A 57,671-nucleotide genomic window follows, 5' to 3' on the forward strand; every position below is an offset into this window, starting at 1 on the left:
AGGTATGTTTTGAGCTCAAATGGTAGTCCCTTAGGCATATGTTTACGAGGTTTACCTGCAAAGCGCATAAGCGATTTCGGTTGCTTATTATTTTGAGCTGCATTAATTCTAGATTTAATACTGGTGTAGTCAGATTGCTCAGGTAAATCAGCCGCTTTTGCTCTAACAGGATTTAAATCTACATAAGCAAGGCATGCAGCAAGTGCTGCTTCATCAAGTAAAGCTTGTGATTTAAAGCGACCTTCCCAAAATCGACCTTTGCACTCATCTTCTTGATTCGCTTTTCGTGCAATACTTTCATTAAGCACGCGCATAAACCAACTAATGCTGCTGAGCCGTTCTCGATATAAATTTACTCTGGTATTAACCGCAGCGTGTTCAGGTTGTGTTAGCAATTCGCCATTTAAGAATCGTTGGCAAAGGAATGTACTTTTGAATAACTTGTGCCATCTAATAAGAATCGCTTTATTATTTAGGCGCTTTGCTTTTGCTATATCAATGTGAAGAACTAGATGTGTGTGATTACTCATAACTGCGTAGGCACAAATATCAATACAAAATATTCGCCCAAGTTGAAGTAGTTTCTTTTCAACCCAATCGCGCCGGTGTTCATACGAACGACCCGTTAGTGGGTCTTGCCCGCACAAATAAGCGCGACGAACGCAGCGTGAAATACAGTGATAGTAAGGTGTATTTGAAACACTAATTAAGTTTCTACGTGGGGTTGCCATGCTCTTCTCCTCCATGAGTTGAACAATTTAAGTTTAGTCATAATTTTGAGAAGTGAGAAATTTAAAGATGGGTGTCTAGCTTTATGTTGAGGTTTTACTAAAAAAATAAAAGTGGATGTCCAATTAAGTATTCAATTTAATAGAGGGTATAAAAAAGCCAGTCTTAGACTGGCTTTTGGAAGGAGGTGTTTAAGGGTTATTAGCTTGTCATAAGCCTTAAACAAGTATTCTCTTATAGACGCTCAATTACAGCTTGAGTGAAGTCTGTAGTACCGTGGCTGCCGCCTAGGTCGCGAGTTGTACGGTCGCCTGATTTGATAACATCAGCAACTGCGCTGCGGATGCGCTCTGCAGTGTCGCCCATACCTAGGTGCTCTAGCATTTGGATAGATGCTAAGATCACTGACGTTGGGTTTGCAAGGTTTTTGCCTGCGATGTCTGGTGCGCTACCGTGTACAGCTTCGAAGATTGCTGCATCTTCACTGATGTTTGCGCCAGGAGCCATACCTAAACCACCAACAAGACCAGCACATAGGTCAGATAGGATGTCACCGAATAAGTTTGTAGTAACAATTACATCAAACTCATCAGGAGTCATAACTAGTTTCATACAAGTTGCATCAACAATCATTTCTGTTGATTCGATTTGTGGGTAACGCTCAGCTACTTCACGTGCAACTTTTAGGAATAAACCAGATGTTGATTTAAGGATGTTAGCTTTGTGTACAGCAGTTACTTTTTTACGGCCTTCACGTACCGCTAGTTCGTATGCAAAAGTAACGATTTTTTCTGCACCTTCACGGGTGATTTTTGACATTGCTTCTGCTTCGTTACCATCTTCAGAAACCACTTGGCCAAGACCTGAGTACATGCCTTGTGTATTTTCACGAATAGTGATGATATCGATGTCGTCGTAACGAGCTTGTGTACCTGCGAATGATTTAACAGGGCGAACGTTAGCGTAAAGGCCAAACTTTTTACGTAAAGTTACGTTGATTGAGGTAAAACCTTCACCAACTGGCGTCGTTAAAGGACCTTTTAAAGTGATCTTGTTACGCGCGATTGTGTCGATTGTTTCTTGCGGAAGTAACTCACCAGTTTTTTCTAGGGCAGCAAGGCCAGCATCAACGAATTCATAATCAAAATCGCAACCTGCAGCTTTAAGGATCTCAAGTGCTGAATCAATAATGCTAGGACCAATGCCGTCGCCTTTGATCACTGTGATGGTTTGTTTAGCCATTTACTTTTCCTATTTATGAGTAGATAAACACGTAAACTTATCGCGAAATAGCATGCGATTTACTTGTTAGAGGGTTTACGTGGATGTGTTTGAAAATTTAAGCGGCTTTTATAGCAATTTATTCAGCTTTTTGCCAGTTTATCCTGTGAATACTGACTATAAACAGACTAAAGTTCATATTTATTTAACGTTTTCGCACTTTTTAACAACACAATCTAAAAATTGTCTGCAAATTCACAGTTTTTCAGATATGCATAAAAATCTGCTTTTGATTGCCAACCAGCAGCCGATAAGCTGTCGAAAATAATCTGTTCTTGCCAACTACTAAATAGCGCTTTGGGTTGAAAAACATAATAAGTAAATAGCTTAATCGCGACCCAATGTTTTTCATTGATATCGAGTGTTTGCTTTTTATGTTGCTCACTACCAAGTAAATGCTGTGTCCAACTGTTATCGCCAATCAGTTGATTTAAATACGCCGTTAGTGGCTCTTGATTTAAGTGACTAACCCCAAACAAACAGGCAAGCGGTGGACTTATTACTTGCTCTTCGGCCTGCTCAAATACAGTTTTACGAGAAATACAGGTTGCTTGATGTTCGCAAAGATAAAGAACATAGGCATATAAGGGCAAAGTAACTTGCTCAAATTGAATTGAATCGTTGTGCTTAAATAGCGCCTGAATAATGCGCACCATATTCTCAAGGCGCTTAGATATATGCTGAAAAAGCGGGTGTGATGTGGTTGCAACCAAGCGTTGAAATAATACTTTTTGGATAATAGCAGGGGCGTTATCGTATCCGACCATAGACAAACAATGGCGCAAGTCTTTAGCTCTTTGCTGCTCTTTATTGTAGGGTTTAGAAGCAACGGTAAGCTGGGTTATCAATTCAGGGTAGGGGCTTAAAAGCTTATTTAAGCCACGGTAGCTATATTCCTGCGATACTTTTAACGTGCTAATTAACTCTAAATAGTGCTGCCTACGCTGCTGATTTATTGGCTGTGGCTCAGCAAAGTTAATGTTTTCACTAAACCAAACTGTGTATAGCAAACGAGAGTCTTTACAATGCCTTTGTTTGTCAAAAATAGTTAAGCTTGCTTTAAAGCGATGCCAACGAATTTTTTCAGGGCGGCTGGCATCAACCAATATATGGCGGCCATGTTCATCTGTGGCTAAATAAATAAGTACTTGTTCGGCGTACTTTACTTCACTGGCCGGAATGTATGGGCCAATATGCGCAATCAGTGCTTTTATAGCATTTTGGGCAAATTCATTAGGGGTGCGTAAATAAATATCAGCTAAGGCTTTGTGCACACTAATGTGACCACCTGACTCGCGGTAAGTCGTATTCATGGCAATAATATTAGCCAAAGCAACTAAGGTTGTTGCGCCATCGTAAATCATAATTTTTGGCGCGCTTAATAGGGCTTGTTTATATTTATTTAAACGCGCTAATAAATGCTGAATAGAAAGCGTATGTGGGCCTGAGTCTTTTAGTAATTTTGCAGCTAACTGATGGCGGCACTGCCAAAGCTTTTTATCTTGAGCCGTCAGGGGCTGTCCTGCTGCTAACTTATTACTTTGTGATTGCACGCAAAGGTAATTGGCTAAACAGCAACTAATAATTTGTTCGCTAATGGCTTGGTTGTAGTTAAGGCTGCGGCACAAAATGCAAGCGACAACACATTGGTTTACAACTAAGTTTGTGGTGTAACCATGGTTCGGTACATACAAGCTTAGTTGTGCTTGCATACCTTTTGGGCAGGCTTGATACAGCAGGTAATAACGCTCAGCTAGATTACTTAACAAAGGGAAAATTTGTGACCATTTTTGCTTTTGATGATAAAGCTTAAGTAGATGGTGTGTACTATCAAATAAGCGTGCCAATTCCCGTGGCGTCACGTTTTCCATCATAAGCGGTTAGGTTTCTTGTTGATAGCTTTCATAGGCACTTGGCCCCCATAATACCAGCTGACCATTTTTAAATAGTAGGCCTGTGCACTCATCGATGGTGGTTATGCCATCAGATTTAACATGCTGAGTGCGGTAAAAAATAATCTGCCAAACATTGTCTTCGACTCGTTTAGCATAGGTTAGATCGGGGCTACCTAAATAATCAAGCACCGCATTCAGGTTTTCAGGCTTATCAATCGATAGTTTTGCGATATAGCGTTTATTAAAAGCTTCGCGGTCTTGCCAGATCATGGCTTGCGGATCATCTTTATAAAAAGTGATCACTAGGGTTGCTATCAGTGCATAAACACCTAACCCAAGTACCAGATATTGGAAAACCTTTTTAAACATGTGTAACTCTATAAAACTAACGCGAATTTTCAGTATACGCTCAGTTGGCAAACTGTGCTACGAGATTGCGACTAATTGAGCCTTAACTGCTTTAAACTAAAGCCTAAGTTAATATCGGTACGCAGCATAACAAGGTTTTTTGATATTACGAACATGTCCATTTCTGAACTCAGCTTACGTTTTAGAGTCGGGTTTAGCTCATTATCGTTCATGGCCGCTTCTATCGACTCATAATCGTTGATTAATTGCTGCGCCGACTTATTACCTATCCCTTTAACGCCCGGAATATCATTAGTTTTATCACCTGCTAATGCCCAAAAATCAGCAAGTCGATGCTTTGGTACATCAAAGCGCTCCTTGATATCTTCAAGCTCAATATACTGTTTTTTAAAGTAATCAAAAATTGCAATTTGCTCAGATAAAAACGGCAAAAACCCTTTATCGGTAGAAACGATGGTAGAAGGCACATTATTAGTTGCGGCCTTGTAAGCAAGAGTAGCAATTATATCGTCGGCTTCATCGTTATCGGGTGAAAACACCACAATGCCAGTGTCTTCAATTGCTTGTTTAAAGCGTGATAAGTTTTGCTTGAGGGTGTCAGGCATTGGTGAACGAGTGCTTTTGTAGGCCTCAAAGTAGTGATAACGCCAACTTCTTTCACCATCAAACACGGCAATCGCGTGAGTTGCATTCGTTTGCTGGCGTAACTTTTTACAAGCATGTGCCACGCGGGCACAGCTTGCTTTTATCATATGTTCTTCACTGTGATGACTCTGATTACTATCAACAGCATAGATGCGTCTAATAAGATTTAGCGCATCTATTAAAAGTAATTGGGTTGTCACATAGGCTCCTGTTAGGCTTTTATCTCATAGCAAGGAATATACTTACTGCCAGGCAATTTCATTCGGCCTTGCTCAACAAATGCTGCCAGTAGTTTGTCCATATCAGCCATAAGCGCAGGTTCACCACTTAGCACAAATCGGCCATGTTGTTTGATGGCTTGCAAACCTTCGTCTTTAACATTACCAGCCATAATGCCAGAAAACGCACGGCGTAAATTAGCTGCGAGTTGCTGAGTTGGTTGATCTAAATGTAAATCTAAGCCCGACATATTAGCATGTGTTGGTGCAAACGGCTGTTGGAAATCATGATCGATTTTTAGCGTCCAGTTAAAGTAGTAAGCATCACCTTGGCTTTTACGGTATTCGCGCACTTCAGCCATCTTCGCTTTAAGCGTTTTACCAACTCGCTCTGGATCATCGATGATCACTTCAAACTTATCTAGCGCCGCTTTACCGAGTGTTTTCTCAACGAATTTACACAGCTCAATAAAGTAGTTTTCACTTTCTTTAGGGCCAGTAAGGATCACTGGTAAACATTGTTTTTCGTTATCTGGGTGTAGCAAAATACCTAAAAGGTATAACAGCTCTTCTGCGGTACCCGCACCACCCGGGAAGATAATAATGCCATGGGCTGTACGAATGAATGCCTCTAAACGCTTTTCGATATCAGGTAAAATTACCAGTTCGTTTACAATCGGGTTAGGTGGCTCAGCGGCAATAATACTTGGTTCGGTTAAACCTAAGTAACGGTTATTAGTAATACGTTGCTTGGCATGGCCAATGGTTGCGCCTTTCATCGGGCCTTTCATTGCACCAGGGCCACAGCCGGTACAAATGTTTAAGCCACGAAGGCCAAGCTCATAGCCAACTTGTTTGGTATATTTGTATTCCACTTCGTTAATAGAGTGGCCGCCCCAACAAACTATCATGCTTGGGTCACTATTTACTCTTAGTGCCCCTGCGTTTCGCAGCATATCGAATACCATATGAGTAATGGCTTTTTGTTCTGTTAAATCTTTTTCGTACTTTTGACAAATAAACAGAATATCGCGAATAACCGAGAAGATATGTTCATGAATACCGGTAATAATTTCGCCGTCAACAAAGGCGGATTCGGGTGGGTTTTCAAGTTCGATCTTAATCCCGCGTTCGCGGCTTAATAAGCGAATATCAAAGTCTTCGTATTTATTGTAAATTTCAGAGCTTGAATCGGTGTGGCTGCCCACATTGAGAACCGCGAGCACACAGTTCCTAAATAATTTATAGCGCTCGCTGGTGGATGATTGTTCGAGTAGATCAACTTCTAGTTGCGATAGTAAATCCAGTACACCTGTAGGATTCAGTTGTTTTAACATAAGCACTCTCCCGGCTCGTCTATGAGCCTTTATCATTGTGTGTCAAAGACCTCACATACTAGATGAGGCCTTTATTTGCTAATGCAAACTTTATTTCGTCCCTCGTTCTTGGCTTTGTATAGTGCTTCATCTGCACGGTCAAAGGCAATCAGCGGGGTATCACCTTTTTTCAACTGGGTTGCACCAAGAGAAATGGTGATTTCTACTTGCTTATTTTTAAATTTAAACGGAATGCCTTGAATTGTTTTGCGCATTTTTTCAAGCGGCACAGTGGCATTTTCAATCGACATTCCACTCATTAGTAACACAAACTCTTCGCCGCCGTAACGGGCAATAAAGTCTGATTTACGAATTGATTTTTGTAATGCTTTAGCAATTACTTGCAGTGTTTTATCACCAGCACTGTGGCCATATTGGTCATTGATTGATTTAAAGTGGTCTACATCAATCACTACAAAGGTAATGTCTGATTCTTGCACATTAAATAAGTTAAATTCATGATTAAAGCGTTCATCAAACGCCGCACGGTTTGGCAACTTAGTTAGGCCATCGAGTAAGCTTTTAAAGCGTTGTTCATTTAGGCGCTGCTTATAGGTCGAAAGCTTGGTTTCTAAATGACTAATGCGGCTATTAATATCGTTAAAGCTGGCGAGTAAGTTTTCGCGTTCGGTTTGTTCTAGCTTTTCTTTCGCAATTAAATCATCACTTAATGATTTTAATTCTTCTTCTACTAGCTCTTTAAGCGAAGAAATAGACGTCGCTTGCTGCGTTTGTGTATGCAGGTTTTTAATCTTTGCTTCAATTTGCTTGTTAAGCGTGTCGTATTCAGCGCTCAGAGATTCTGAATGCTTGCTGGTAGAAACAATGGAATGATGTAAATCTTCGATTGTTTGATTTAATGAGATCAAAAAGCTTTGCGCTGATTGGCGCTCTTTGCTCATATTACGCGTAACGATGCTGATAATATTCAGTGCAGAATCAAGCAGATCGTCAACACTATCATTATGGGTTATTTTACTTTTGATAGTCTTAATTTGCTCGGCACTTTCATCTTCGAGCACTAAGTCATTGGCAAGAGAAAGCAGCTGTGTGGCAAGCTCTGGTCTTATTTGCGCCTCAGCTGTATTTGTTGTTGCAAGCTTGGCTTGTAAGGCTTGATGATAAATTAAAATCAGCTTTGAAAGTAGTGGCACAAAGTCATGATTAGACTGAATATTATTTAATTCGTGTTCGAGTAAGTAACGTAGCGAACGACGTGCATCATCAGGCAAGCCTCGTACTTTTTGCAGCTGCTTACCTGCATCTGTAACGCTTTCATTTAGCTCACGTTGCAGTGCCATTTGCTTGGTTTCTTGTTGTTTTAACAGGCCAAGCACATCATCGATAAAAGGGGTGAGTAATTCGAATTTAACCCCTTTTTTAAGGGCATTTCTAAATTTCGCTAAACGATTGTCTAGTTCAATGTCTAGTCCTTTACAGCTTAGCGATAGTTTCGCTGCAAACTGAGAAAGAACTTCAACTTGATGTTTGCGCGCATCTTCGACCACTGTTCGAGCGTCGATCGCTTGCTTTAACTTTTTATTAAGAACATCATGCTGTTGCTGCACCTAGTAATACCGCCATCAAAAATTCAAATTGCTATACGCTAAGTTTACAACAAATTAATACGAAATGTAGGTTCCAAGTCAAAAACTTAGCTATTTTGTCTATCAAACTTGTTGCAATGGCTGTTTATCGGTTTTTAATTCACATTTTTTCTCGCAATTGTTAGGCTATTTCACAATTTTGATAGTAATAAAAAGAGTTGTTATGAAAAAGTTTTTGGCAATGTCTATTTTGGCGGCCTGTTCTAGCAGTGTGTTTGCAGATGTAAACTACTCACTGTCTATCACTCAGCCAGAGCACCATTTAGGTAATGTTAGTGTTGAGTTTCCGCAAACTGCACAAGCACATTTAGATATTAAACTTCCAGCTTGGCGTACTGGCCGTTACGAAATTTTAAATCTTGCCAATGGCGTGCGCTTTTTCGAAGCAAAAGATGATGATGGTAAGGCTTTAAAGTGGGAAAAAATTGACCACAGCACTTGGCGTGTTCATCTAAACGAACCTACTCAAGTCAATGTAGATTACCAAGTTTACGCTAACGAGCTAGGTAAACGTGCTCGTCATATTGATGACAGTCATGCCTTCATTGATGCTTCTGGCTTTTTCATGTTCAGCGAATCATTCCGCCAAGACCCAGTTAAAGTTGAGCTAAATGTACCAAAAGAATGGCGCTCAGTATCGGGTATGGAAAATGCGGGTTCTAAACACAGCTTTAAAGCCGCTGATTACGATATCTTAGTTGATTCACCAATCGAAACAGGTATCAATGAGCTACACAAGTTCACTGTTGATGGTCGTGAATACGAACTCATTATTTGGGGTGAAGGTAACTACGACGTAGACCAAATGCTAACTGACCTTAAGAAGTTGGTTACAACTGGCAACGTAATTTGGGATAGCTACCCGTATGAGCGTTATGTATTTATGGTACATGCTACGTCAGGAGCAGGCGGTGCAACAGAGCATTTAAACTCAACCATTATCCAGCGCCCACGTGACCGTTTTGGTTCTCGTAAAGATTACCTTGCGTTTATCAGCACCGCAGCTCATGAATTTATTCATACTTGGAACGTAAAAGCATACCGCCCTAAAGGTATTGCGCCGTATGACTACACCAATATTAACTACGCGAAAACATTATGGATTGCAGAGGGCTCAACCAGCTACTTTGAAGATCACTTAATGGTGCGTGCTGGCATTGAAACAACTGATGAGTTCTTCGGTACGTTAACGAAAACCGTTAATCGTCACTTACAAACACCGGGTCGCGAAGTACAAAGTGCAACCGAAACAAGCTTTGATAAGTGGATCAACCAAGGCGGCGACCACGCTCGCAACTACAGCACCAATATCTATTTAGAAGGTTCATTGATTTCAATGGCACTTGATATTGATTTGCTAGAAAAAAGCGATGGCAAAATCAGTTACCGCGACGTTCACCGCGCGCTTTACAACAAGCATCGTTTACCAGATGGTTTTACGCCAGATGATGTTAAAGCAATTTTAAAAGAGCTTACAGGTCGTGATTACAGCGCTTGGTGGCAAGCCAATGTGGATGAGCCTGCTGCTATCGACTTTGATGAGCTACTTGCAAAAGTAGGCTTAGGTTTAATTCGCCCTGAAGGCGCAAAATCAGTACCTAGTATTGATTCGTTTGCAAAAAACAGCGGTGAGTTATTAACCCTAACTCATGTTCGCCGTGGTGGCGCTGCATGGCAAGCGGGCTTAACGACTGATGACAAAATTGTTGCGTTTAACAAAAAGCATGTTGGTAAAGATTTAACAGCCAGCCTCGAAACGTTTAAAGCAGGCGACACAGTGACTGTTGATTTCATTAGACGCGATGCATTACAAAGCACAACGCTAACACTTAGCGAAGACTTTGATAAAGAGAAAAAGGTCAAAGCATTAAAAGATGCAACACCAGCTCAAATGGCATTGTTTAAAGCATGGATGGGTGTTGACCACCCAAATCAAGCTAAATAACAGCTAAGCAAAATAAATCGTTAATGATTTTTTATTGGTAAGAGAGGAGCTGCGGCTCCTTTTTTTTTGTTTGGTACTTGCTGCGCTTTTACAAACTGCTTTGTGTACTTTGTGTTTAGTAGTGCACTGTGAAGTTGCTGTTTTTTACGTCGCCAAAATGACTTTTTAACTTTGGTTGATCTATCCCGAATATCACTTTGTGCATTATCGGGTTGTGATACCGGGTAGGGCAGCAAAGAGTATCCATAAACACCGGTTTCCCACACATGCTGTAAATCGCAGTCAACGGGGCGGCCAAATGTCGCTGTGGCTTTTAACAGCGCTTTTGCACCTTCAAAACTAACAGCAGTTGCACAGCAGCCAGACATAAGCTTTTTATGAATGACTAAGTGTTGCTCATCAGCAAGGGGTTTTGTAAAGGCAATTTCCCGATTTCGGTCTTTATAAGCCGCCAATTTTATTAGCTGCCAAGGCTGTTTCAAGGTACTAATGTTTTCAATTGCACTGTGAATAGAGCGGTCGAGCACAAAGTCATCTTCTAAAATAATGGCGTGATCTAATTGCCTATCGACAATGGTTTGCCATGCTTTTCTGTGACTCAGGTAAACAGCCAATTTCACCTTTACTCAAGGGCTTATGGTATTTTTTTAGGTTTAAATCAGCACTATAGTGCTTGGTTATCTCTGTATCAGACAGCTCTCTACCATCAATTGCATCAAGGCGTTCAAATGCCAAATTTTGTGCATTTAGCTCATGGCTAACACGGTTTAATCGTTCAGTAGAGCTTGCTAAGTTAATTACAAAAATAGCGGTCATTATCGTTACCTGATGGTCAGTTTGAATCAGGCTAACAAGCTTTAATGACGCTTGGGTGTCAGAACTATTTCGCTTTTATGTCAGGGCGAGGAGTATTTAAAATAGATTGCTTTTCTTGTTCGGATAAAATGATCCAATCAAAAATCTCATCATTACTGCGACCACAGCCAGTGCAATAACCATTTAGGCGATGACATTGACCGATACAATCTGTTTTAAATTGGCTGGTTGGTTTTTTTGATTTTGTCATAGTGATGTGAAGGCTAATGTAGCCTTCATAAGTGTATTACTTACCTTCAATTGGCTTACCAATTTCAAGAGTGGTAGACCAAGGCTGTTTGCGTGATAGGGTTTTACCCGAATGAATTGAGATAACAGGGTTGTTTTCGTCAAGCACAAACGTGGTGCGTAATGATTCAGCTGACTCTTTTTGTGTTTGATGCCAATTATTACCTGCTAAACAAGCTTGGGTAAAATTAACCGCACGGGTGTGATCAGCGACAGCTTGTTGCTGCTGCTCGTAGTTGCCTACACAGCGGTAGGTAACATTGTCTTTATCAAGCGCCGTGATTTGACAGTTATCGGCAATAAGGTTGTATTTCGCTGTCCATGTTTCCATGTATTTAGTATTTACACGGCTACGTTTTAAGCCTTCAAAGCGGTTGTCGTAAGCACCTAATAGGGCGTTAATTTTCTCGCAAGGGGTTAAGTTATCAATGGCTGTTTGTTGTTCAGTTGTTAGTCCTGTACAACCAGTTAAAACAAGGCCAGTTAGTAAGGCGGCGAGTGGCTTTTTCATATCAGGCTATCCTTTTAAATAGCAGTTCCTTAAACGTTTCCTAAAGGATACCTAAGCCCTTGTAAAAATGCTAATAAAAATTGGCTATTACAATTTAAAATGCCTTCGCAAAGGAAGGCATTTTAGTTGCTAAAAACTATAAAAGCGTGAGCTTACATCTTGGTTTTGCCTTCAATGTTGGTTACTTTTACTGAGCCAGAGCCATCACTGAGTAACTCAAAGTTTGCTGCAGTATCAACGCGAATGCTTCCTGAGCCATCTGAAACGACAACATCACCCGAAATATCATTTAACTCGATACCACCAGAACCATCGTGTACTTCAATATTGCCCTGTGCGTTGGCAACATCAATATTACCTGAGCCGTCATGAATTTTAATATCACGGCTGATATTACGTGCCTCTATGCTACCCGAACCATCATTGATTTCTAATGTGCCTGTAATGTCATTTGCGGTAATTGAACCAGAACCATCGTTGATCACAGTATTCGCAACTTTGCTAATGATAATTTCACCAGAGCCATCGTGTACATCAACATTAAATGAGCGAGGGATCGCAACGGTTAAATCAATGCGAGTTTGCTTATTGGTGTGGTAATCGCACTGGCCTGCACTAAGTGCTGCGTTATTGCCTTTGGCTTCAAGGTTTAAGCAATATTCATCATGAGGCTTTTCTTGATAAATCTCGGCTTTAACGGTTACTTCATCACTGTCACTACCAGTAATGTGTAAAAAACCAGAGCCCGCTTCTACTTTTAAAGCGCTTAATGAGGCTGCATCTAGCGTTAGGTTTTTTGTTTCTTGTAGTGGCATATCACCCCAAGCAAATGTTTGTGCTGATAATAAGCCTGCGGCAATTAGTGAGAGTGTTTTTACTGTACTTAACATGGTTCTTCCCTTTCATATGTGTGGTGTTATTAGCTTAGTCGCAGGTGCTGATAAAAAAGGTTTAAAGGCTTTAAAAACTTTTTTTACACAAATAGGCAAGAAAGCGCGAGCTTCAGGCATTTATGGTTTTTCGCGATGCTTTAGACTGAAATAGTAGACCAAAAACTAAGCAACCCAAGGAGAAACATATGAGTGATTCAGCGCAAACAAGCGATATGCAAGTAATTAAGTCAGGTTCTCAAGATCCAATCGCAGGGCCAGCAGAATGTTTCACAGGTAAAGTGCAAATCAGTACTTTATTTAATGCACCAGCACCTGCTCGCGTTGGTGTTGCTGTGGTGGAGTTTTCAAAAGGAGCTCGTACAAATTGGCATTCTCATCCACTCGGCCAAGTTTTATTAGTTACAGAAGGTCAAGGTTGGACACAGTGCGAGGGTGGTGAGAAAACAGTCATCAATCCAGGTGATTTAATTTGGTGTAACTGCGGAAAGCGACACTGGCATGGTGCGACTGCTGATAGTGCAATGAAGCATGTAGCAGTTCAAGAAGCACTCGATGGTAAACCTGTTGACTGGTTCGAAGCTGTTTCAGATGAAGATTATTTAGCATAAGGTACATTGAGATGTGTGACAAACATGAAACGCAAGACTTATCACGTCGTAATTTTATTAAAACGAGTTCAGCTTTAGGTGCAGGCCTTTTATTAGGTGGCTTTGCGGCGCCTTCATTTGCAGCATCATCTGAGCAGCTTGCAAATGGCAATATAAAATCTCGTGGCTATGCGGCTTTTGATAATTCAGGCTTACTAAAACCATGGGAGTTCGAAAGACGCCCAGTTGGCGATAACGATATTTTAATCGAAATTAAATTCGCCAGTATTTGCCACTCAGATATTCACCAGATGAAAGGGCATTGGGGCGCACAGCAATACCCTCAAGTACCAGGCCATGAAATTGCAGGTATTGTAACTGCAGTCGGTAAGAATGTGACTAAGTTTAAAGTGGGCGACCGTGCTGGTGTAGGCTGTATGGTTGATAGCTGTCTTGACTGTAATAGCTGTAAAGATCAAGGCGAGCAATATTGCCCAGAAACGAAGTTCACTTATGGCTACCCTGATGAGCGCTCACCGACAGGTATAACACAAGGTGGTTACTCGAATAACATTGTTGTTCGCGATCATTTTGCAGTGCATATTCCTGAAAACATTAGTTTAGAGCATGCTGCTCCTTTATTATGTGCCGGCATTACAACGTATTCTCCGTTGCTTAAATTCAACTTGAAAAAAGGCGATAAAGTAGGTGTTGTTGGTATTGGTGGGCTTGGGCACTTAGCTGTTAAATTGGCTGTGTCGCAAGGTGCTGATGTCTATGCGTTCACTAGCTCTAAAGATAAAGTAGCCGATATTAAAGCCTTTGGCGCTAAAGTGGTTGTTGTTGACGGTGAAGACGCTTACAACGAGCATAAGTCGCAGCTTGATTATTTAATTAATACCTTGCCAGTGAAATATGATATTGCTAAATATGCTTCATTAGTAAAACCATTCGGCACGTATACCCAAGTGGGTATGCCAGAAGAGTTTTCATTAAACATGAATGCATTAGCATTGGCTGCAAGCCGCGTAAACTTTAATGCTTCGTTAATTGGTGATATGCAAGAAACGCAAGAAGTTGTTGATTACTGTGCTAAGAATAATATTCTGCCAGCAACCCAGTTAATCAAAGCCTCTGAAATCAATGATGCATGGCAAAGCGTGGTGGATAAAAAAGCGCGCTATCGTTATGTAATTGATGCCTCAACATTTTAAATAATTTTTAGATTGAGTAAGCCAAACGCCATACCCAGTATGGCGTTTTTTGTTGTTCCTTTTTTATTCGGTGATTTATCGCTTAAAGAGCGAATACTGCCGTAAAAACATATCATTATTTTTTTCTTTTGCTAACTTAAACTCTTTGGCCCCTCAAGGAGTAATAATGAAAAAAATAACCTTACTAAGTACGTTGTTGTGCTCCAGCTTTTTTGTTTGTAGCGAAGAAACAGATACAACCTTGAACGCTTATGCCGCTGGGTACGTCGCCAATTTTACCTGTAGTGCCACGTTTAACGCTGGCAAAAGCAAAGATCAAATCGATATTGATGAACTTACCGGTATTTATCCTTTAATTGCAGATACTGTAAAAACACTAAAAGCGAACATTGATACTGAGCATAAACGAGTCATTGTTGATTACGATAAAGATAAGCAACGTATATCGGTGTGGCGGCCTCGTTTAGGCTGTGTTGATTTACCCGTAGGGGCAAGCCTTAAAGCTGCAACACTCGTGCAAGCACCGTTTAAAGAAAACTTAGCCTACCAAAAGGATGATGGTAAGCCTTGGCAAACGCTAAATGGTGTTAATAAAGCGACGGGCAATAAGGCGCTTGATGAGGTTATTGCACAGGCTTTTACTCGTCATTATGGTGAAGGCGCACGAACTTCAGCAATTTTAATAGCAAGCCCTGAGGCGATTCTAGCAGAGCAATATAAAGCAGGTTTTACCCCAGAAACCGCACAGCGTACTTGGTCTGTTGCAAAAAGTATTGGCGCGAGCATTATTGGTGTGGCGGTAGCGCAAAAGCGACTTGATGTTACTAAGCCTGCGGGGCTTGAAAGCTGGTCTCACCCGCTTGACCCACGCGGCGAAATTACCCTTGAAAACTTGCTTCATATGGCATCGGGCTTAGACAGTAATAAAGCGGGCAATCGTACGGATCGTGTCTATATGGGCGGAGGTTTAGTGTCTGACACAGCAACGCATACTGCGTTAGAAGTTAAGCCAGGTAGCCGTTGGAAATACGCTAATAACGACACCATGTTAGCGCTACGTACCTTACGAGAAACGTTTAACGATGAAGCGAGCTATTTACGTTATCCATATGACAATTTACTCGATAAAATCGGCATGCAGCACACGTTTTTAGAGTCAGATTGGCAAAGTGACTTTATTTTGTCATCGCAAGTGTGGACTACTTCGCGGGACCTTGCTCGCTTGGGGCTATTACACCTGAATAATGGCCGCTGGCAAGGTGAGCAAATATTACCAAAAGACTGGTTAAGTTATATTAGTAAACCAGCCCCTGCTCAACCCCCTGTAACGGCACCAGGATACGGCGCACAGTGGTGGCTTTATAACGAACGTTTTCCTGAGTTACCAAACGATACCATTGCAGCGCGAGGCAACCGTGGTCAATTTTTAGTGATTATTCCAAGCGAGCAGTTAGTGATTGTTAGGCGAGGGTATGACCTTGCGGGTCTTAATGGCTTTAGTGAACATGACTTTACCCGTGATGTTTTAAAAGCACTGGGTAAAGTCAGTCATTAATTTAGATTTGAGGTTAATGGCTAAGTGGCGTTAACCTCAATTGCAAGCGGTAGTGTTGCTGAACTCTTGGCTCTAAACGGTAATTGTCATAAGGCTTAGCTCCCCAACTGTTATCACCACCGACACCACGTTGGCGTAAATCAATATTTAGCTCAGTCAATGGTCTTGGTGTGATATCGGTAGCATGGCGGTTTGTGCCAGTTTTAGGATAGTCAAAGTCGGCAACCGTATTATGGTGTGCAGTAAAGTCGAATTTTGGCTTTCCTTGAACTTTTAAACCAACCCCTTGCGAATTACGAATTTCAAGCCAGCGGGTATCGCTGCGATTTCCATTTTCTTGTGGACGAATATACTGGGTGTATAAATCGGCTACTGAGCTTGAGTAAATACCTAAATCCGCTGCATATTTACGGTCCTGATAGTTTTCCCAAGGTCCTCGACCATACCACTTTACAAAATCAAAGCCGTCAGGCATTTGTAGCTGTAACCCAAAGCGCGGCATTTCAGGTAGTCCTTTATCAAGGGTTGCTTGGTAATCAATGTCGACTTGGCCAAATTCTCCAACAGTGTAACTTATTTGGGCATCACTATTTAAACTTGGAAAATGAAGCGTGAATGTCACCTTTGCTTTACCTGCTGATGAGACAACATCTACATGCGTAACCTCAGCAAGTTGCGAGGCATTTTTATAAGCTGCAGCAGACTTTTCCCATAACCGGTTGCCATTATCTTTGTCGGTCATCGCTCGCCAAAAATTTGGAAATACACCTTGCTTGATTAGCTCTACTTCGTTTGAACGATAGCTCGAAAGTCGCCCTGTCTCTTTATTAAATATCAGCTTAGTTTTAGCTGTGCTAACTGTAACCTGTAGGTCAGATTCTGTAACCCTTAGGCTATCATCAGCTTTCAAGTGCGCAAGAGACAAACTACTTTGCAAAATAAATTGCTCGCTCGCGACGACCAGCCCTTTATTTCTAACGCCTTCTTCTTGTTTTAGTTTGAATTGAATATTGAGTGTATATTCTGCATTTTTTAATTGCGTGTAGTCATTGAGCTCACTAAGAGTAATCAACTCACTTTGCTGAGCGGGAGTACTTAATTGCTTTAATGAACCTTGCTTAACAACTAAGCCATTTTCAAGTAGCTGCCAGTGTGTATCGAGATAGCTTAAATCACGGAAAAAGTTTCGATTGCTGATCTTAAATTGGCTTGCTGAAACCATTTTCACAGCGACATTCTGATAAAGCTTTTTAACTTCAAATAAGACTGGGTGAGGTACTCGGTCTGCACCAATTAGACCATTTGCCAGATAATTATTAGCATTTCGTGTACCTTCAGGTTCAAAATCACCACCATAAGCGAGTATACGTTTGCCTTGCTCATCCGTTTTATAGAGACCTTGATCCACCCAATCCCAAATGCTACCACCTTGAACTTGCGAATGCTGGTAAACGAAATCCCATAATTCTTTTAGATTGCCTCCGCTATTTCCCATGGTGTGGGCGTATTCAACCCAAATGAAAGGTTTATCAGGGTAATTACCTAAGTATTGGCTGGTAATTTCATTTCGGTCAGCATACATCCATCCAACAACATCAGTCATGGTTTCTTTATACCAGTTAGCTCGGGTTTCGAATTGTACAATGCGATTGCTGTCTTTTGATTTGGCAAGAAGATAAGCCTCACGAATACTCGGGCCTGGGCCTATCTCATTTCCTAAAGACCACGAAATAATTGAAGGGTGATTTTTATCTCGTTCAATCATGCCATTTACGCGATCTAAAATGGCTTCTTTAAATTGTGGATCATTACCTAGGCTATCTTCTTCAAAGCCATAACCATGAGATTCAACATTTGCTTCATCGATGACATATAGACCATATTTGTCGCATAAACGGTACCAGTAGGGATCATTGGGGTAATGTGATGCTCTTACGGTGTTGATGTTATTAAGCTTCATTAACTCAATATCTTTACGCATACTTTCACGACCAATTGCTTGGCCATTTTCAGGCTCATGCTCATGACGGTTAACACCTTTAATCACAATTGGTTGGCCATTTACTAACAATAAGCCATCTTTTATTTCAACATTTTTAAAACCAATAGCTTCGCGAACGACTTGTTGCTCTTGCCCATCTTGTGTCAAAGTAAGCTGTAAGTCATACAGCTTAGGGACTTCAGCCGACCAAGCCGTGATGTCTTTCAATGTTGTATTGAAGTTAATCGTGTGTTTTTCTCCAGCTTCGCTTTTTAGTTTTTGTGTGTTTTGCCAAAGTAGGGTGTCACCATCGAAAATTGCACTATGTAATGTTGAGCTGCTAGCATCATCGTTCGTATTTTCTACAGTGACGTCTAAATTAAGCAAACCATCTTTAAAATTGTTAATTAGTGATGTTGCAGCATGGAAATCCCATAATTGAGTTTTTGGCACGACTTGCAAGAAAACGTCACGTTGAATACCACTAATTCGCCACATATCTTGATCTTCTAAATAACTGCCGTCACTCCAACGGAATACTTCAACAGCAAGTGTGTTCTTACCAGGCGAAACAACCTCTGTTATATCAAACTCGGCGGGGAGTTTACCGTCTTGGCTATAACCTAGTTTTTTACCGTTCACCCAAACATAAAAAGCAGAGCGAACTGCACCAAAATGAAGAATAATACGCTTATCTTGCCAATCATCAGCTATCGTGAAGTCTCGTCGGTACGAACCGACAGGGTTATAGTCAGGCGCATAAGGCTTATTTTTTTTAAAGCCATAACCATGATTAACATAAATAGAGTAGTCGTAACCTTGTAATTGCCAGTTCGAAGGAACTGGTGTGGTAGGCCAATCAGAAACGTCAACACTAGGTTTAAAGAAATCCATAGGACGTAAACTCGGTTTCTCAGCAAAATTGAAGTGCCAGTCTCCATTGAGCGTATGGTATTGTGATGATGCTTTGTCATCAGCAAGTACCGCAGCATTCTCTGAATTGTAACTTGCAAAATACGCACGATCTGCGAGTGTCCCGACAGAAAAAACAGCCGGGTTTTCCCAATCGTTTTTAGGACTGCTTGATACATTACTTTTATTTACTTTGGTTGAGTTTTGCTGACATGCAGTGAGTAGGAATGAGCTGCTTAATAACAGTAGCGGAAGTTTAAACTTGCCAAAAAGAGAGCGGTTCATTGTAAGTCCTTTAATTGTGTGTTCTTTTTATTGTTAATACAATATTACTTTTTGGCGTGATTTGTAAAGATGAAGCAAAAATACCAAAACTTATTGGCTTTTATTTTTTATTCATAAAATTCAGTTGGTTATGGTTGTGTAGGATGCTGTATGAAGAGAGCTCGGACAAACAGGCAAGAAAATGAGAGTATTAGGCAAGATAAAAGCTGCTTTTAGAATGCATAAAAAGCAGCTTTGCTAACTGGAGAGTTAGTATCTACTACAAGGGCTCTATAGTGACATCCGCTTGGCCTAAACTTTTAAAAAACTGACTATCGCCCGTTATTTTACCAAGTTTTATCAGACCATTTGCATAACTTTGCTGCTTATAAAAGAGCGCAAGGTTACCCCAAGGTGCGTAATAAGTAATGTCTCCTGCGTTAGCATCGGTGCCAGCAGGTAAGCCTTGTAGATTTAATTTCTCTGGTAAAGTGGCAATTTTCTCAGCATTGGCAAAGTCTTCTACTTTTAGAGTCAGTGGTAGAAGTTGATAAAAATGCTTAGCGGCATTGTTACTTTCTAGAGTCGCTTGCATAGTTTTGCCGTTACTGGTGAACTTTATTTGCATTTCACTTACCATCTTTACTGCTTTTTTAAATATTGCTTATCTGTTACTGGCTCTAACCAATCAACAACCTTACCGTCTTTTGACTCTTGAATAGCTAAGTGCATCATGGCTGTTTTATCTGTAGCACCGTGCCAATGTTTAACATTAGCAGGAATATGTACAACGTCACCTGGTTTTATAACCTGAGGTTGTCCGTGCCACTGATTAACCCAACCCATACCTGATGTAACAATTAAGGTTTGGCCAACAGGGTGAGTGTGCCAGTTTGTGCGAGCACCTGGCTCAAAGGTTACCATGGCACCAGCGGCTTTCGCTTCGCCATGAGCTTGGAAACTAGGCTCGACGCGTACTTTGCCCGTGAAATACTTGTCGAGCCCAGTCATTGGGTACTGAGTGCCATTTTTTTGCACTGTGATTTGCGGTAATTCTAAACGTTGTGAAGAGGCGTTTTCTGCATAACTAAATGCACTCATCGTTAAGATAAGGGTACCGATAATATACTTCATACTTTTCTCCATGTGTTTGTAACCGAACGAATCTTCATTTTGGCTAAAAACTGTGCCTTTAAAAAGTACAATGCACGCAAGTTATTGCCTATTAGTCCGAGGCGGCAAATTTACCACTGGTCAATATTGTATAACCGAGCGTATAGTTAAGTATCTTGAATTTAATTGGGTTGGTTATGCATTCAGATTATGATGCTATTGCTAAAATGAGCGCTGCTTTAGCAGATAAGATTGCGCCGCTTATTGGCCAGCAAGAAACCGCTGATAGCGTGATTGAGGATTTGTTTTTTTATCGACAAACACAGGCCGCCACCTCTTGTTCAATGTGTGTGGTTGAACCAAGTATTGCACTGGTGCTACAAGGGGCAAAAAGCATGACCTTGGGCGAAGATGTTTTCAAGTATGACCCACACAAGTACTTGATTACCTCAATTGATTTGCCTGCAAAAATGCAAGTTCTTGAAGCAAAAGACGACGCACCTTATTTAGGCTTAGTGTTAAAGCTTGATTTGGCTATGTTAGGTGAACTGATTTCGCAAATACCGCTCGACAAATTAAACAAGCAATCACTCAATAAGGGAATGACCTTAGGTGAGATGACTGAGCCACTACTTAACGCTTTTACACGATTAATTGATCTGGTTGATGATCCTGAGTCTATGTCAGTACTTGCGCCATTAATTAAACGCGAAATTTTTTGGCGTGTACTTAACAGTGAGCATGGGGCAGAGCTTCGCCATATAGTGTCAACAGGTAGCCAAGGGCTTAGAATTGCACGTAGTGTTAAGTGGTTAAAAGAAAACTATGATCAACCCTTGAGTGTAGAGGACTTAGCGGGTCTTGCGAAAATGAGTAAATCGACTTTCCACCATCATTTTCGAGATCTAACTTCAATGAGTCCGTTGCAATATCAAAAGCGTTTAAGGTTAATGGAAGCAAGAAGGTTGATGGTTGGCGAGAGTATGGATGCCTCAGGTGCTGCTTTTAAGGTTGGCTACGAAAGCCCTTCACAATTTTCTCGTGAGTATTCTCGGTTTTTTGGTTTATCACCAAAACGAGATGTAGAGGCGTTTTTAGCAACGGCTAAATAGCCGGCTACATATAATACCAATGGGCAATAATAGTTAATTAAGCGAATTGGTATAAAAAACGAATGGGCATATCCCTATGTCCCATTCGTTACCATGACACGTTTTAGTTAAAGACTTGCTGTGAAAAATTCAGCAATTTTAGTGAATGGAATTAAACCCACATCATCATATAAATCAACATGACCTGCATTTGGTACAACCAATAATTGTTTAGGTTCAGCAGCTAAATCATAGGCTTGTTGGCTAAACTCAAATGAGTGAGCGTGTTCACCGGCAACAAACAGTAATGGACGTGGTGAAATAGTCTCAATATCGTTAAATGGATAAAAGTTCATAAAACGCACATTGCTGCTTAATGTTGGGTGAGTTGTTAAATCTGCTGATGAACGCTCTGGTGTATATTCACCACGCTCAGTGCGGTAAAAGTCATAAAACTCTTTTGCAATTGGGTGTGAGCTTTCATCAATGTGATGGGGGCAGCCGCCAGTGTATTGTACTTCGCCACCAAGGTACTCAACATTACGTTGCTCTGCAGCCTCATCGAGCATATCTTTACGCATATCAAGATCAATAGAGTTGCCTAAACCATTGCGCGTTGCGCCACCCATGTCATACATACTAACTGTTGCCACAGCTTTGATACGTGGGTCAATTTTTGCGGCACTAATGATGAAACCACCACTACCACATACACCTAAACCACCAATGCTTTCTTTGTTGACGTATGAACGGCTAGCAAGGTAATCGACACCGGCACTGAATGACTCTGCGTATAAATCAGGTAGTACAGTATTACGTGGTTCGCCGTCACTTTCGCCCCAGAAGCTAAGATCAACTGCCAAAGTTACAAAGCCTAGCTCTGCCAGTTTAGTTGCATATAAAGTAGCACTTTGCTCTTTTACCGCACCCATAGGATGACCAATTACAAGTGCTGGAAGATTCGCACCTTTTTCTGCATTTTTAGGTGTAAAAAGATTACCGACTACATTCATTTGTAATTGGTTTTTGAAAATTACTTTTTCAAAGTTAACAGCATCGCTTTGGTAAAAATTATCAGTTGAGGTTGTCATAACACTCTCCTATTTTTTGATTAACAGGGACTGCAATTTGTTTTCACAATGCAGCTTTGATGAGGTTATTGTCGGTTATTTGTGCAGTTTGGCGTTATATTAGAACAGTCGATTTATTGCCTAAAAGTGTCGAATGTATCTTTATGTGCTTAAAATGAACATTAGGTAGCCCAAGTATGAGCACCTAATGATTTTTTAGGGTGTTTTTATAGTGAAATAGCTGGCAATGGCTGCAAAAAATAAGATAGCTGCGCTAACAAAGAAGGTAATAGGGTAGTCATAAACATCGAATAATATGCCGCCGAATGTTGAGCCTAGCGCTATCGAAAATTGAATAATTGCTACCATCAATCCTCCTGCAACTTCAGCATCTTTTGGTAAAGCACGAGCTACCCAGCTCCACCAAGCAACAGGCGCTGCAGTTGCAATTAACCCCCATAATCCAAGTAATACGATGTTGATGTTAAAAAGAGATATTTGATTAGCTAAACAAAATGCTATTAAAGCCATAACCGTAGGGGCAGCTATTAAGGCAAACGCTAAACTGAGTTTTATGACCTTACTGATCAATAAGGTGCCAATAAAGCCTGCAAAACCAATAACAAATAACACCATAGAGACTTGTTGGCTGGTGGCTTGAAACGCTGACTCTAAAAAGGGCCTTACATAGGTAAATAAAGTAAATTGCCCCATAAATAGCAGCGCGACAGCTAGCATACCAAAACGGACGAGTGGCTTTTTAAATAACTTAAATGCAGAAAAAGGTCCTTTTGATTGCTGCTGAGCTGGCATGCTAGGCAAAGCCTGCCATTGCCAAAATACAGCAATAGCGATAAATGGCACTAAACACATAAACGCGCCTCGCCAGCCAAGAACACTGCCTAAATAACTGCCAAGTGGTGCTGCAATTATCATGGCAAGACCATTACCACCATTAAATACTGCCAGTGCTTTAGGCACTTTTTCCTCGGGAACTAAGCGCATTGCAGAAGCAGTTGAAAGTGACCAATAGCCACCAATGACTAAGCCGATTAACGCACGACCAAGCATATAAACAGCGTAACTATCAGCTACAGAGATTGTTAAAGTTGACAGTAGCATTATCAAGGTCAGAGCGACTAGTAAGGTCTTTCGATCACTTTTAGCAAATAAAGGACTCATGAATAGACTTGTGATCACCGCAAAAAAGCCCGATATTGCCAACCCCTGACCAACCATGCCTTGACTAATTGATAAATCTTCAGCCATAGGTGTTAATAAGCTTACAGTCATAAACTCGCAGGCTATTAAGGCGAAAATACATAATGTCATCGCAAAAACCCCACTCCAATTAGCTTGCTGCTCGATAGGGTGATCATCTTGATAGGTTGAGTAGTTTGTCATGCTAGTCCATACAGTTAAATGTGATGGAGTATTTTTTCAGACATAGGTTGAATAGACTAGCTAATGAATACTAATATGCTTTATTAGTAATACTTATTAATAGGCTGGTGGATGATCAAACAAAACCTCAATGAATTGAACTATTTTGTCATTGTGGCAAGAACCGGCAGCTTTACACGTGCTGCGGCCCAATTAGGTGTGACTCAGTCAGCTTTGAGTCAGGCTATTCGTTCTCTAGAAGCAAATTTAGATATTCGTTTGTTAACCAGAACAACTCGAAGCGTATCACCGACACTCGCCGGGGAGCGTTTACTCAATGCAATCGGGCATCGTTTTGATGATATTGAAAATGAGTTAGAAGCGTTAACTGAACTCAGAGACAAACCTGCGGGTACGGTAAAAATTACTTGTGGTGATTTTATCATTCAGAACACATTACTCCCAAAACTGGCCAATGTATTAAAGCAATACCCAGATATTAATATTGAGTTTAATGTTAACTATGGCTACACAGACATTGTTGCTCAGCGTATCGACGCTGGTGTTCGCCTTGGCGAAACTATAGATAAAGATATGATTGCAGTGCCTATTGGTAAAGAGCTCAATATGGCAGCGGTTGCAAGCCCTGAGTATTTTACTAAGCATCCAAAGCCTAACACGCCAAAGGATCTTACTGCACATAATTGTATCAACATTCGCTTTCCGACTCATGGCGGTTTATATGCGTGGGAGTTTGAAAAAGAGGGGGAGGAACTTAATGTGAATGTACGCGGTCAATTAATCTTTAATACCTCTCATCATATTGTTGAGGCTGCGTTAAAGGGGTTAGGTATTGCGTTTCTACCTGAAGAAGAGTTTGGTGAGCATATAAAAAATGGTAATTTAATTAAAGTGTTAGCTGATTGGTGTCCCGCATTTCCCGGTTATTATTTGTATTACCCGAGCCGAAGGCAACCTTCGCCTGCATTTAAAATTGTGTTAGAAGCGTTAAAACAGCAATAGAGTGCGGTATTTAGATACCACACTCTATATTTATTACTTATGGCGGCCTTGTAAACAGTTCACCACATCAGCCAATGATAGGCCTTGGCGCTGCAATAACACAGTTAAATGATACAGTAAGTCTGCCGATTCATTGGTTAATTCATCGTTATCATGTTTCATGGCTGCAAGGGCAACTTCAACACCTTCTTCACCCACTTTTTGGCAACTACGGCTTAAGTCTTTTGCAAACAAAGACGCAGTGTAGCTTTTGCTCGGGTCATCGTCTTTACGCGAAACAATCACTTGTTCAAGCTCAGCTAAAAACGACAAGCTAGGTTTAGCATCATCGCCAAAGCAGCTTTGTGTACCAAGGTGGCATGTTGGCCCAAGTGGGTTTGCCAGGACTAATAGTGAGTCGTAATCGCAGTCGGTGTGCACTGAGACTACTTCAAGGTAGTTTTCTGATGTTTCGCCTTTGGTCCATAAACGCTCTTTAGAGCGCGAGTAAAAGGTTACTTTTTGTTTGTCGAAAGTGGCAGCTAATGCGTCTTGATTCATAAAGCCTTGCATTAAAATCACCCCAGAGCGTGCATCTTGCACGATAGCTGGGATCAACTCGCTTTTGGCAAAGTCGACTTGAGAAAGAGTGTCTTTGGTTAATTGCATAGTCTTGCCGCTACATTATTATCGATTAAAAATTGTTTTAGTTCGCCAATATCAATGACGTTCTTGTGAAATACGCTGGCAGCGAGCGCGCCATCAACTTGGCTTTGTTGAAACACATCAACAAAGTCTTGCATCGTACCTGCGCCGCCCGATGCAATTAGTGGAATATCGCACAGTGCACGCATTTTTGATAGCTGAACATTGTCGTAGCCTTTACGCACGCCGTCTTGGTTCATGCAATTGAGCACGATTTCACCAGCACCTAGGTCTTGCACACGCTTAACCCATTCTTCGGTTTTATAGCGAGTACGGCTTGATGCATTTGGATCGCCAGTCAGCTGGTACACTAAATACTCGCCAGTGGTTTCATCATAAAAGCTATCAATACCCACAACTACGCATTGTTTACCAAACTCATCGTGTAGTTCTTTGATAAGCTCTGGGCGAGCAATTGCAGGGCTGTTAATACTGATTTTATCTGCACCACGTTCTAAAACACGTGCTGCATCAGCAACAGATTTAATGCCGCCCGCTACACAAAATGGAATATCAATGTGGCGCGCAATGTTCTCTACCCAATTGACATCAAGAAGGCGTTTTTCGACGCTGGCACTGATTTCATAAAACACCAGTTCATCTGCACCGGCATCGCTGTAGGCTTTGGCAAGCGTTAGGATATCACCAACCACTTCATGGCCTTTAAATTTAACACCTTTAACGACTTGGCCGTCTTTAACATCTAAACAAGGGATTATGCGTTTTGATAACATGCTAACGCCTCCTCAACATTAAAGGCACCATCGAGCAATGATTTACCTAAGATAACACCGCCAACACCCAGTTTTTTCAGCTTTGCAATATCATCCAGTGAGCTTACACCGCCTGATGCTTGAACTTTAATCTCGCTGTTGTGGTTGGTTAAATCTTCATAAAGTGCAAACGAAGGGCCGGTCATGGTGCCGTCTTTGCTGATGTCAGTACACAGAAAATCAACCACACCAAGTGCCACGTAAAAATCAACAAGTTCGAACAAGCCAAACTCAGATTCACTTAACCAACCATGTGTTGCTGGTGCCCAGCCGTTGTCAGTTTTATTAACATCTAGTGCGATAACAAAGTGTTCACTGCCAAATTTTTCAATCCAGGCCTTTACTTGCTCACGCTTTTCAACGGCCATTGAGCCAATCACGACTTGGTTAGCACCGGTTTCAAGCCAATCAGCAACATCTTGCTCAGAGCGAATACCACCGCCAACTTGATAAGGAACATTTAGCGCTTTGGTTGCAGCTTGAATATGCTGCCACTGTTTTTTATTTGGATCGCGCGCGCCTTCTAAATCAACTAGGTGCAGCTTACCTGCGCCGCTATTTGCGTACTCTTGTAAGCGTGCGCCAAGTTCGTAAGGGTAAAATTGTGCGGTATCATACTTACCTTGGTATAAGCGCACAATTTGGTTTTGTAATACATCGAGTGCTGGAATAATCACGTTTATTTCTCTTATTTTTTGCTGCGCTTACAGCTGCCAATCTAAAAAGTTTTGTAAAAGTCGTGTGCCTACTTTGGCGCTTCGCTCTGGGTGGAACTGCATGCCTGCGTAGTTATCTTTGGCAACAATTGCTGAAAAAGCTTGCCCGTATTCACCGCTAACTAGGGTGGCATCGTTTACTGTGTGCGCAAAGCTATGAACAAAGTACACTTGATCTTGTGCTGATAACCCTTTGGTGAGGGCATGCTCTTTTAATACACTTAGGTCGTTCCAGCCCATGTGCGGTGAAGTTAATGTGCCCACATCTAAGTGCTTAACAATACCTGGAATTTTGCCAAGGCAATCAACATTGCCTTCTTCTGTGCTGTCGCAAAGTAATTGCATGCCTAAACAAATGCCCATCAACGGGCGCTGATATTCATCAATTGCTTGCTGCCAACCACCGTCTTTTAAGCGTTTCATGGCAACAGAGGCATGGCCTACTCCTGGTAAAATAGCACGTTCAAAGCCTTTTAGTTGCTCAGGTGAGGTGATCACCTCAGGCGTTTTCCCTAAGCGTTCAAAGGCAAAACGAACTGAGTTAATGTTGGCGCAACCGGTATTAATTATGGCAATCATAAACACCCCTTAGAACTTGCTGTTTGTTGCGAAGCATCTTTTGCAATCGCAGCGCGAAGTGCTCTTGCAAACGCTTTAAAAAGGCCTTCAACTTGGTGGTGACAATTACCATCGCTAACCGACAAAATAAGGCTCATGGCGGCATTATCACTTAAGCTTTTAAAGAAGTGCTCAACCATTTGTACGTCTAAGTCGCCGACTTTTTCACGGCTAAAATCAGCATTTAATACAAACGAGGCACGGCCCGATAAGTCAATTTGCGCTTCTGCTTTACATTCATCCATAGGGAGTGCAAAACCATAGCGACCAATTTGCGTTTTTGTACCTAGCGCTTGTTTAAGGGCAAGGCCAAGTGCAATGCCGATATCTTCAACTAGGTGGTGCTCATCAATGTGTAAGTCGCCAGTGGCTTGAATATTAAGTCCGATATTGGCGTGTGTACGAATTTGGTCAAGCATGTGGTCGAAAAAGCCAAGGCCAGTGCTAATTTCGCCATTTTTTGTTTGGTCTAAATTAACTTGCACATCGATTTGCGTTTCTTTGGTATTGCGAGTGACACGGCCTTCACGGTTCGCGGTTGTCAGCTTAGTGACAATGGCATCCCAACTGCCATCATACAAAATACCTTCGCAGCATAAGTTATTAGCAAGTCCGATATCTGTTTGGCGGTCGCCAATCACAAATGAGCGTGCTAAATCGACTTTACCTGAGCGCATCAGCTCAGTAAGTAAACCAGTTTTTGGTTTACGGCAGTCACAATTTTGCTCATCAAAGTGAGGGCAGATCAGAACTTCATCAAATTTAATCCCTTGGCTGTTTAAGATATCCATCATCTTGTCTTGGGCAATATCAAAATCAGCTGTCGGGAAGCTATCAGTGCCTAAACCATCTTGGTTTGAAACCATCACAAGGCGGTAACCTGCCGCTTGAAGTTGTAATAGAGCAGGGATCACATTCGGCAAGAACACTAATTTTTCTAGGCTATCAACCTGTTTGTCGGTGATAGGCTCTTCGATAATCGTGCCATCGCGGTCAATAAATAAATACGGGTTGCTCATGATAATTCCTGTTCTACTGTTTTGCTGGTCAGTGATAAACCATCTAACCAAATTTTTACTTGTTCTAGTTCTTGCTCGTTACCGATAGAAATTCGTAACCAATCATTTTCACCATATAAGGTGAAGGCACGCATCACGAGTCCTTGCTCAAGTGCGATATTAAATGATTGTTTGTCTTTTAGTTTTAAGGTGACGAAGTTACCTTCACCGCTCAGTACTTTGATAACGGCAGGTGATTGCTCAAGCCAGCTTTTCAGTTTGCCTTTTAAGCTATTTAGAATAGTCACCTGACGGCGCATTGAAGCGATGTTGTCACTACTTAATGCATCTGCTGCAATGCTCGCCACCACCGTTGATACAGGGTAAGGCGCAATCACTTTACGAATAGGTGCAAGCAGCTCGCTGTTGGCTAGCGTGAAGCCTGTTCTTAAACCCGCAAGTGCAAATGCTTTTGATAAGGTTCTTAGTACCACAAGGTTACTAAACTCGTTGATTAGGCTTGCCGCTGTTTGTTCTGGGCAAAATTCTATATAAGCTTCATCAACCACTACAATCGCTTTACCCGCAAGTTGTTGGGTGATTTTTCTGATTTTGTCTAAGCTTGTCATGCTGCCGGTAGGGTTATTTGGGTTACAAATAAACACCAGCTTTGAATCAGCAACTGCAGTGACAATTTCATCAACCGTGCCTTTTAATAACAGCTCTTGAGTTAAACCGTTAATCGCAATGTTGTGGGTATCAGCAGTGACTTTGTACATGCCGTAAGTTGGCAAAAAGAGTGCGATGCTATCTTTAGCTGGGCTACAAAAAGTACGTACTAATAGCTCAATACCTTCATCAGCGCCACGAGTCATCAGTACTTGCTCTGGCTCTAAATTAGCATAGCAAGCGTAACGATTGATCACTTGCTGAGGCTGCGGATCTGGGTAGCGATTTAAATCAGCTAAATTGATATTTGGCGTACGAGAATAAGGGCTTTCATTGGCATTTAACCAGGTTGTGCCTGTCAGCTTTTCACTTTTCGCCGAACTGTAGGCTGTAAGCGCTGCAATGTTATCTGGCAACAGCGTTGTTATTTTTGAATTATCGCTCATTGTTCATAGCCTCAAGACGAATTGAAACAGCATTAGCGTGAGCATCAAGCCCCTCTGCTGCAGCTAAAGGTAAAATTGCTTTAGATAATTCACGTAAGCCATTTTTACTGATGGTTTGCACTGTGTAAGTTCTAAAGAAGTCCAGTAAGTTTAAGCTCGAATAGGTCGCACTGTAACCATACGTTGGTAGTACGTGGTTCGTACCCGATGCATAGTCTCCGGCAGACTCCGGAGTGTAATCACCTACAAATACTGAGCCGGCATTTTTCACTAAGCTTAAATAAGGCTGCGCATCAGCAAGCTGAAGAATAAGGTGCTCAGGGCCATATTCAGCAGACACTGCAAAGGCTTGCTCAACCGAGTCGACTAATATCAAGCTTGAGTTAGCAAGGGCTTGCTCGGCAGTGTCTTTACGACTCAACTTTGCTAGCTGCTCTGTTAATGCTTGCTGTGTTTTTTCAATAATGCGTTCGCTGTTACACAGTAAAATAACCTGTGAATCCGCACCGTGCTCTGCTTGCGATAATAAATCTGCCGCAATAAACTCTGGGTTTGCACGCTCATCAGCAATCACTAGCACTTCAGAAGGGCCCGCTGGCATATCAATCGCCATGCCCGGAATAGTTTGCGCAACAAGTTGTTTTGCCATGGTGACAAAGCTATTTCCCGGGCCAAAAATCTTGTTCACCTTAGGCACTGATTCTGTACCGTATGCCATTGCTGCAATCGCTCCGGCGCCGCCACTTTCTACAATGGTTTTAATACCACATAGTTTTGCCGCATATAAAATGGCTGGGTTGATAGTTTCATCGGCTTTTACAGGTGTAGTAAGCACAACGGTTTGTGCACCACTTAACTGTGCAAGTACCCCTTGCATAATCACTGACGATGGCAGTGGCGCACTGCCACCTGGCACGTAAATGCCTACCGCTTCAATGGCTTGATATTTAAGTTCACACAATACGCCAGGTTGCGTTGTTAACTTAATGTCTTTTGGTAATTGTGCTTGGTGAAAACGTTTTACATTGGCATAGGCCGTTTCGATGGCGGCTTTTAACTCGTTTGATAATAACTGCTCAGCTTGATTAATTTCTTCAATTGGCACTAATAAGCGAGGTGTTTCGCGCTTATCAAACTCTTTTGCCATTTTTAATAACGCTGCGTCACCCTCAGTTTTAACTGCATTTAAGATGTCGATACAAATTGCTTCAACCTCTTTACTTGCAGTAATAGCAGGGCGGGTAAGAACCGCCTGCTGTGCTTGTTGATTTTCCTCATTCCAGCGAAACATGGATAATTACTCCATCATTTTTTCAATTGGCATAACAAGAATTGAGTTGGCACCCAGTGCTTTTAACTGTTCCATTGTTTCCCAGAAAAGGGTTTCGCTGCTAACCATGTGTAGTGCTACATAATCGTCGCTACCAGCAAGTGATAGTAAAGTCGGTTGGCCTGTGCCTGGTAGTAAGTCGCATACTTCATCAAGCTTTGCTTTTGGTGCGTGTAGCATGATGTATTTACTTTCTTTTGCTTGGCGCACACCACGTAAACGCGGCATTAACGTGTTGATTAAATCAAGTTTGCTTTGATCAGTAAGGTCTTTGTTTTGAATTAAACATGCATTTGATTCTAAGATGGTGTCGCCTTGCATTAAGCCATTAGCTTCTAAGGTTGCGCCAGTAGACACTAGGTCACAAATTGCATCAGCTAAACCAGCACGCGGTGCAACTTCAACAGAGCCTGTTAACATGACTGTGCTTGCATTAATGCCTTCACGTTTTAGGTATTGGCTTAAGATTTCTGGGTAGGTAGTGGCAATGCGTTTACCTTCAAACCAGCTTTTATCTTGTGGGCCAAGTTCTTGTGGCCATGCAAGTGCTAGGCGGCAGTAACCAAAATCAAGTTTAGAAAGTTTGTTTACTTCGAATGCCACGCCTTGGCGTTCGCGTTCAGCTTGAACTTCAACAAGTACGTTTTCACCAACGATACCTAAGTCACACACACCGTCCATTACTAGGCCCGGAATATCGTCATCTCGCACGCGTAGTACGTCAATTGGCATGTTGGTAGAGTGTGCGATTAAACGTTGTTCACGAAGATTTAATTTAACACCAAGTTGCTTTAGTAACTCTTGGCAGTCTTTTGATAAGCGGCCGCCTTTTTGGATGGCGATTCGTAAACGGTTGGTATTGCTCATTATTCATTTTCCTTTAATTCAAAAACTAAAAACCCCGAGGGAACCTCAGGGCGAAAATAAATAATTTGGTTGATTGCTCGCCAGAGGTTCCTTTTAGGAATAACCTCTCAGCGAAAAACCTGACAGGCTATTCCGGTGAATGATGGTGATGATGGATAGTTGTCAGATTGAAGCGCATAATTTTTCCTGTATTGCACTCGTTTGTGTAAACAAGTGCGAAAATCTGTTTAAATAAGTTACGTATATAGATAAACATGCTTTGCTAATCTTTGGCAAGCATTTTTTTGCGAAATTAAAGTATATGCTATAACTGCCGATAATAAATGGATAGATAGGAGGTACAAATGGATATCATGATCCCCTTTTTAGGTCGAATTACGCGCTTACAGTTGGAAAGTAAAGGTGCGTTTCATATTGCGGGCGTAAAAGATGCGAACGTGCAGCGAATTGAGCTTGAAAAGCGTCAAAAACGTGAAATAGAACGCCGTAAAAAAGCTGCAAAAAAAGAAGATAAAGGCAACAAAAGTGCCATAGAAGAAGATGAAGAGGGTAATAAACACCTAGATACATGGGCTTAATACTCAATATAAAATTTGTTTTTATGCAACTGTGCGGTTTTTTCTGCTAACGTTAAGAAACACTTGTGTTGTAACTTACAAGGCAATTCAATGGAACGACCCTCAGTGCCATTAAATGAGCAAGCTAGGCTTGAAGAGCTTCGCTCATTAGATGTTTTAGACTCTCAAAGTGAACCCGCCTTTGACCGAATCACTCGCCTTGCCCAGCAATTTTTCTCTGTACCAATTTGTGTTATCAGTTTAATTGACGAGCACAGACAGTGGTTTAAGTCATGTGTAGGGCTTGATGTAACAGAGACCGCAAGAGACATTTCATTTTGCGCCCATGCTATTTTATACAAAGACCCGCTTGTGGTTGAAAATGCTTTAAACGATAAGCGCTTTGCAGACAACCCACTGGTAATGGGTGACCCAAATATTCGCTTTTATGCGGGCTGCCCAATTACACTTAAATCAGGAAATAGAATTGGCACTTTGTGCCTTATCGATCATCAACCGCGCAGTTTTAACAAACAAGAAATTAAATCGTTAATAGACTTTGCTGCAATCGTAGAACGAGAGTTTGCAATCATGCAGTTAGCCACTACCGATGAGCTTACTTTATTGCCTAATCGTCGCGGTTTTATTAGCACAGCAGAGCATTATCTTGATTTGTGTATTCGCCAGCATTTAAAAGCAAAATTAGTGTTTATTGATTTAGATAATTTTAAAGCAATTAACGATAAATTTGGTCATGCAGCCGGGGATAGAGTACTGAGAGATTTTGCAGGATTACTAGAGAACAGTTGTCGCAAGGCTGATTTATATGCACGTTTGAGCGGTGATGAGTTTGTGATTTTATTTACAGATTTAAATAGCAGCGAATGCGACACCATAATGCAACGCTTATTGTTGTCATTCAGTGACTTACCTAATAGCTTTAATAACCAAGTTGAACTTGGCTTTTCTTATGGCATTGCCGATTTTTCTGATCAGCAACCTTGTTCACTGACGAAGTTACTCGCTGTTGCAGACGCGCGAATGTATGCCGATAAAGCACAAAAAAAGGCTCGATAATCGAGCCTTTAAAGTAAAAAGCAGTGCTTAATTTTTCGCTTCTGCGGATTGAATACTACTTTGGATCAGCGGCGAAATTGTTAAACCTTGTACGATAATCGAGAAAATCACTACCACGTAGGTGACAATTACAATTAAGTTGTGAAGGTCTGAGCCTGCAATCATTACTTGATCGCGTGGGATGGCAGCTGCCATTGCCAGCGCTAAACCACCCCGTAAGCCACCCCAAGTGAGTATTTTCACTGAGTGCTTATCGTATTGGCGATACTTTTTAAAGAATACAAATGGCGCACCTACACTTAAAAATCGCGCTAGCAACACCACAGGTACCATCAGTAAACCTAAGCCAATTTCTTCAAGAGTAATCGGCATAGTGACGATGAGCATACCGATAATCAAAAACAGCAAGGCGTTTAAAAAACTATCGGTGGCATGCCAAAAGTCTTTCACGTAGCGAGTATCTTCAGGTCCCGTACGCTCTGTTGCTTTTGAACGAGTAATATTGCCAAGTAAAATACCACTGGTGACCATAGCAAGCGCACCTGAGATTTCCCAAATATTCGCAGCTGCAAAGCCGGCTGTTGGAATGGTCAAGGTTAGTAGCAAACGAATGTTCACATCGCGGCTATTAATAATTAAAAAATGCCCGACTAGTGCAATCACGAGACCAAACACGATACCGCCAATTGCATCAACTAAGAACAATTCAGCAACGTCAGTAAAGGTGGCTTCGGTGCCATAAAAGGCCACTGAAAATATCGTTGTGAAAATCACCAAACCAATACCATCATTAAACAAAGACTCACCTTCAACTTGCACAGAAATACCTTCTGGGGCTCGCATTTGTTTAATAATGGCTAACACTGCAATCGGGTCGGTTGGGCTGATTAAAGCACCAAACAACAAGCAGTAAATAAACGGTACAGGCCAGCCTACAAAAGCAAACAAATAATAGCTTAAGTAACCAACAATGACCGTTGAGGTTATGGTTGAAAATAACACTAATGCGGTAATTTCCCAGCGTTGCTTACGAAGGGCTGCTAAGTTGATTTCCAGCGCACCTGCGAACAGTAAAAACCCGAGCATGCCTTTTAATAGCAACTGATTAAAGTTGATACTTGAGACAATTTGAGTCATTTCGAGGGCCGTGCTATCACCGAGCATTTTAACGGCAAGAATAAGTAGTAAAGAAATAACAACAGAGCCAGTTGTTATAGCAATCGTAGTTTGCATTTTGAGGATGAATTGGTTAGCAAAAGCAATAAAAATAGCTAATGCTGAAAGAAAACAAATGAGGTACCAAGCATTCATTGTTTGACCTTAAATATTTGTATAACAAGACGCAGAAAGCAGTCACTTTCTGGCCGCATATAGTACGCCTCTAAAATAGGTATGTCACAGTGTTTATGCGATTTTTATGACATTTTAGAGTAAAAATTCAAGGCGCTGATTGCATATGTATAATCGCTGTTAATAATGTCTCAAAAGAGACAAAATAAACCTGACAAAAGCGCAATTATGATAAGTTCAGTTAGGTCAATCAGCCTGTTTAAACTGGGCTGATTCTTGGCTGGTATTAATAGCTCTGATTGGGTAAGGAATAACAATTCCTTCTTCTGCGTAACGTTGGTGTAATGCTTTAATAAAGGCTGATTTTACCCAAAAGCGGTTAAAGTACTCTTTTGCTCTTAACATCACCGTAAAATTAATGCTTGATTGATCGAATGTATGAAAGACCACAAAGGTTTCGTAATCATCGACGCCCCATTCATGGCTTTTTAATATCTGCTTAGCAACATCTAACGTAACCTGCTCAACTTTTTCAAGGTCTGAGCCATAATGAACACCCACTTCAACGGGGACGCTGAGCTCTTTTTCTGGGTAAAAATAGTTAATGATGCGTGATTTAGACAGCTGACTATTGGGGATCACTATCATGTTATTTGGCAACATTCTTACCCAGGTTGAGCGCCAACCAATTTTCTCAACAAAGCCTTGATCGCCACTTTCAAGCTCTATAAAGTCGCCGACCCGAATAGGTTTATCAATCACCAACTGAACGCCAGAAAAGAAGTTTTCGAGTGTCGGTTGTAAAGCCAAAGCGACGGCAAGAGAGGTAATGCCCAAAGAGGCAATAATCGGAGTGATTGATATACCCAACGTGCCTAATAACACCAATAAGCCAACACACACAATTGCGCAGCGGATTAAGCCTTTAATGATGCTATGACTATTGGAAACTACCACTGAGCGGGCACTGTAATAATCAACGGTACCAAATAAAAAATGATCTAAAAATAACACTAAGGCAAAAATACAAATGGCTTTAGCAGTGGCCGCAATAGGTAAGGGGTGCTCAGCCATAAAGCCGGTGGTGTTTAATAACTGACCAAAAATGATCACAAGCACCATCATTGTGCACAAGGTCAATGGTGTAGACAGTGAGTCAACCAGTAATGAGTCGAAAACAAAGTCGGTTCGTTGGGTCCATTTCTTTAAGCAATAGATGATCACAAACTTTAATAAAAACAAAGCTGTGGCGGCTAATACAGTACCACCAATGACGACCAGCCATGGCTCATTTAGCCATTCGTTTTGTATCAGATCAGTAATCATGCTAAGTCCTTAAATCCTAGATACTTGGCATTGCTGCAAGTTATGTACCCAGACTTTTTTATGGATATCTAATCCTTTTAGCTGTGAATCAAAAATAATAAGGTGAGCAAAATAAAAACAAATAAAAGGTACAAATGTTTAATAAATGTTATTATTTTGTATCAATAAATTTACATTTACAGCTTGCCTATTAACAATTAATAAACTTAAAATTTATTATCCTACTGTTAATTAAGAGCTTTTATTTTAGAGCTAATACTTTATTTGTAAATTTTTTGTTTCATTTTCAATTTCACTCCATTCAATCTAGGCTGGTCACTAATCGGGAACAGTGCAGTCCGGTTACTAGGAAAATATTAAATACATAACAATCTAACGGAGCGTAAACGTGAATTTATCTAAAATCACATTAGCAACTCTTGCTGCTTTTGCATTGACTCAAGCAACAAGTGCAGTAGCTGCGAACAAGAAATACCTAAACGAACAAACAGGGATTAACCAAGCTTTGCAAACCAATGCGTCATCAGTATTGAGTGCAAATCCAAATCAGTTAGTTGGTTTAGGTGCAGGGAATGATTTAGTTGTATTAAAAGAAATCAAAACCAGTAACGGCAACACTACGCGTCGTTATCAACAAATGTATCAAGGTCTACCAGTTATCGGCGATACGGTTAGCCTAACATTTGATGATAATGGTCAATTAAAACGTGCACATGGTGCAGCGGTGTATGATATCGCCGCCGACATCGACTCAGTGTCTCCGGCACTTAACAAGAAAAAAGCAATGGCGAAAGGCCTTGCTAATTCACCTGCTGCAATTAAATCGGTTGGGTTAAAAAAGCATAATGAACAGTCACGTTTAGCAATTTGGCTAGATGAAGACAGCGTTGCACACCTAGTGTATGAAGTATCTTATGTGACTTATGGCGATAACCCATCTCGTCCGTATCAGATTATTGATGCCAACAGCGGTGAAGTTTTATTTAGCTTCGATAACTTACAACATGCTAGTGCAACAGGCCCAGGTGGTAACTTAAAAACGGGTAAATACATCTACGGTACTGACTTTGATAGTCTAGATGTTACCCAATCTGGCAATACTTGTACGATGAATAACGCCAATGTAAGAACCATTAACCTAAATGGTAGTACAAGTGGTTCAACAGCGTATTCGTTTACATGTCCTGAAAATACTTTTAAAGAAATTAACGGTGCGTACTCGCCTTTAAATGATGCGCATTATTTCGGTAACGTAATTTTTAATATGTATAACGATTGGGTAGGTACTGCACCATTAACTTTCCAATTAAAAATGCGTGTTCATTACGGCAGTAATTACGAAAATGCGTTTTGGGATGGTAGTGCTATGACCTTTGGTGATGGTCAAAATACCTTCTATCCACTGGTAAGTCTTGACGTATCAGCGCATGAAGTAAGCCACGGTTTTACCGAGCAAAATTCTGGGCTTATTTATTCTGGTAAATCAGGTGGTTTGAACGAAGCGTTCTCTGATATGGCAGGTGAAGCGGCCGAGTTTTACATGAAAGGCTCAAATGACTGGTTAGTGGGTCAGGAAATCTTTAAAGGTAACGGTGCATTACGTTACATGAATAACCCAACCCAAGATGGCAGCTCAATTGATCATCAAAACAACTATTACTCTGGTATGGATGTACATTACAGCTCAGGTGTCTTCAACAAGGCATTTTATAACCTTGCAACCACACCAGGTTGGGATACGCAAAAGGCGTTTGTTGTGATGGCTCGCGCTAACCAACTTTACTGGACTGCCAGCACAAACTGGGATTTAGCAGGTAACGGCGTGATGGATGCGGCGTGTGATTTAAGCTATGACCCAGCCGATGTTCAAGCGGCACTTGCGGCGGTTGGTGTGACTTCAAGCTTAAGTGCGGGTAGTAGCTGTGGCACAACTGAGCCACCTCCAAGCGGTGATGAAGAGCTAACCAATGGCGTTGCACGCACAGGGATCAGTGGTGCAGCGAAAGATCAAATGTTCTTTACTCTTGAAGTACCAGCAGGTGCAACGAATTTACAATTCAATACAACAGGTGGAAGTGGTGATGCAGACCTTTACGTTATGTATGGCGCAAAACCAACACTGAGCAACTTTGATTGTAAAAGTACTTCATCTACTAGCACAGAAAACTGCGCTATTAGCAATGTGCAAGCGGGTACTTACTACGTAATGGTAGAAGCGTGGAATCAAATTTCAGGTGTATCACTTACTGGTAGCTTTGATTCGGGCAGCGGTGGTGGTGTAACACCAATAAACCGTACTGAGTCTAACTTAAGTGTTGGCACAAATAGCTGGACTCGTTTCACGCAAGAGCTAGATGCTGGTTATTCATCTCTTGATGTGACTATTTCTGGTGGCTCTGGCGATGCTGACTTGTATGTGAACTTTGGCTCGCAATCGACAACATCTAGCTATGATTGCCGTCCTTATAAAAATGGCAATAGTGAAACCTGCACATTTACAAACCCACAAGCGGGTACTTGGTATATCGACCTTCGCGGCTATCGCGCTGCAAGTGGTGTAACACTCACCATTTCGGCTAACTAGCCACCCTTTTAGGGAGCTTCGGCTCCCTTTTTTATTTTCATTAAAATGCAAATCATAAAAGGATTGATTATGACAACCCGCCTAACACAGTGCCTAGTGGGCTTTGCCACACTGTCACTGAGCCAACTAAGTTATGCAGCGCAAGACGAAACAATTTGGGTCACAATTGATGCCCTTGCTGCAGAGCACTTTCAACAAGATACACTGAGTAAACGTAAATTAAACAGCAATTTTGCGATGCAAAAATCGGCTTTGAATCAAGTTAATTTTATGCGCGTTAATAAGCAGGATATCGCTGGTTTAAGTGAGTTTATGCACGATAACTATCATCGCTGCGGTGGTTTTGTAGCCCATGATTCATTAGCAGATGCAGAGCTCTATACTCAGCAATTAAATGCTGTATCTCAGACAGCTATGAATGCGAGCTTAGTAAACTACAGTATTGATAATGCCGCGACAGTTAACGCGCTAATATCATCGATTGATAGTAGTGAGCTGAGCGATACGGTTAATAGCATGATGAACTTTCATAACCGATATTATTCAGTGCAAAGTGGTGTTGATGCAGCTGATTGGTTAAAGAGCCATTGGCAGCAAATAGCCAGTAGCCGCAGTGATATAAGCGTTGAGTATTTTAACCATAGTTTTTCGCAATCATCAGTTATTGTGACCATTCCTGGTGCAGAAAAAGCAGATGAAATCGTCGTTATTGGTGGTCATTTAGACTCAATCAATCAGTCTAATCCAAGTAATGGTCGTGCTCCTGGTGCAGATGATAATGCCTCTGGTATTGCAGTGCTCACACAAACCCTCAAAGCAATTGTGGAAAATAACTACCAACCTCAGCGAACCATTCAAATTATGGGGTTTGCCGCTGAAGAAGTGGGTCTTAGGGGCTCAAAAGATATTGCTCAGAGTTATAAAACTCAGGGTAAGAATGTTGTAGGTATGGTGCAGTTTGATATGACTGGCAATAACGGCAGCAGCACAGATATTGTGATGATGACCGATTACACAAACTCTTCGCAAAATCAGTATTTATCGCAGTTGCTCGATGCTTACCAGCCCACAGTGAGCTATGGCTTTGATCAATGTGGTTATGGCTGCTCAGATCATGCCTCTTGGTATCAACAAGGGTTTGCCGCCTCAATGCCATTTGAATCAACAATGAGTGATATTAACCCATTGATCCACACATCAAATGATGCCCAATTTGATGCGGCTCACGCCAGTAAATTTGCAAAATTGGCAGTGAGCTATGTTGCTGAAATGGCAAAGAACGCTGGTGATGTGGTAACTGAGCCGACTAATCAGCTTGAAAATGGCGTAGCTAAAACAGGTTTGTCGGGCGCAGCAAAAGATCAGTTATTCTTTACACTTGATGTACCCGCAATGAGCAGTAACCTTGAGTTTGTAACCGAGGGCGGCTCGGGCGATGCTGATTTATACGTTAAATTTGGCAGTAAGCCGACCTTACAGGATTTTGATTGTAAAAGCACAACCTCTACAAGTAATGAAAGCTGTGTGATGTCGTCAGTTCAAACTGGCACGTATCATGTCATGGTTGAAGCGTGGAATGAGATTTCGAATGTGTCACTCACGGGAAGCTATAGCACCTCAGGTGGCGGCGAAAACGTTGACCGAACTGAGACAAACGTGAGTGTGGCTACCGGAAGTTGGCAGCGCTTTACTCAACAAATACCCGCAGGCCTCAGTAATTTAACGGTGACTATTTCTGGCGGTAGTGGCGATGCAGATTTGTATGTTAACTATGGCTCAGCGTCAACAAGTTCAAATTATCTTTGTCGGCCGTACAAAAATGGTAACGAAGAAAGTTGTCAATTTGATAACCCACAAGGTGGTACTTGGTACATCGATTTACAAGGTTACCGAGCTGCATCGGGCGTTACATTAACGATTCAAGGACAATGATTTAAACCCAATCATACTTTTAACCATGAGGAAGCCTTGCTTCCTCATTTAGTCTTGCCCTTGGCAAGTCAGTTACGTAAAATCTGCCCATCACTTTTAATCTATTGGCGAAGTTTATCAAACAACTTTTCAGTGCCACTGGCCCCCTTGCACTTTCTCTTGATGGATATACTCCTCGGCAGCCACAAATTGACATGGCTGTTGCAGTTGACGATGCCTTAAAAAAACGTCACCAATTAGTGGTTGAGGCGGGCACAGGCACGGGTAAAACCTATGCTTACTTAGCGCCTGCGTTAAAATCAAAAGGCAAAACCATCATCTCAACGGGTTCAAAAGCACTACAAGAGCAGTTGTTTCACCGTGATTTACCCAACTTAGTCAAAGCACTGAGCGCCACTAAAAAAGTCGCCCTTTTGAAAGGACGCGCGAATTATTTGTGTACCTATCGCTTAAGTCAGCATGTTGAGCATGTTCCAACAGATGATCCTGATGTAATGCATCAACTCGCGATGGTGGCAAAGTTTGCCAGTGAAACCCGTTCAGGCGATTTAGCAGATTGTATTGGCATAGAAGAAGACGCCAAAGTACTGCCTTATGTTAGCTCAACCGCTGATAACTGTTTAGGTAAAGAGTGCCCCGATTTTCAAGATTGCTATATTCGTAAAGCCCGCTTAAATGCCATGGAAGCTGACGTGGTGGTGATCAACCATCATTTATTCTTTGCAGATATGGCTGTAAAAGACACAGGCTTTGCTGAATTAATGCCTACGGCAGACGCCTATATTTTTGATGAGGCTCATCAGCTCAGTGAAATTGCCAGTGACTATTTTGGTGAAAGTGTTAGCACCAAAAAGCTGGTGGATTTAATTAATGACTTACGAGCAATTTACCGTGCCGATATCCCTGATATGCTGCAATTAGGTAAAACCCTCAACAAGTTAGAAACCAGCGTGGCAGATTTACGCTTGCAGTTTGGGGTTGATGGTAGCCGAGGTGATTGGCGTGAAAAGCTGACTGATAAAGATATTTGTGCAGCACTGCACCGGGTCATTAGCGACCTCGACTTTTTATATCAAGTATTAAAGTTATGCTTAGACCGTAGTGAAAAAATAGAGCATCCGTTTGAGCGTACATTGGCCTTTAAAGGTCAGTTAGAGCGGGTATTTGATACCGCACAAACGGGCTATAGTTATTGGTACGAAACCACTCGCCGATACCTAACGGTAAACATTACACCACTCAATGTATCGGCTAAATTCGCTCAGATGATGAAAGACACAGGAGCAGGTTTTGTGTTTACATCGGCGACTTTATCGGTCGATAACGAATTAGAACACTTTAACGCTAGCCTTGGCTTAAAGCCAACCCAAAGCATGATTGTTGAAAGTCCATTTGATTATCAACAACAAGCGCTACTTTGCTTACCGCGTTACTTACCTGAGTCTCATGCGAATAATATGCCTCATGCTATTATCAAGCTGACCCTTGAGTTGATTAAATCAGCAAAAGGTCGCTGCTTTGTGCTCTTTACTAGCTATCGTATGATGCATTTAGTGGCGGAAGGTTTAACCACACAAATGGATTATCCGGTTTATATGCAAGGGCAAATGTCTAAACGCATTATCCTTGAGAAGTTTACCCGTCACGGTAATGCCGTTTTACTCGGCACAGCCTCATTTTGGGAAGGCGTAGATGTTAGAGGCAGCACATTAAGTTGTGTTATCATTGATAAATTGCCGTTTGCCGCACCTGATGACCCATTATTGCAAGCAAAAATGCAAGATTGCCAGTTACAAGGCAAAGACCCATTTGCACACATTCAATTACCTCAAGCGGTCATTGCATTAAAGCAAGGGGTAGGGCGACTTATTCGCGATAGTAAAGATAAAGGTGTACTGGTTATTTGCGATAACCGCCTAGTAACACGCCATTACGGCCAAGTATTTTTAAAAAGTTTGCCACCCATGCGCCGCACGCGCGACTTAGCAATGGCAAACGCGTTTTTAGAACAGATCAATTAGAGTAACTTAGATGATTAAACACAATATTCTTGCCTTAGATGCATCAACTGAAGCTTTATCGCTGGTGCTACATTATCAAGGGCAAACATTTCATCATTTTGAAGAGTGCCCTCAGCAGCACAGCCAAAAGATTTTGCCTTTAATTGATGAGTTACTCGCAAAGGCGCAATGTAAACTAACCGATTTAGATGTAATTGGTTTTGGCCAAGGACCGGGTAGCTTTACGGGCGTGCGTATTAGTGTTGCGATTGCACAAGGTTTAGCTTATGCCGCACGCATACCTTTGGTTGGCGTATCAACATTGCAGATGATGGCGCAACAAGCGTTTGAACAAGACCAAGCCAGCGATGTGTTTTCTGCCATTGATGCACGTATGGGTGAGATTTATTACGCTCATTATAAAGCTGATGATAATGGCTTAATGACGCTTGTTGATGAAGAGCAAGTCATTAAACCTGAGTTGCTAACGTTACCTGAAACAACGGCGGCAGCGGTGGGTACGGGTTGGCAGACCTATCCTGCACTTGTTACAGAACTAGCAAATGTAAGTTTAAATGAAAACATTTTACTACCTGATGCGAAGTACATGCTGGCCTCGGTTGCCACTGCTTATGCTCACGGTGATACGGTGACTGCAGCCAATGCGCAGCCTAAATATGTTCGTGATACAGTGACTTGGAAAAAGCTACCAGGCCGAGAATAACAGAAAGAATAACGGGACTTGCGTGCCCGTCAGTTATGGCACATAATTTAGTCATGTTTGATGTGGAATTACGAGTTTGACTTTACCTATTGGCTCAGGCTTTTATACCGGTGACATTCCCGGTCAATATAGCCGTAAAAATACCGTTACTGATAAGCCTAAAGCGATATCAGACCAAACGGCTGAGCAAAAATCGTCAACAGAGTATGTTAAATCAAGCCCTCAAGCTGTTGCTATTGCTGATGAATTTAAAGCTGAGTCGCAAAGCTATCAGCAAACAATTTATGATAAACCAAGCAACCCAAAAACCAGTCGCGCTATTTCAACCTATACGGAATTTGCTAACTTAGAGCGCCGCGCCGAAGTGCAAAGCCTTATTGGCGTTGATGTATATGCTTAGCTAACTGGTATGATTAATAAAAGCTAAAACAGAATTCACAAAAAAAGCCTAAACAAAATGTTTAGGCTTTTTTTATGATTGGACAGTATTCAATATAAATTACTGTTTTATATAATCAATCAGTTTGTCGGCAATCGCAGTATTGTTTTGCGAACCGTAGAAATCTTCTGCACGTTTACCATAGGCAAATACTTGTACATCAATAGCGGTGTGGCCGCCAGTAGTCCAACCTGTGAAGCTGGCATGATTGATAATATCTTTTACTGCAAGTAGCAACGCTTTCTCGCCCATTTTCTTAGCTTGGCTAAGCTTAATGCTGTTTGCATCAGTAAACTCGATATCAGAATACTTTTGCCATACTGCTTTTAAGTCATCGCTTTCAAGTAGATCTTTTGTGATAGTGCCAGCTGTTGCTTTAACACCTTTAACAACGTCAGTTTCCCACTTATATTGACCATGAGCACCGAGTGTTAAGCCACCTGTTGAGTGATCGGCAGTGATAACAAGCAGGGTATCTGGGTTTTTATCTACATACGCTTTTGCTTGTTCAATCGATTTAGCAAAGTCATCCATTTCGCCCATTGCACATGCAATGTCGTTTGCATGACCACACCAGTCAATTTGGCTACCTTCGATCATCACAAAGAAACCTTTGTCGTTTTGACCATCAAGTAAATCAAGTGCTTTAGTTGTCATTTGCGTAAGGCGCGTTGGATTTTCGTCAAGCGCAAACGGTAAACCTACTTCAGCAAATAAACCAAGTGCTGGAACTTGCTTTAAGTCATTCATTGCTGCGAAGTCATCGCTGTACTGATAGCCAGCCGCTTTAAACTCTTCCACTAGATTACGGTCTTCACGAACGTAATATTTCGTGCCGCCACCTAGCATTAAATCAACCGGTAATTTACCTGCGATTTTGTTATCGATATAGTCGTTAGCAATCTCGTCGTAGTTACGGCGTGATTCGTTGTGTGAAGCAAAGCTTGCTGGTGTAGCGTGATTGATTTGCGAAGTAGCTACGAGTGCTGTTGTCATGCCACGCTCTTTAGCAACCTCAAGCATGGTTTTTACTGGTTTTTTATCAGTATCAACGGCAATTGCGCCATTATAACTTTTATGACCACTGCTCAGTGCTGTTGCACCTGCTGCGCTGTCTGTTACATAGGTATGATCGTCAGGGTAGGTATGTGCCATACCACGCAAAATAGTATCGAAAACAGTTGGGTCAACAACTTTAGTATTTGGATCATCTTTAAAGTAACGATATGCAGTTGTGTACGCCGGGCCCATACCATCACCAATCATATAAATGATGTTTTTTGGTGCTGATTCAGCCATTACTGAGCCTGCTGAGCATAATAATGCTAAAAGACTTAATTTTAATTTCATTGATGTAACCTTATTATTGTGCCCTTATTTATACTGCGAGGATTATTGTATACTAGCCAGACGATAAATAAACGCCTTTAAGTTGAAACGCTTAATAAATAGGAGCAATTGTGCAACCTTTTTCTTTTCAAACTGGCACTCAGGCAATGCATGGCCTAACCTTTGGTCATGGCGAAGAGGTTGTGATTGCCTTACATGGTTGGCTTGATAACGCACATAGTTACATACCTATGTTACAAAACGCGCAGTTAAATCAGCGTTGGTATTGCCTTGATTTTCCTGGCCATGGTTTATCTGATTGGCGAAGTAGTGACGCCCATTATTACTTTATTGACTACATTGATGACGTCTATAAGTTTATTGAGTCGCTTGATGTAACGAAAGTGCATTTAGTTGGCCATTCTATGGGCGCCATGGTCGCTGGCGTTTTTGCGAGCTGCTTCCCTGAAAAGGTGGCATCGGTAAACTTTATTGAGGGAATTGGCTGCGTTACAACTAACAGCAATGAAATGAGCAGCCAACTTCGTAAAGCGATATTAAATAGAGCGCGGGTAAACAGCAAAGGCCCTCGTGCATTTGACTCAATAGCGCACATTATTAGTGCAAGGCTTGCAAGTGGCGACCTTGAATACCCACAAGCAGAGCTATTAATGAAACGAAATAGTTACGAAAAAGCAGGTAAGTGGTATTTAACAACCGATCCTAAGCTTAAAAATCACTCAGGATTTCGCTTTGATGAGGCGCAATGTATTGCAACCATCAAACAAATTAACGCACCATGTCAGCTTATCTTAGGGGATAAGGGTTACCCTTTCGTTAGGGATAACCTAGAGGCATATGGTAAATATTACAAGGAGTTAAAAATTTATGAGATACCTGGAGGTCACCATTGCCATATGCAAAGTCCTGCATTAACCTTAGAGCACATTCATGCATTTATTGGGCAGTATAAAGCAAGTTAATTGTATAATTGCACCAAATGTGGGATTATCTGCACCATTAGAGTATTTACTCCATTGAGAAACGGCCTTAGTTAGATTAAGGTTATTAAAAAATATAATTATAAACAGGAGCTAAGAGTGGAAAAAATCTGGCTTAAACGCTACCCAGAAGGTATGCCTGAAACAATCGACCCTGAGCATTATCACTCGCTACTCGACTTGTTTGAAAAAAGTTTTGCTGACTATAGTGACCTTCCAGCCTTTACCAACATGGGTAAAGTGTTGACCTATAGTGAGTTAGACAGTGCTACAAAACGTGTTGCGTCGTACATTCAAAATGATCTTGGTCTGAAAAAAGGCGATAAAGTAGCGGTGATGATGCCGAATCTACTGCAAACGCCTGTGACTATTTTAGGTATTCTTCGTGCAGGCTGTGTAGTGGTAAACGTAAACCCACTTTACACCGTGCGTGAATTAGAGCATCAGTTAAATGACTCAGAGTCATCAGCAATTTTCATTCTTGCTAACTTTGCCGATACCCTAGAAAAAGCATTACCAAAAACCAACGTTAAGCACATTGTGGTTACCCAAGTGGGTGATATGGTGGGCGGCCTTAAAAAGCACATCGTTAACTTTGTGGTTAAGCACGTTAAGAAAATGGTGCCTAGCTACTCATTGCCAAATGTAATCAAATTTGCCGATACACTTGCTGGTAACGAAGCGAGCTATAAAAAGCCAGATGTTGATTTAAACGACTTAGCATTCTTGCAATACACAGGTGGTACAACCGGTGTATCTAAAGGTGCAATGCTATCGCATGGCAACATGGTTGGTAACCTTGAACAAGTATCAGGTTGTCTAGATAACGTGTTAGATCGCGGAAAAGAAGTGGTTATTACGGCACTGCCGCTTTATCACATCTTTGCTCTGACAGCGAACTGCCTAACATTTATGAAATACGGTGGTTTAAACGTACTTATTACTAATCCTCGTGATATGCCGGGCTTTGTAAAAGAGTTAGCACAACACAAATTTACTGCGGTAACGGGTGTAAATACGCTATTTAACGGTTTACTAAATACCCCAGGTTTTGCTGAACTTGATTTTTCAAGCCTAAAAATGTCACTTGGCGGTGGTATGGCAGTACAGCGTCCAGTTGCTGAAAAATGGCAAGCTGTAACAAAAACCAAATTAATGGAAGGTTATGGCTTAACTGAGTGTGCACCACTTGTAACTGTTAGCCCTTACGACCTTGAAGGTTATAATGGTTCAATTGGTTTACCTGCTCCAAGCACTGACATTAAGCTTATGCTTGAAAATGGTGAAGAAGCAGCGAAAGGTGAGCCAGGCGAGCTTTGGGTTAAAGGCCCACAAGTTATGCAAGGTTACTATAACCGCCCAGATGCAACAGCCGAGTGCTTAAAAGACGGTTGGTTTGCAACAGGTGATATTGCAACTTACGATGATGAAGGTTTCTTCTATATTGTTGATCGTAAGAAAGACATGATTATCGTATCTGGCTTCAATGTGTTCCCAAATGAGATCGAAGAAGTTGTTGCTATGCACGATGGCGTGCTTGAAGTAGCGGCAATCGGTATCCCTCATGAGGTCAGTGGCGAACAAGTTAAAGTTTTTGTCGTGAAAAAAGATCAATCTTTAACTGAAAAAGATATAATAAAGCACTGTCGTGATAATTTAACGAACTATAAGGTGCCTAAACTCGTTGAGTTTAGAGATGAACTACCAAAAACAAACGTTGGTAAGATTCTAAGAAGAGCCTTAAAGGACGAAGAAAAATAATTAAAGCCGGCATTAGCCGGCTTATTTATGGTAAAGAAAGGGGTATAAGTGCAATATCAACTGATCGAAACGCAAAATCAATTAAATGATTTTGTAGAAAAAATAACAGGAAAACCGGTACTGGCGATTGATACCGAGTTTATGCGTCGTCGTACGCTTTACCCTGAAGTTGCACTTATTCAAGTATACGATGGTGAGCATTTAGCGTTAATCGACCCTCTGGCTGAGTTGTCGCTTTTTGATTTTTGGCAAGTACTTAAAAACCCTGAGGTGTTAAAGGTACTGCATTCACCGTCAGAAGATATTGAAGTGTTTCAAAAATACGCTGGCTTTGTACCAACACCGCTGTTTGATACCCAATTTGCTCTACAAATATTAGGCCATGGTAACTGCATGGGCTTTGCCCACATGGTTAAAGAGTTGCTTGATATCGAAATTGATAAAAGCGAATCACGCACTAACTGGCTACAGCGCCCACTCACAGAAAAGCAGCTAGATTATGCCGCTGCCGATACGTACCACTTACTGCCTTGTTTTGAAATCATTAAAAAACAAATTGATGAAGCTGGCTTTTTTGACATCGTGATCAGCGAAAGCGAGTTAGTCGCGCAAAAACGTGCTTACCAACCACCAGCAGAGCAGCTTTATAAAGACATTAAAAATGCTTGGCAATTACGACCGCACGACTTAGCAGTATTACGCGAACTTGCCGCATGGCGCCGTGAAAAGGCAGAGCGCAAAAACCTCGCGCTTAACTTTGTGGTAAAAGAGCATAACATGGTTGAAATTGCTAAGCGTAAGCCTGCAAGTCTAAATGCGTTACGCAGAGTACCGGGTGTTGAGCCAATGGAAGTGAACCGTTCGGGTGTTGAAATTTTAAAATGTATTGAGCGTGGTAAAGCCGTTCCTGATAGCGAACAACCTGCACAATTAAAACGTTTAATTGATTTTCCGGCATACAAAAAAGCGGCTAAAGATATTAAACAAAAAATTACCAAAGCTGCAAAAGAGCAGGGTATTCCTGAAGATGTATTGGCCTCTAAAAAACAGATTAACCAACTGATCAGCTGGAACTGGAAGCTCGATGCCGATGAGCGTAAAGCCGCATCAAAGCCAGATCTATTCAATTCATGGCGCTATGAATATGTGAAAGACGTACTTAAAGAGTGGCAAAATTAAGTAACTAACTTTTTAAAGGGCTTTTGTATGCTTTGTATTCGTACTAAAAGCCCTGAAACTTACTGCGTTTACGCGTAACCTCTAGCCAATGCAGTAAGTTATTATCATATCGTTTTAATCGTTGTTTTTGTTTCGACGTTAAATAATAAAATGGCGCGAATATAAAGTAGCCATGACCAATGATTACCACACAATTAAAACCATATTTAGAGTATTGTTTAATTAGTTTAGTTTTGTTTGGTTCAATATGAACATTTCCAAACGCTGAGCTATAAAAAATACCGTGTCGACATATAGTCAGCTCATTTTTACTGCTCAATACCAATAAAATAATTATTAACGATGTAAGCATAAAAGCCAGCAAAAGCAGGTCATAAAGTGGATGCTTTTGGGATGTCGCTTTTAGAATAGACAATGTTAAGACGGCTAAAGTCACGAGGATCGCAAGTGTGCTTTTCTCTGAACTCTTCCTTAAATTCAATACTTTCATTCTCAGTCCCTGAGAGGCTTTTTTAATATAGTACTTCGCTACTTAGATAAAACAATCTGCCGAACAAATGAAAGTAAACGCTGTTTTTAATGTTTTATTATTATTTTTTGCATTGTAATTTATTTAGCTTGTTGAAATTGAATGAGATATTAAAAGTTAAATGGTTGGATATAAGAATAAATATAATAGAGCATCAGAAAATCTAAATCCTAGTGCTGCATGTGTTTGAAGATAAAGTATTCTATAGTCCATTTTCATTTTAGCTAGCAATTAGTTAATGACTCTGGTAGTAATATCTTATTCAGAAAAACGGGCCGTACTACGGCAGAAGACTACGAAATTCGTTCACTATAAAATGTTTTATTATTGGAGGCTTTATCTACACGTTGGCATTAATCATCGGCTCAATAATATTCTTTGTTTTGGTCGTAAAATTGGAATCTTTGATACCTATTAACTTTATGGATAAGGCGCAGAGAACGTTCGTTGATTTAGGTGATGCCGTAAAAGTGAGGGCAGGTGCGAACGCTCGCTTTTTTAACACCAAAGGGCAATTGATTAAAAAGCAGGATATTGTGAAGATTCAGAAAGCAGGCTGTCTTTCTTTGTTCACTTACTCAAATAATGCAATCGATATCACAGTACACCCCCTGAACAGGAATTCTGTGTTTAACGAGGCTAAACGATTATTTCCAAAGGCTAAAATTGTTGAAATTGACATGGAAAACTAACAAGTTAAAACGTTATGTGCAGGGGAAAGGAAGTGAATCAAGGTCCAAAAATGAGTAGCTATTCTATTAGTTAAATATAGTGCATAACTCAGTGAGTTTGATATAAATCGTTTTAAGTGACTGAATTGCTAGCGCTAGATTAGGTTCCTCTTCGCTTCACAGCAGTATTCGCCTTCATATGGGCGTTAAATTTTAAGGAAGATTCAGCATTGGAATCACTAAAGTTAAAAGACTTTCTTCACCCAAGACCTTCTCCAAAGGGGATTGATGTTCTATGTAAGTTACAACATTTTGCGATTATCACTTACGCTGTAGAACCTTCGAGGTTTTGTGGGATTTTTCCAAATCGATTTAAACTTGATACTTTAACAATTAATGGTCAAGAAAAAGCTTTAATATCTGTCGTTCCTTTTATTGATGTTGACTTTACATCAGCGGTATTCCCATTTCCTAAATTCACTATGGGGCAAACAAATTACCGAATTTATATCATCGATAAAGAAACAAATGAGCGATGCGTTTGGTTTTTGGGTACCACGTTAGATTCATGGACACTGGCGGTGCCAAGATTTTGTTGGGACTTACCTTGGTATAGCGGTAAAGTAAAATTTGATTGTGAATATGATGAAACACAACAAATATACCGTAAATACAAAATGACCACGGATGCTAAATGGGCTCCTGCCAGCGTAGAGTTATCTCAAAAACAGGGAACAACTATAGATTTAGCTGGTTTTCCTGATACAGAAACGGGGCTCGTCTATTTAACCCATCCATTAGCTGGGTTTTATCATCGTCGAGATGGCAAGCTAGGAACTTATCGAGTATGGCACAAGCAATTAGAGGTTTCTTCAGCAAATCTTGTATCCGCAAATTTTGGTTTGTTAAGCAAAACAGGGTTAGTAACTATTGAAGAGCAGCAAGTTGCGCATAGTGTACTTATTGAACCTATTAATGAATTTACTATTTATTTACCGCCTAAAGTGTTGAAATAGAAATATATAAAATTAGTAACTGGACGTTTGATATTTGGCTAACACTCGTTCTTCGCTATTTTTGCCATACTTAAAACGCGCCATATTGTGGTGCTATGCATAAAGGTGTACTTATGAGATTGTTTATTCTCTCTTTTATTATTTTTTTTAGTAGTACATCAATCGCACAAGAGAATGTATGCCCTGTATCAGATAATGAGTCTTTGGATAAATTGAAAGAAAGTGACTTTTCAAAGGAATCATTGGAAAAAACACTCGGGGACCTCCAGAAGTTATTTGATGGAAAAATCGATGTCGCTGATGAATTTATATGGCAAAGCCAGTTGAAAATTGAAGGTGCGTACTATCGGATGGAAGTGGATAAGTGGAAGGATGACCCCACCAAATATAAATATTCGGTGGAACGTTTTTGTAATTTCATGAAAGAAAGAGCTTACTACGTACATTAATACGCAGAACAAGCTGGTGAAGCCATGAAGGCTAAAGTAAGTTGTATTTTAGCAAACGGCGTTGGTACGGAAAATAGTGTAATTATTAATAATGACGACACGCGACAAATATATCAAAATTTATCTCGAGCTTTGAGACAAATTTCCAAACCTTATCATAGCCAACTACTAATTAGGGTTTGATCTGTCAGTGTAATGTTTCAACTATTAATGCACTTAATTAGCAGTAACGCAAAGAAGAGAAGAAAGTATGGAAGTTTACGAATACGATTTAGTGGCACTAGTGATTCTTATCATTGGGCTTTATGTTCTAAGCAAGAATGAACTTGAATTTACTCTGTCTGTAGGCCCAACGAAACTGAATGGGTCTGTGGATGATAACAGTAAGTACACAAAGAGTAGCAAAGGCAATTTGGGAAAGGTTCAGACTAAAATTATTGGCTGCACGTTTATTGCTACTAGCTTACTAATATATTCCACCGTTAAAGGCGAGCTAGTTTTTTTACTGTGAATTAAGAGTCTATTTGTTATTGAAAATATCCAACTATTAAATTTCCCCAATGAAGGAAAAGTAAAGGTTGGCTTGTTGCTCGTTTAACCTGGCATTATATTCTAGAGGTTCTTTCATATTTGCCGGTCTCATAGGGGTTGAAAAAAATTCCTAAGAAGTGACATGCATTCGAGGCAAGTTTCTATGTAAATTCAGATCAGGAAAAGTGATACAACTTTACCCCATATAGCAAACTTGGTTTTTTGGCGTTGGTATTTTTAAAATATAAACAGATGCATTGAACGGAAATTTAGGAGTGCTTTTGTGAAAGGGACTGCATTCATTCTTCTCATCATTGTTGTTTTTAGTATTCTTAAACTCATTGCTCCGAAGATTGTGGCGTTTTTGCCTGAGTGGGCAAATGGGCTCATTTTTCTCATTGTATTTTTAGTTTTATGTTTTCAATTTGGGCGATTTATCTTTAAACACCGAAGAAAGACGATTAGCTGTTCGTTTTAAAGCGTATAACAAACAATTTAAGCCGTCGTTCGGTCGTTTTTACTGAATGTTTTTGACATCAATAGGATTAAGATATGGAAAACTATGCACTAGCAGGCTTGGGGTTGCTAATAGTGTTCAATATTTTGATTAGTTTAGTAATTTATAAAAGAAATGATTTTGAAACTTTTCAAAAAGTAGCACAAATAGTTCTGGTTTGGTTACTCCCCGTCATAGGTGGAGCTGGAATCTTGATATTCTATAAAAGCATAGATAAACCAATTAGGAAACCAGAAAGCTTTGCAAAACGTACTGAAGGTAGTAGCTCTTGGCAAGATGAACCTTAATATAGAGCTATGAGTGAACGACTTTTTAAATCTAAGCCATGAGCTCACGTTTTTAAAGCGAGCTCATTCCTAAAATAACCCTACAAACCAAGTAAAATCTTATCTAAATTTTGTTTCGATTTAGCAACGCTTTGTAGTGGGGTTAATCCAGTTGGGTATTCTTCTTGCTCAAGCACTAACCACTTGGTGTTGCCGTGCGACTCTAAAGTATCGATGATGGCAGGCCAATCAATGTTGTTTTCGCCGATTATCGGGCTCATGTTGCTACCCTCAATCGTACGAACTTTAATGTGCGTAGCAAGCGTGCGGTTAGGGTACTTTTTAATAAAGTAGATTGGATCTTTAGCTGCGTAATTAACCCATCCAATATCTAACTGCAATGGCATGGTCTTGGGTGTGTTACTGGCAATATAATCCCAAAATGTAGCGTTATTAAATGCATTAAACTCTTTATTATGATTGTGAAAACCGATCTTCATATCAAAGCGGGTCGCATAATCACTGACTTTAGTAAGCTCTTTAACTAGAGATTTAACTCCCTCAGGGTGCCATGCTCTTTCATCCCAAGGTACATAAAGTGTAGTAACGCCAAGAGTCTTGTAAAACAGCAGGGTGCTATCAATAGTGTTTTCACTGAGTGCATCAAAGCCTATATGGGCACTACTGGCAACTAAGCCTAATTCACTGAGCTCTGCTTTTAAGGCCGCTGGGTTATCAGAATAAGGGCCAAAGTCTCCGGCAAACTCCACGCCGTCAAACCCCATTTCGGCAAGAGACTTAAGCGTACCATGAAAGTCATTTTTTAAGGTGTCTTTGACTGACCATAGTTGCACACTCACGGGCAGTTTTGCGAATAACTGACTACTAAATACAAGGCTAATAATGAGCAATAAAATGCGGGTTTTAAACATACTTGAATCCTAAAAAGGCAGGGGGCTGACCCCCTGCACTGTGTTACAAATAACACAAGGGGGAAAGTTAATCGGTATAGGCGTACTCGCTTAAACCAAGCTCAGCTAAAACCTGATCTAAATGGGCTTTTGCTTCATCTGAAGGCCCTGGGTAATCACCAGCAATAGGCACATTGCCTAGGTAGCCTATGTCTTTACAGCCTTCAGGTGTACAGAAAAATGCTGCCAGCACTAATTCTTTAAAGCGTAAAAAGGCTTTACCAATACGCTGAAATTGCGCAGGTGTTTGCTCGTTTAAAAATGCAATATCGTCTAAAATCGCGCGATGTTGCTTTTCGTTAAGCGCAACAAATTGCTTTTTAAAGCGAAGCTGCGCTTCATCGTTAAGCCACGCTAGTGAGTTTAAAATTTTAATTCTATCGCGCTGTTGGCCTTCATAAGGCGCGCTCACCCACTCATTAATAACTGCCGGTACTTCTAGCTCACTGGCTGAAGGAATAGCGCCTTCGCGTGGCACAATGTAATCAGCTAATAGTGCTACCAACGTAAGCTCGTCTGCTGTTAAGGTCAGCGGCCAAGGTGATTCTGGTGGCATCACCAAATTAGGATCTTGACCATAGCCTTTAGCGGTTACAGGCTTGATATCTAAATCAGGCCAATGCTCTTTTGCAGAGACAGCAACGTCATCTTCCAGTGCTTTTGTGCAGCCAGCAGTTAAACCAACCGCTGAGCCCGCAGCTAATAGACCAAGCCATTTTAAAGACTCACGGCGGCTCATGTTTGAAACATAGTTATATGAGTCGTGTTCGTTACGATGATGCATAATTAAAGTACCCCGTTATCAATTTGTTGAGCAAGCCAAGTTGAATTACGCATTGCCAGTGTCATGATGGTGAGCGTACAGTTTTTATGAGGGTTAGAAGCAAATACACCGGCATCCATAACAAATAGGTTATTACAATCCCATGTTTGACCCCATTGATTGGTGACTGAGTCTTTCTTTGAGCTGCCCATTCGTGTGGTGCCCACTTCGTGAATGATTTCGCCACCTTTTGAAATTGCTTTTTCAGCAGGCGGGAGTTCGCCAACGGTCGCCCCCATGTTTTCTAGAATTTGCTTCGCAGTTTTTAAACCATGTTCGATTTGCTTTAATTCTCTGTCAGACCACTTAAAGTGGAACTTTGATACCGGAATACCCCATTTGTCTTTAACGTTTTCGTCAATTTCCATGTAGGTATCTTTGTTCGGTAACATCTCGCCACGCAGAGCAAAACCAACGTAAGAGCCATATGCATCACGAATTTGCTGTTTAAGGGCAGGGCCATAGCCTTGTTTATCACCCGATACACCCGAGCCTGGTTGTCTAAAGCCACCGCCAATTTCAAAGTGATAACCACGTGGGAAATCTAATTCATTGTTAGCTTGTGCTTGATGACCCCACCAAGGAATAAATAAGTGATTAGCGGTATGTCCATCTTCGTTATAACGTGGGCGACCTTTAAGTGCCGGAATTTGCGCACCTAACCATGCACCCGTCGAATCCATCAAGTTTCGACCTACTTGGCCACTTGAGTTAGCAAGGCCTTTAGGGTGCTTTTTATTCTTTGAATTTAATAAAATACGCGCTGATTCACAGGCGCTGGCGGCTAAAATAACCACATCGGCATCAATAGCATGTTCGGTTACCGTGTGTTTATCAACATAAGTTACGCCAGTGACTTTACCTTGCTCATCAACTTTGACTGATTTAACCATGGCATCAGTAATAACTTTTAAGTTACCAGTGGCTTTTGCCATAGGTAATAGCGATGTAGTAGTTTGAAAAGCAGCACCAATTGAACAACCAGAGCCACAAGGCGTTGCATAAAAACACGCCATGCGATCATCTTTCGGGCGAGTTAATACCGCACGGTGCATAGGCACTGCTTGAATGCCCATTTTCTTTGCAGAAGCGGCAATTAAAAGCTCAGGAACACGCGGCTTTGGTGGTGGCTGTAAAATACCCGGTGACGAATCTGGCATATCTTCATGGCCTGTATTGGTGCCACATACACCCACAAGTTCTTCGGTTTTATCGTACCAAGGTGCTAAGTCAGCGTATTCAAATGGCCAGTCGGCACCGTGACCATCACGGCTTTTACCTTTAAAATCGTGCTCACTAAAGCGTAATGAATAGCGGCCCCAGTGGTTAGTTCGACCACCTAACATACGTGCGCGCCACCAATAAAAGTCGCTTCCTTTGGCGCTGGTATATGGCTCATCAGGTACTTTCCAGCCGCCATCAACGGTTGCATCGTAAAAGCCAAAGTTTTTGTCTTTGTTACCTGCACCCATAAGTGGGGCTTCGTTGTTACGACGAAACATCGGGCTTTCTGTTTTCGGGTCATAATTACGACCCGCTTCAAGTAATAACACTTTGTGGCCAAGTTTGGTTAGCGTATAAGCGGCCATTGCACCGCCAGCACCAGAGCCAACAACTAATACCTTATGTTTAAAATCAGACATCTTATAGCTCCTTGATTTTTATATTTTTAAACCACACTTTGTCACCATGGTCTTGAAGCCCGATATGACCTTGTTCAGCCGTTGCAAAGTTTTTCCAGGTTGCAAACTTACTGCCTTTTACAAGGGTGTTCCATGTTGTACTGCCAATCACAATGCTGGTTGTGCTAATACCGTTTTGCCAAACTTGTAAGTGGTTGTCTTGCATTTTAATGCGTACATGGTTCCAGCTATTTGCTGGTTTGTGCGCCGCAACTGGTGCTGCAAATAAATCGTAAATTGACCCAGCCAAGTGCGAGTCAATTTCGGTATCTGGGTGTTCTTCGTTATCGATGATTTGAATTTCAGGCGCATGAGAGTAAATCATCTGTCCGGTTTCATCAGCCAACACAAAAATACCGCTATTACCTTTGGTAGAGATTTTCCAATCGATCTTTAATTCAAAGTTTTGGTACTGCTTTTTAGTAAGCAGGTCGCCACCACCTTTGGTTAATGTCATAGCGCCATCTTCAACGACCCATGCAGGATTTAAAGATTCGCTTTTAAAACTACGCCACTGCGACATATCTTTGCCGTCAAACAACAACTGCCAGCCAGCTTGCTTTTCTTGTTGTGTAAGCTGATTGTCAGCCGCATTAGCGAGTGCACAGCTACTAACGGTGAGCATTAAAGTCAGTGCTTTAAGAGATTTAAACATAGTGTTCCTCGACGATTTACTTGCTTAAGACGCACATTTTTCGGTGCGTTTGTTGTTATTAATTACTAAATGCAACCCAATGAATGCGACGATTAAAATAATTGGGAAGATCAGTAGGTTTTGTAATACAGCCTGTCCGGCTAAAATTTCAATTTGTTCAGCGCTTGCGCCACTTGCTACTGCTGATGAGCGTGCCGTATCTATCCAGCTACCAATTACAGGGTTCCAGATGCTCATAGCAAACATGCCTGCACCGCCCATTAACGACATACCCAGCGCCCCTGACTTTGGAATGTATTCAGCAACGCAGCCAAGCATGGTCGGCCAAAAGTAGGTAACGCCAAGTGCAAAAAGCATCGCTGCTAGATAAATCATGCTGCCCTCGGCTTGGCTCATCATGAAGATACCTAAGCTTGCACAAATGGCAGAGCCAAGTAATACACCGGTAGGGTTGAGCTTATGCACAATAGGGCCTGCAAAGAAGCGACCAACCGC

General features: G+C 41.2%; 54 protein-coding genes (2 of these 54 cut by a window edge). 20 read left to right on the top strand and 34 right to left on the bottom strand.

Annotation, left to right across the window (positions count from 1 at the left end; genetic code table 11):
• The 7 genes from J8Z28_RS20840 to J8Z28_RS20870 all read right to left on the bottom strand — a co-directional run.
• Window positions 1-731: the 5' portion of a transposase gene (locus tag J8Z28_RS20840; RefSeq protein ID WP_062565670.1), read on the bottom strand. 244 nt of this gene lie to the left of the window's left edge; the window shows 731 of its 975 coding nt (coding positions 1-731); it begins with the start codon at window positions 729-731; the stop codon falls past the left edge of the window.
• Window positions 732-963: 232 nt separating this feature from the next.
• Entirely contained in the window at window positions 964-1,971 is a 1,008-nt protein-coding gene (locus J8Z28_RS20845) for an isocitrate dehydrogenase (protein ID WP_054563906.1), read from the bottom strand.
• A 215-nt stretch (window positions 1,972-2,186) separates the two neighbouring features.
• On the bottom strand, window positions 2,187-3,884 hold the full coding sequence (locus J8Z28_RS20850) for a hypothetical protein (RefSeq protein WP_250660540.1): 1,698 nt from the start codon (window positions 3,882-3,884) through the stop codon (window positions 2,187-2,189).
• 6 nt (window positions 3,885-3,890) lie between these two features.
• Window positions 3,891-4,274, bottom strand: a complete 384-nt coding sequence (locus J8Z28_RS20855; RefSeq protein WP_054563904.1) for a DUF3192 domain-containing protein — start codon at window positions 4,272-4,274, stop codon at window positions 3,891-3,893.
• 71 nt (window positions 4,275-4,345) lie between these two features.
• Window positions 4,346-5,119 (bottom strand): flap endonuclease Xni, encoded by a 774-nt coding sequence (gene xni, locus J8Z28_RS20860; RefSeq protein ID WP_250660541.1) that lies wholly within the window; start codon window positions 5,117-5,119, stop codon window positions 4,346-4,348.
• A gap of 11 nt (window positions 5,120-5,130) precedes the next feature.
• Window positions 5,131-6,474: a nucleotide 5'-monophosphate nucleosidase PpnN gene (gene ppnN, locus J8Z28_RS20865; protein WP_250660542.1), complete on the bottom strand. Its 1,344-nt coding sequence runs from the start codon at window positions 6,472-6,474 to the stop codon at window positions 5,131-5,133.
• Between the two features lie 71 nt (window positions 6,475-6,545).
• Complete coding sequence (locus tag J8Z28_RS20870) at window positions 6,546-8,081, bottom strand: GGDEF domain-containing protein (protein ID WP_250660543.1); 1,536 nt, start codon at window positions 8,079-8,081, stop codon at window positions 6,546-6,548.
• Window positions 8,082-8,283: 202 nt separating this feature from the next.
• Between J8Z28_RS20870 and J8Z28_RS20875 the strand changes: the two genes are divergently transcribed.
• On the top strand, window positions 8,284-10,065 hold the full coding sequence (locus J8Z28_RS20875) for a M61 family metallopeptidase (protein ID WP_250660544.1): 1,782 nt from the start codon (window positions 8,284-8,286) through the stop codon (window positions 10,063-10,065).
• 20 nt (window positions 10,066-10,085) lie between these two features.
• Here J8Z28_RS20875 and J8Z28_RS20880 read toward each other — a convergent pair whose 3' ends face one another.
• From J8Z28_RS20880 to J8Z28_RS20900, 5 genes are all read right to left on the bottom strand, one after another.
• Window positions 10,086-10,679, bottom strand: a complete 594-nt coding sequence (locus tag J8Z28_RS20880; protein ID WP_250660545.1) for a glycosyltransferase family 25 protein — start codon at window positions 10,677-10,679, stop codon at window positions 10,086-10,088.
• On the bottom strand, window positions 10,630-10,881 hold the full coding sequence (locus J8Z28_RS20885; RefSeq protein ID WP_250660546.1) for a glycosyltransferase family 25 protein: 252 nt from the start codon (window positions 10,879-10,881) through the stop codon (window positions 10,630-10,632). The genes J8Z28_RS20880 and J8Z28_RS20885 overlap by 50 nt, the downstream gene beginning before the upstream one ends.
• 64 nt (window positions 10,882-10,945) lie before the next feature.
• Window positions 10,946-11,131, bottom strand: coding sequence for a DUF1289 domain-containing protein (locus J8Z28_RS20890; protein ID WP_062565663.1), 186 nt, complete (start codon window positions 11,129-11,131; stop codon window positions 10,946-10,948).
• Window positions 11,132-11,167: 36 nt separating this feature from the next.
• Entirely contained in the window at window positions 11,168-11,680 is a 513-nt protein-coding gene (locus tag J8Z28_RS20895; protein WP_055021702.1) for a hypothetical protein, read from the bottom strand.
• Between the two features lie 152 nt (window positions 11,681-11,832).
• Complete coding sequence (locus J8Z28_RS20900; RefSeq protein WP_250660547.1) at window positions 11,833-12,570, bottom strand: DUF4097 family beta strand repeat-containing protein; 738 nt, start codon at window positions 12,568-12,570, stop codon at window positions 11,833-11,835.
• 188 nt (window positions 12,571-12,758) lie between these two features.
• Here J8Z28_RS20900 and J8Z28_RS20905 point away from each other — a divergent pair, with 188 nt between their 5' ends.
• The 3 genes from J8Z28_RS20905 to J8Z28_RS20915 all read left to right on the top strand — a co-directional run bounded on the left by J8Z28_RS20905 (window position 12,759) and on the right by J8Z28_RS20915 (window position 15,929).
• Window positions 12,759-13,181, top strand: coding sequence for a (R)-mandelonitrile lyase (locus J8Z28_RS20905; RefSeq protein WP_054563895.1), 423 nt, complete (start codon window positions 12,759-12,761; stop codon window positions 13,179-13,181).
• A gap of 11 nt (window positions 13,182-13,192) precedes the next feature.
• Window positions 13,193-14,374 (top strand): NAD(P)-dependent alcohol dehydrogenase, encoded by a 1,182-nt coding sequence (locus J8Z28_RS20910; protein ID WP_250660548.1) that lies wholly within the window; start codon window positions 13,193-13,195, stop codon window positions 14,372-14,374.
• Between the two features lie 166 nt (window positions 14,375-14,540).
• Window positions 14,541-15,929: a serine hydrolase domain-containing protein gene (locus tag J8Z28_RS20915; protein ID WP_250660549.1), complete on the top strand. Its 1,389-nt coding sequence runs from the start codon at window positions 14,541-14,543 to the stop codon at window positions 15,927-15,929.
• A gap of 13 nt (window positions 15,930-15,942) precedes the next feature.
• Here J8Z28_RS20915 and lacZ read toward each other — a convergent pair whose 3' ends face one another.
• The 3 genes from lacZ to J8Z28_RS20930 all read right to left on the bottom strand — a co-directional run bounded on the left by lacZ (window position 15,943) and on the right by J8Z28_RS20930 (window position 20,220).
• Window positions 15,943-19,107 (bottom strand): beta-galactosidase, LacZ type, encoded by a 3,165-nt coding sequence (gene lacZ / locus J8Z28_RS20920; protein ID WP_250660550.1) that lies wholly within the window; start codon window positions 19,105-19,107, stop codon window positions 15,943-15,945.
• Between the two features lie 259 nt (window positions 19,108-19,366).
• A complete protein-coding gene (locus J8Z28_RS20925) occupies window positions 19,367-19,714 on the bottom strand; it encodes a cyclophilin-like fold protein (protein ID WP_062565934.1) in 348 nt (115 codons plus the stop codon).
• A 14-nt stretch (window positions 19,715-19,728) separates the two neighbouring features.
• Complete coding sequence (locus J8Z28_RS20930; protein ID WP_105173514.1) at window positions 19,729-20,220, bottom strand: (R)-mandelonitrile lyase; 492 nt, start codon at window positions 20,218-20,220, stop codon at window positions 19,729-19,731.
• A gap of 176 nt (window positions 20,221-20,396) precedes the next feature.
• Here J8Z28_RS20930 and J8Z28_RS20935 point away from each other — a divergent pair, with 176 nt between their 5' ends.
• Entirely contained in the window at window positions 20,397-21,311 is a 915-nt protein-coding gene (locus J8Z28_RS20935) for an AraC family transcriptional regulator (RefSeq protein WP_062565660.1), read from the top strand.
• A 107-nt stretch (window positions 21,312-21,418) separates the two neighbouring features.
• Here J8Z28_RS20935 and J8Z28_RS20940 read toward each other — a convergent pair whose 3' ends face one another.
• Together J8Z28_RS20940 and J8Z28_RS20945 are read right to left on the bottom strand one after the other, a co-directional pair.
• Window positions 21,419-22,381 carry an alpha/beta hydrolase gene (locus J8Z28_RS20940; RefSeq protein WP_058584162.1) on the bottom strand — a complete coding sequence of 321 codons (963 nt, stop codon included), beginning with the start codon at window positions 22,379-22,381 and terminating at the stop codon, window positions 21,419-21,421.
• A gap of 195 nt (window positions 22,382-22,576) precedes the next feature.
• Window positions 22,577-23,764 carry an MFS transporter gene (locus J8Z28_RS20945; protein WP_250660551.1) on the bottom strand — a complete coding sequence of 396 codons (1,188 nt, stop codon included), beginning with the start codon at window positions 23,762-23,764 and terminating at the stop codon, window positions 22,577-22,579.
• A gap of 111 nt (window positions 23,765-23,875) precedes the next feature.
• Here J8Z28_RS20945 and J8Z28_RS20950 point away from each other — a divergent pair, with 111 nt between their 5' ends.
• Complete coding sequence (locus J8Z28_RS20950) at window positions 23,876-24,766, top strand: LysR family transcriptional regulator (RefSeq protein ID WP_175080647.1); 891 nt, start codon at window positions 23,876-23,878, stop codon at window positions 24,764-24,766.
• 33 nt (window positions 24,767-24,799) lie between these two features.
• On the opposite strand, the gene hisIE is transcribed toward J8Z28_RS20950, so the two are convergent.
• Genes hisIE through hisG form a run of 8 tightly spaced genes read right to left on the bottom strand, consistent with a single transcriptional unit; the run spans window position 24,800 to window position 31,867 of the window.
• Window positions 24,800-25,414 carry a bifunctional phosphoribosyl-AMP cyclohydrolase/phosphoribosyl-ATP diphosphatase HisIE gene (gene hisIE, locus J8Z28_RS20955; RefSeq protein ID WP_062565657.1) on the bottom strand — a complete coding sequence of 205 codons (615 nt, stop codon included), beginning with the start codon at window positions 25,412-25,414 and terminating at the stop codon, window positions 24,800-24,802.
• A complete protein-coding gene (hisF, locus tag J8Z28_RS20960) occupies window positions 25,405-26,184 on the bottom strand; it encodes an imidazole glycerol phosphate synthase subunit HisF (protein WP_250660552.1) in 780 nt (259 codons plus the stop codon). Before hisF ends, hisIE begins: the two co-directional genes overlap by 10 nt.
• On the bottom strand, window positions 26,166-26,900 hold the full coding sequence (locus J8Z28_RS20965; protein WP_063529097.1) for a 1-(5-phosphoribosyl)-5-[(5-phosphoribosylamino)methylideneamino] imidazole-4-carboxamide isomerase: 735 nt from the start codon (window positions 26,898-26,900) through the stop codon (window positions 26,166-26,168). Before J8Z28_RS20965 ends, hisF begins: the two co-directional genes overlap by 19 nt.
• Window positions 26,901-26,927: 27 nt before the next feature.
• Entirely contained in the window at window positions 26,928-27,518 is a 591-nt protein-coding gene (gene hisH, locus J8Z28_RS20970; protein WP_062565654.1) for an imidazole glycerol phosphate synthase subunit HisH, read from the bottom strand.
• Window positions 27,515-28,576: a bifunctional histidinol-phosphatase/imidazoleglycerol-phosphate dehydratase HisB gene (hisB, locus tag J8Z28_RS20975; protein WP_054563884.1), complete on the bottom strand. Its 1,062-nt coding sequence runs from the start codon at window positions 28,574-28,576 to the stop codon at window positions 27,515-27,517. The genes hisH and hisB overlap by 4 nt, the downstream gene beginning before the upstream one ends.
• The gene (hisC, locus tag J8Z28_RS20980; RefSeq protein ID WP_250660553.1) at window positions 28,573-29,670 is read right to left on the bottom strand and encodes a histidinol-phosphate transaminase; all 1,098 of its coding nucleotides are present in this window, start codon (window positions 29,668-29,670) and stop codon (window positions 28,573-28,575) included. The genes hisB and hisC overlap by 4 nt, the downstream gene beginning before the upstream one ends.
• Entirely contained in the window at window positions 29,660-30,961 is a 1,302-nt protein-coding gene (gene hisD, locus J8Z28_RS20985) for a histidinol dehydrogenase (RefSeq protein ID WP_250660554.1), read from the bottom strand. Before hisD ends, hisC begins: the two co-directional genes overlap by 11 nt.
• 6 nt (window positions 30,962-30,967) lie before the next feature.
• Window positions 30,968-31,867: an ATP phosphoribosyltransferase gene (gene hisG / locus J8Z28_RS20990; protein WP_054563881.1), complete on the bottom strand. Its 900-nt coding sequence runs from the start codon at window positions 31,865-31,867 to the stop codon at window positions 30,968-30,970.
• A 344-nt stretch (window positions 31,868-32,211) separates the two neighbouring features.
• On the opposite strand from hisG, the gene J8Z28_RS20995 reads away from it, so the two are divergent.
• The gene (locus J8Z28_RS20995) at window positions 32,212-32,445 is read left to right on the top strand and encodes a hypothetical protein (protein WP_054563880.1); all 234 of its coding nucleotides are present in this window, start codon (window positions 32,212-32,214) and stop codon (window positions 32,443-32,445) included.
• A 90-nt stretch (window positions 32,446-32,535) separates the two neighbouring features.
• Window positions 32,536-33,501 (top strand): sensor domain-containing diguanylate cyclase, encoded by a 966-nt coding sequence (locus J8Z28_RS21000; protein ID WP_250660555.1) that lies wholly within the window; start codon window positions 32,536-32,538, stop codon window positions 33,499-33,501.
• A 27-nt stretch (window positions 33,502-33,528) separates the two neighbouring features.
• Here the strand turns inward: J8Z28_RS21000 and J8Z28_RS21005 are convergent, their stop codons facing one another.
• The gene (locus tag J8Z28_RS21005; protein WP_250660556.1) at window positions 33,529-34,812 is read right to left on the bottom strand and encodes a cation:proton antiporter; all 1,284 of its coding nucleotides are present in this window, start codon (window positions 34,810-34,812) and stop codon (window positions 33,529-33,531) included.
• A gap of 225 nt (window positions 34,813-35,037) precedes the next feature.
• Window positions 35,038-36,117, bottom strand: coding sequence for a mechanosensitive ion channel family protein (locus tag J8Z28_RS21010; RefSeq protein ID WP_250660557.1), 1,080 nt, complete (start codon window positions 36,115-36,117; stop codon window positions 35,038-35,040).
• Between the two features lie 388 nt (window positions 36,118-36,505).
• Between J8Z28_RS21010 and J8Z28_RS21015 the strand changes: the two genes are divergently transcribed.
• From J8Z28_RS21015 to J8Z28_RS21035, 5 genes are all read left to right on the top strand, one after another.
• Window positions 36,506-38,701 (top strand): M4 family metallopeptidase, encoded by a 2,196-nt coding sequence (locus J8Z28_RS21015; RefSeq protein WP_250660558.1) that lies wholly within the window; start codon window positions 36,506-36,508, stop codon window positions 38,699-38,701.
• A 69-nt stretch (window positions 38,702-38,770) separates the two neighbouring features.
• Window positions 38,771-40,633 (top strand): M28 family metallopeptidase, encoded by a 1,863-nt coding sequence (locus J8Z28_RS21020; protein WP_250660559.1) that lies wholly within the window; start codon window positions 38,771-38,773, stop codon window positions 40,631-40,633.
• A gap of 104 nt (window positions 40,634-40,737) precedes the next feature.
• A complete protein-coding gene (yoaA, locus tag J8Z28_RS21025) occupies window positions 40,738-42,654 on the top strand; it encodes a DNA repair helicase YoaA (protein ID WP_250660560.1) in 1,917 nt (638 codons plus the stop codon).
• A gap of 10 nt (window positions 42,655-42,664) precedes the next feature.
• Window positions 42,665-43,357, top strand: coding sequence for a tRNA (adenosine(37)-N6)-threonylcarbamoyltransferase complex dimerization subunit type 1 TsaB (tsaB, locus tag J8Z28_RS21030; protein ID WP_250660561.1), 693 nt, complete (start codon window positions 42,665-42,667; stop codon window positions 43,355-43,357).
• A 76-nt stretch (window positions 43,358-43,433) separates the two neighbouring features.
• On the top strand, window positions 43,434-43,757 hold the full coding sequence (locus tag J8Z28_RS21035; protein WP_062565644.1) for a hypothetical protein: 324 nt from the start codon (window positions 43,434-43,436) through the stop codon (window positions 43,755-43,757).
• Between the two features lie 99 nt (window positions 43,758-43,856).
• On the opposite strand, the gene J8Z28_RS21040 is transcribed toward J8Z28_RS21035, so the two are convergent.
• Entirely contained in the window at window positions 43,857-45,146 is a 1,290-nt protein-coding gene (locus J8Z28_RS21040; protein WP_250660562.1) for an alkaline phosphatase, read from the bottom strand.
• A gap of 110 nt (window positions 45,147-45,256) precedes the next feature.
• Here J8Z28_RS21040 and J8Z28_RS21045 point away from each other — a divergent pair, with 110 nt between their 5' ends.
• The 3 genes from J8Z28_RS21045 (at window position 45,257) to rnd (ending at window position 49,066) form a co-directional block, all read left to right on the top strand.
• Complete coding sequence (locus J8Z28_RS21045) at window positions 45,257-46,108, top strand: alpha/beta fold hydrolase (protein WP_250660563.1); 852 nt, start codon at window positions 45,257-45,259, stop codon at window positions 46,106-46,108.
• A gap of 117 nt (window positions 46,109-46,225) precedes the next feature.
• Window positions 46,226-47,887 carry a long-chain-fatty-acid--CoA ligase FadD gene (gene fadD, locus J8Z28_RS21050; RefSeq protein ID WP_062565641.1) on the top strand — a complete coding sequence of 554 codons (1,662 nt, stop codon included), beginning with the start codon at window positions 46,226-46,228 and terminating at the stop codon, window positions 47,885-47,887.
• Between the two features lie 48 nt (window positions 47,888-47,935).
• A complete protein-coding gene (gene rnd, locus J8Z28_RS21055; RefSeq protein WP_250660564.1) occupies window positions 47,936-49,066 on the top strand; it encodes a ribonuclease D in 1,131 nt (376 codons plus the stop codon).
• A 43-nt stretch (window positions 49,067-49,109) separates the two neighbouring features.
• Here the strand turns inward: rnd and J8Z28_RS21060 are convergent, their stop codons facing one another.
• Window positions 49,110-49,556 (bottom strand): hypothetical protein, encoded by a 447-nt coding sequence (locus J8Z28_RS21060; RefSeq protein WP_062565639.1) that lies wholly within the window; start codon window positions 49,554-49,556, stop codon window positions 49,110-49,112.
• 386 nt (window positions 49,557-49,942) lie between these two features.
• Between J8Z28_RS21060 and J8Z28_RS21065 the strand changes: the two genes are divergently transcribed.
• The 4 genes from J8Z28_RS21065 (at window position 49,943) to J8Z28_RS21080 (ending at window position 53,066) form a co-directional block, all read left to right on the top strand.
• Entirely contained in the window at window positions 49,943-50,287 is a 345-nt protein-coding gene (locus J8Z28_RS21065; protein ID WP_250660565.1) for a hypothetical protein, read from the top strand.
• A 209-nt stretch (window positions 50,288-50,496) separates the two neighbouring features.
• Window positions 50,497-51,282 carry a DUF2071 domain-containing protein gene (locus J8Z28_RS21070; protein ID WP_250660566.1) on the top strand — a complete coding sequence of 262 codons (786 nt, stop codon included), beginning with the start codon at window positions 50,497-50,499 and terminating at the stop codon, window positions 51,280-51,282.
• Window positions 51,283-51,395: 113 nt separating this feature from the next.
• Window positions 51,396-51,731 carry a hypothetical protein gene (locus J8Z28_RS21075; protein WP_250660567.1) on the top strand — a complete coding sequence of 112 codons (336 nt, stop codon included), beginning with the start codon at window positions 51,396-51,398 and terminating at the stop codon, window positions 51,729-51,731.
• 1,083 nt (window positions 51,732-52,814) lie between these two features.
• Window positions 52,815-53,066: a hypothetical protein gene (locus J8Z28_RS21080; protein WP_130167606.1), complete on the top strand. Its 252-nt coding sequence runs from the start codon at window positions 52,815-52,817 to the stop codon at window positions 53,064-53,066.
• 80 nt (window positions 53,067-53,146) lie between these two features.
• Here the strand turns inward: J8Z28_RS21080 and J8Z28_RS21085 are convergent, their stop codons facing one another.
• The 5 genes from J8Z28_RS21085 to J8Z28_RS21105 form a co-directional block, all read right to left on the bottom strand.
• Window positions 53,147-53,977 carry a sugar phosphate isomerase/epimerase family protein gene (locus tag J8Z28_RS21085; protein ID WP_250660568.1) on the bottom strand — a complete coding sequence of 277 codons (831 nt, stop codon included), beginning with the start codon at window positions 53,975-53,977 and terminating at the stop codon, window positions 53,147-53,149.
• A 67-nt stretch (window positions 53,978-54,044) separates the two neighbouring features.
• Window positions 54,045-54,800: a gluconate 2-dehydrogenase subunit 3 family protein gene (locus tag J8Z28_RS21090; protein WP_250660569.1), complete on the bottom strand. Its 756-nt coding sequence runs from the start codon at window positions 54,798-54,800 to the stop codon at window positions 54,045-54,047.
• Between the two features lie 2 nt (window positions 54,801-54,802).
• The gene (locus J8Z28_RS21095; RefSeq protein WP_250660570.1) at window positions 54,803-56,482 is read right to left on the bottom strand and encodes a GMC family oxidoreductase; all 1,680 of its coding nucleotides are present in this window, start codon (window positions 56,480-56,482) and stop codon (window positions 54,803-54,805) included.
• Window position 56,483: 1 nt separating this feature from the next.
• Window positions 56,484-57,176, bottom strand: a complete 693-nt coding sequence (locus J8Z28_RS21100; protein WP_250660571.1) for a 3-keto-disaccharide hydrolase — start codon at window positions 57,174-57,176, stop codon at window positions 56,484-56,486.
• Between the two features lie 24 nt (window positions 57,177-57,200).
• Window positions 57,201-57,671: the 3' portion of an MFS transporter gene (locus J8Z28_RS21105; RefSeq protein ID WP_250660572.1), read on the bottom strand. It continues 750 nt past the right edge of the window; only the last 471 of its 1,221 coding nucleotides appear in the window; its start codon lies off the right edge, out of view; it ends in the stop codon at window positions 57,201-57,203.

The organism is Pseudoalteromonas sp. SCSIO 43088, assembly GCF_023650795.1.
Taxonomy (GTDB): domain Bacteria; phylum Pseudomonadota; class Gammaproteobacteria; order Enterobacterales; family Alteromonadaceae; genus Pseudoalteromonas; species Pseudoalteromonas shioyasakiensis.

Coding starts and splice junctions, on each gene's coding strand:
- J8Z28_RS20845 (WP_054563906.1), bottom strand. CDS start 1,971: ATGGCTAAACAAACCATCACAGTGATCAAAGGCGACGGCATTGGTCCT.
- J8Z28_RS20850 (WP_250660540.1), bottom strand. CDS start 3,884: ATGATGGAAAACGTGACGCCACGGGAATTGGCACGCTTATTTGATAGT.
- J8Z28_RS20855 (WP_054563904.1), bottom strand. CDS start 4,274: ATGTTTAAAAAGGTTTTCCAATATCTGGTACTTGGGTTAGGTGTTTAT.
- ppnN (WP_250660542.1), bottom strand. CDS start 6,474: ATGTTAAAACAACTGAATCCTACAGGTGTACTGGATTTACTATCGCAA.
- J8Z28_RS20875 (WP_250660544.1), top strand. CDS start 8,284: ATGAAAAAGTTTTTGGCAATGTCTATTTTGGCGGCCTGTTCTAGCAGT.
- J8Z28_RS20885 (WP_250660546.1), bottom strand. CDS start 10,881: ATGACCGCTATTTTTGTAATTAACTTAGCAAGCTCTACTGAACGATTA.
- J8Z28_RS20890 (WP_062565663.1), bottom strand. CDS start 11,131: ATGACAAAATCAAAAAAACCAACCAGCCAATTTAAAACAGATTGTATC.
- J8Z28_RS20895 (WP_055021702.1), bottom strand. CDS start 11,680: ATGAAAAAGCCACTCGCCGCCTTACTAACTGGCCTTGTTTTAACTGGT.
- J8Z28_RS20900 (WP_250660547.1), bottom strand. CDS start 12,570: ATGTTAAGTACAGTAAAAACACTCTCACTAATTGCCGCAGGCTTATTA.
- J8Z28_RS20905 (WP_054563895.1), top strand. CDS start 12,759: ATGAGTGATTCAGCGCAAACAAGCGATATGCAAGTAATTAAGTCAGGT.
- J8Z28_RS20910 (WP_250660548.1), top strand. CDS start 13,193: ATGTGTGACAAACATGAAACGCAAGACTTATCACGTCGTAATTTTATT.
- J8Z28_RS20915 (WP_250660549.1), top strand. CDS start 14,541: ATGAAAAAAATAACCTTACTAAGTACGTTGTTGTGCTCCAGCTTTTTT.
- lacZ (WP_250660550.1), bottom strand. CDS start 19,107: ATGAACCGCTCTCTTTTTGGCAAGTTTAAACTTCCGCTACTGTTATTA.
- J8Z28_RS20925 (WP_062565934.1), bottom strand. CDS start 19,714: ATGCAAATAAAGTTCACCAGTAACGGCAAAACTATGCAAGCGACTCTA.
- J8Z28_RS20930 (WP_105173514.1), bottom strand. CDS start 20,220: ATGAAGTATATTATCGGTACCCTTATCTTAACGATGAGTGCATTTAGT.
- J8Z28_RS20935 (WP_062565660.1), top strand. CDS start 20,397: ATGCATTCAGATTATGATGCTATTGCTAAAATGAGCGCTGCTTTAGCA.
- J8Z28_RS20940 (WP_058584162.1), bottom strand. CDS start 22,381: ATGACAACCTCAACTGATAATTTTTACCAAAGCGATGCTGTTAACTTT.
- J8Z28_RS20945 (WP_250660551.1), bottom strand. CDS start 23,764: ATGACAAACTACTCAACCTATCAAGATGATCACCCTATCGAGCAGCAA.
- J8Z28_RS20950 (WP_175080647.1), top strand. CDS start 23,876: ATGATCAAACAAAACCTCAATGAATTGAACTATTTTGTCATTGTGGCA.
- hisIE (WP_062565657.1), bottom strand. CDS start 25,414: ATGCAATTAACCAAAGACACTCTTTCTCAAGTCGACTTTGCCAAAAGC.
- hisF (WP_250660552.1), bottom strand. CDS start 26,184: ATGTTATCAAAACGCATAATCCCTTGTTTAGATGTTAAAGACGGCCAA.
- hisH (WP_062565654.1), bottom strand. CDS start 27,518: ATGATTGCCATAATTAATACCGGTTGCGCCAACATTAACTCAGTTCGT.
- hisB (WP_054563884.1), bottom strand. CDS start 28,576: ATGAGCAACCCGTATTTATTTATTGACCGCGATGGCACGATTATCGAA.
- hisC (WP_250660553.1), bottom strand. CDS start 29,670: ATGAGCGATAATTCAAAAATAACAACGCTGTTGCCAGATAACATTGCA.
- hisD (WP_250660554.1), bottom strand. CDS start 30,961: ATGTTTCGCTGGAATGAGGAAAATCAACAAGCACAGCAGGCGGTTCTT.
- hisG (WP_054563881.1), bottom strand. CDS start 31,867: ATGAGCAATACCAACCGTTTACGAATCGCCATCCAAAAAGGCGGCCGC.
- J8Z28_RS20995 (WP_054563880.1), top strand. CDS start 32,212: ATGGATATCATGATCCCCTTTTTAGGTCGAATTACGCGCTTACAGTTG.
- J8Z28_RS21000 (WP_250660555.1), top strand. CDS start 32,536: ATGGAACGACCCTCAGTGCCATTAAATGAGCAAGCTAGGCTTGAAGAG.
- J8Z28_RS21005 (WP_250660556.1), bottom strand. CDS start 34,812: ATGAATGCTTGGTACCTCATTTGTTTTCTTTCAGCATTAGCTATTTTT.
- J8Z28_RS21010 (WP_250660557.1), bottom strand. CDS start 36,117: ATGATTACTGATCTGATACAAAACGAATGGCTAAATGAGCCATGGCTG.
- J8Z28_RS21020 (WP_250660559.1), top strand. CDS start 38,771: ATGACAACCCGCCTAACACAGTGCCTAGTGGGCTTTGCCACACTGTCA.
- tsaB (WP_250660561.1), top strand. CDS start 42,665: ATGATTAAACACAATATTCTTGCCTTAGATGCATCAACTGAAGCTTTA.
- J8Z28_RS21040 (WP_250660562.1), bottom strand. CDS start 45,146: ATGAAATTAAAATTAAGTCTTTTAGCATTATTATGCTCAGCAGGCTCA.
- J8Z28_RS21060 (WP_062565639.1), bottom strand. CDS start 49,556: ATGAAAGTATTGAATTTAAGGAAGAGTTCAGAGAAAAGCACACTTGCG.
- J8Z28_RS21075 (WP_250660567.1), top strand. CDS start 51,396: ATGAGATTGTTTATTCTCTCTTTTATTATTTTTTTTAGTAGTACATCA.
- J8Z28_RS21080 (WP_130167606.1), top strand. CDS start 52,815: ATGGAAAACTATGCACTAGCAGGCTTGGGGTTGCTAATAGTGTTCAAT.
- J8Z28_RS21085 (WP_250660568.1), bottom strand. CDS start 53,977: ATGTTTAAAACCCGCATTTTATTGCTCATTATTAGCCTTGTATTTAGT.
- J8Z28_RS21090 (WP_250660569.1), bottom strand. CDS start 54,800: ATGCATCATCGTAACGAACACGACTCATATAACTATGTTTCAAACATG.
- J8Z28_RS21095 (WP_250660570.1), bottom strand. CDS start 56,482: ATGTCTGATTTTAAACATAAGGTATTAGTTGTTGGCTCTGGTGCTGGC.
- J8Z28_RS21100 (WP_250660571.1), bottom strand. CDS start 57,176: ATGTTTAAATCTCTTAAAGCACTGACTTTAATGCTCACCGTTAGTAGC.